This is a genomic window from Chitinimonas prasina, assembly GCF_030160395.1.
In the GTDB taxonomy this organism is placed as follows: Bacteria; Pseudomonadota; Gammaproteobacteria; order Burkholderiales; family Chitinimonadaceae; genus Chitinimonas; species Chitinimonas prasina.
Genome location: NZ_BSOG01000002.1, coordinates 784,539 through 840,417 on the forward strand (window position 1 = coordinate 784,539; position 55,879 = coordinate 840,417).

Consider the following 55,879-nt stretch of genomic DNA (forward strand, 5'->3'; position numbering starts at 1 on the left):
AACAAGCTCAAGCTCGGCTATATCGAGTTTGAGTATTACATCGCCGCACGGGTGCTGACCGAAGGCCTGAAGAAAATAGACAAAGGCAATATCACTGGCGAAGGTCTGATGACGGCCATAGACTCGTTGGGCACCCTCAACCTGGGGGGCTTCCGCCTCACTTTCGGGCCCAACCAGCGCGTAGCTTCCAAGTTCGTCGAAGTCACCGTCATTGGCCCCACCGGCGAACTGATACGCTGAGCACCGTTTCAAATCTCAACAACACAGCATGTCACCCCAAACAACAAAGCCACCTTACGGTGGCTTTGTTGTTGGCTGCAGGGATACTTACACCCGCATCTCCGGCACATGCGCGGGAACCACCATGGCGCCGGCCGTCTTGGCCTGAATTTCCTCGACGCTTACACCTGGTGCTCGCTCCAGCAGATGGAAGCTGCCATCACGTATCTCGACCACGGCAAGGTCGGTCACCACCTTGCGTATGCAACTCACGCCCGTCAATGGCAGGGTACAGGCTGGCAACAGCTTGGAGTTGCCGGCCTTGTCGGTATGCTGCATGGTCACCACGATATTCTGTGCCCCTGCCACCAAATCCATGGCGCCGCCCATGCCCTTGACCAGCTTGCCCGGCACCATCCAGCTGGCGATGCTGCCATTGACATCCACTTCGAAGGCACCCAGCACGGTCAGGTCCACATGGCCCCCCCGTATCATGGCAAAACTCTCTGCCGAACTGAAAAAGGCTGCGCCTGCGATGGTGGTCACCGTTTGCTTGCCGGCATTGATCAGGTCGGCATCCACCTCATCCTCGGTAGGAAACGGGCCCATGCCCAACAGGCCGTTTTCCGACTGCAGCATGACCTGCATGCCCTCGGGGATGTAGTTGGCCACCAGGGTAGGTATACCTATGCCCAGGTTGACGTAATAACCATCACGTAGCTCCTGCGCCACGCGCATGGCGATCTGTTCGCGGGATAGTGCCATCTGTCTCTCCTCAGCCCTTGCGCACGGTGCGTTGTTCTATGCGCTTCTCAAAAGCGCCCTTGATCACCCGGTGCACATAGATGCCAGGCGTGTGTATCTGCTCAGGATCCAGGCTGCCGGCAGGTACGATCTCTTCCACCTCGGCCACCGTAATCCGCCCCGCCGTTGCCATCATGGGGTTAAAGTTCATGGCGGTCTTGCGGAACACCAGGTTGCCGTACTCATCGGCCTTCCAGGCACGTACCAGGGCAAAGTCGGCGGTCAGGGAACGTTCCTGCACATACTGGCGGCCATCAAACTCCGCCGTGGGCTTGCCTTCAGCCACCTTGGTGCCGTAGCCGGTAGCCGTATAGAAAGCCGGTATCCCGGCGCCACCCGCCCGTATCTTTTCAGCCAGCGTACCTTGCGGGGTCAGGATCACCTCCATCTCGCCCGACAGCAGCAACTGTTCGAACAAGGCATTCTCACCCACATAGGAAGCAATCATGGTCTTGATCTGGCGCTTCTCCAGCCATAGACCCAGGCCAAAGCCGTCTACCCCGGCATTATTGGAAATCACCGTCAGGCCCTTGTGACCGGACTCATAGACCGTGCGTATCAGGCCTTCTGGTATGCCGCAAAGGCCAAAGCCGCCCACCATGACGGTCATACCGTCCTGGAAGCCGGCCAGCGCATTTTCATAGCTGTGTACGACTTTGTTGAACCCGGACATGGGTGTTGTCTCCTGGTATTAGGAAGGCGAGTCAGGCCCGCCATTGTAAGGCGTTGCAGCAATCAGCCGACTGCAGCAGGCTCCAGCAGGTGCAGTACCGGGCCAGTGCAATTGACGTTAACGTCAACTGCTGATTCTAGCACGAGGCGCGGCCACTGCGCTGGGCATCAGCCCCGCTGTGATAGACTGCCAGCTATCTGGTTCAACCCGGCCTCCCAGCGAGGCCGTTTGCTTGCCCCCCGCACGACGCAAGAGGATGCATCCATGTCTGGTAGTACGCTCGGCCTGCTGTTTACTGTCACCTCCTTTGGCGAGAGCCATGGGCCAGCCATAGGTTGCATTGTTGATGGCTGCCCTCCGGGCCTCGCCATCACCGAAGCGGATATCCAGCTGGAACTGGACCGGCGCAAGCCCGGCACCAGCCGCCACGTTACCCAGCGCAAGGAGCCCGATACGGTAGAGATACTGTCAGGCACCTTCGAGGGTCTGACCACCGGCCACCCCATCGCCCTGCTGATACGCAATACCGATCAGCGCAGCCAGGATTACGGCAAGATCGTTGAGACCTTCCGCCCAGGTCATGCCGACTACACCTACTGGCACAAGTATGGTATCCGCGATCACCGGGGAGGTGGCCGCAGTTCGGCTCGCGAAACCGCCGTACGGGTTGCTGCAGGCGCCATTGCCAAGAAATGGCTGCGGCAACATTTCGGCATCGTCATCCGGGGCTATATGAGCCAGCTCGGTGAAATCGCCATCCCCTTCAAGGGTTGGCAACACATCAGCGAGAACGCCTTCTTCGCCCCCAATGACGAGATCGTGCCGCAGCTCGAAAACTATATGGATCAAATCAGGGCGGAGCGCGACTCCATTGGCGCCCGTATCGACGTCGTGGCCGAGAATGTCCCCGTAGGCTGGGGCGAGCCGGTTTACGACAGGCTGGATGCCGATATCGCCCATGCCATGATGAGCATCAACGCCGTCAAGGGCGTGGAAATCGGTGATGGTTTCGGTGTGGTTGCCCAGCGTGGCAGCGTGCACGGCGACGAACTGACCCCCAAGGGCTTTGCCAGCAACCATGCCGGCGGTGTGCTGGGTGGCATCTCCACCGGGCAGGACATCCGCGTCAGCATGGCCATTAAGCCTACCTCCAGCATTCCGCAGGAGCGCGCCTCCATCGACAAGCAAGGCGAGCCGGTCATGATGCAAACCACCGGGCGGCATGACCCCTGTGTGGGCATACGTGCCACCCCCATTGCCGAGGCCATGCTGGCCCTGGTATTGATGGATCACGCCCTGCGCCACCGCGCCCAGAACGCCGATGTACACGTCAGTACGCCGCGCATACCAGGGCATATCGGGTAATTGCGGCGGGAAGACAGCACTGCAGCCGCCATGGCGACGCTGCTGCAGCAAAAACGCAAAAAGGACGCCCAGGCGTCCTTTCATATTGCCCCGCCCCGATCAGAGAGACAATCGTGGGAAAACGACAGGCAATGAAAAAGCCGACCCGGAGGTCGGCTTTCTTCGCTAGCAAAAGCTAACCGAGCAATTACTGCTTCGGAGCTTCGGCAGGAGCGGCAGCGGGAGCAGCAGCAGCGTCAGCAGCAGGAGCGGCAGCAGCGTCAGCAGCAGGAGCGGCGGCAGCGTCAGCAGCAGGAGCGGCAGCAGCGTCAGCAGCAGGAGCGGCTTCAGCAGGAGCAGCAGCAGGAGCGGCTTCAGCAGCAGGAGCGGCTTCAGCAGCAGGAGCTTCAGCAGGCTTTTCGCCGCAAGCAGCCAGACCCAGGGCGAACAGAGCAGCAACGAGCAGATTCTTGATCATGGTTTTTTACCTTTAGTAGTGTGAGTTCAACACGAGTTTAAGCACAATCGATCGTTGATCGAGGGCTTTGAAAAACCTTTGACGTATCAAAAGCGACCGACCGGAAAATTCTAGCAGCTTTTAAGGAAAAAACTAGGGGTAATTTGCATTGCAACATGCAGTATTTGCATGCGCTATTCGAGCCTGCCGGCACAAGTTCCCGCTCTCGCGCCGAGACGTAAATAATGCCGCCCTATCGGCAGCCACAATACAGGGCGCCACACACACCACCACCGCTAGCACAATCGCAGTAAATCAGCGATCTGCCGGGGTTTCAGGTACGGCTTGCAAGCCGGTCAATGCGGAAGAACTCGTGTTGAAGTCGAAAGCCTAAAACCCCTTGCACAGACCCGCCTCAACCACTTGTGCCTGCTGCCGCTCAGAGCCTGTTCACGATCTTTTCGCCCCGGGTGAGACAATCGTGAACAAGCTCTCAGATATACAGCCTACGTCCGCTGGCAGCCGGCTGCGCTCTTGGCCACATGCTGTCGAACTGCTGTTGGCATAGGATACGGCTACGAGCATCATCGCTGGCCACGCCCCTGAGCGCATCAGGGTGGAAACGCCGCACCACCACCTGATCGGTCAGCAGGAATTGCTCACCCGGCAAACGGTCGCACTCGTCCGCCACCCTCAGCTCCATGACATGGCCGTAGGTCGTCATCAAGGCGGCCACCCCAGCGCCATGTCGCCAGAACCAGTCATCCTCGAACACCAGCAAACGCACCCTGGCCAGGGCAGAGCCAGCCAGCATCTGGCGCAAGCCTTCTGCCCTATCGGCCAGCTCCAGCCCCACCTCGGCCATGGTCATATCAAACCAGTCCACCCGGCGTGTCGCGCCTGCCAAGGCCAGGCCCAGTTGCTGCTGATAGTCTCCCAGTGTCTCGAATCGTATATCGCTCATTGCCCACCCTCCTCTTCATGGCTCAGCGAGCCATCAGCCACATCCCCAGCGCCACCAGGCCATAGGCCACCAGGCCGCCGCCGGCCAACCGGCGTACCCACGCCTTGTCTCGCAGGCGCTGCAGCCGGCCTGCCGCCGCGCCCATCAATAGCAGGTTAGGCAAGGTGCCCAGGCCAAACGCCAGCAAAATGGCCCCGCCCCGCACACTGCTACCACTGGCCAGGGCGCCCGTAGCCGCGGTATAGACCAAACCGCAGGGCAGCCATCCCCATAAGCCACCAGCCAGCAGGGCAGCACCTGTCGAGCGCAAAGGCAGCAATGCCGCAAATCGGGGCTGCAAGCGTTGCCACAAGGGGCCGCCCAGGCGCTCCAGCCGCAGCAGCCAGCCAGACCAGCCGGCCAGATAGCAGCCCAGCAGCACAATCAATAGCAAGGACACCAGGTAAAGCCCTGTCTGCAGGAGGGCCGCTCGTGGCAGCCACGCCACCACCCCAGACACCCCACCCAACAGACCACCTATCAAGGTATAGCTGAGCAGGCGCCCCATGTTGGCTGCCAGCAGCATTACCGCCTGTTGCTTACCTGCAAGGTTCAAGCCCAGCGCAGTTGTCAATCCGCCACACATGCCCAGGCAATGTATGCCGCCCACAAAGCCTGCCAGCCACCAGGCAGCCAGCGTCAGATAGAAAGTCTGTTCAAACATGCCCGCAGTTTAGCACCGCCGTCCATGCCACCGATTGATACGGGGCGCTCATGAACGAGGCGCGCTTAGAGCCTGTTCACGTTTCTTTCACCCCGGCGCCGGACCGGAAAAGGGTCAGGTACAAGGCGGACGACGCAGGCAATAACGGGATATTCCCAAGGAGTCCAACGCAGTACATGACCCTTTTCCGGTCCGGCCCTTCGGGTTCCGGGCATTGCCCGGAACGCCGGCGCGGAAAATCGTCGACAGGCTCTAAAGCAAAGGCGACCCCTTGGGGTCGCCTGTGTCCATCAAGGCCTAGCAACAACTCAATGTGCCAGCGTACCGCCATCCCGCTCGCCTTCCGGCTTGCTGAAATCCACAGGGCAATACCGGTTCACCTGCTCACGATCACGCTCAAAGAACAAAGTCAGGCCGCTGGACAGACCCGCAAACAGCCAGCACACAAAGAACCCAACCGAGTAAGCCAGCACACGACTGTCGAACAGGGGCTCCCCGGCCATGGTCATCTCAAGGGGATCAAACAACGTAAAAAACAAGCTATTGACGATACCGGCCACCAGAAAGGACGGCCAAAGCACCAGGATGGACTTCAGTTTCATGCGTTATGTCTCCATTTGCCGGTCTAACGCCGGACATACAACGCATCCTACTCCAGCCCCAGAGCAGCGAAAACCCCCTATTGATCAATACCCTAGGTGGGTCCCGCTTGGTGCAACGCAGCATACTTTCGTCCACTACTTCAGAGAAATAGAGCGAATAAGTCGGCATCCCCCCTCGCTTGCACCATAATTCGCAAACCAAGCCCGCCATAGGGCCGCTCACCCACCTTCGGATTCCTTGACATGCGCCTTTCGCTGGATGCCCTGATCGTGCTTGATGCCATTGAGCGCAAAGGTAGCTTTGCCGCCGCTGCAGCCGAATTGCATCGCGTCCCCTCAGCCATCACCTACACCATACAAAAGCTGGAACAGGATCTGGATGTGCTGATCTTCGACCGCAGTGGCCATCGCGCCCGCCTCACGCCAGCTGGCCAGGAGCTGCTACGCGAAGGCCGCCCCCTGCTAGACGCTGCGGCGGCACTGGAAGCGCGGGTCAAACGGGTTGCCACCGGCTGGGAACCAGAGCTGCGCATTGCCGTGGGCGATCTGGTCGACTTTGATGTGCTGCTGGAATCCGTCTGCGCCTTTGACCGGGTAGGCGGCGCAACCCGGCTACGCTTCTCGCACGAGGCCTATGGCGGCGCCTGGGATGCGCTCTATACAGGCCGTGCGGATCTTGCCATCGGCGCGCCTGACGACGCACCACCGGGCGGGGGATACAAGAGCCAGTTGCTGGGCGACGTGGAGTTCATACTGGTGGTCGCCCCGCATCATCCGCTGGCCCAAGAGCCACAGCCCATACCCATGCAGACCATCAGGGCACACCGCGCAGTCAGCGTGGCAGACAGCTCACGCAGCCTGGCGCCTCGCACCTCCGGCCTGCTCACCGGCCAGCCCACCCTGACCGTCTCCACCCAACGCGACAAGCTGGCCGCCCAACTGGCAGGCTTGGGCGTCGGTTTCATGCCCCGCCGCCTGGCGCAACCCCACCTCAACAGCGGGGCCCTGGTGCAACTGCAGGTAGAGGAAGACAAGCCCTTGGCCAGGCTTTACGTCGCCTGGCCCTCCAAATCGCGTGGCAATGCCTTGCGCTGGTTTCTTGATCACCTGGCAAGCGAAGAAGTCAGGCAGCGTCTATGTCAGGGCAGCCTGTGCAGCTGATATTGCTGGGCACCCCTCCCAGCCTGGCACAGCGGCTGCAACGCCAAGGCTGGTTTGGCCATGTCGTGGCGGCACCGCCCCCACCGGGCTGGGCCGGTCTGGCCGATCCCGCAGCCGCAGCCAACCTGCCAGGGCCGCGCTGCTGGCTTAGCAATGGCGTCACTCCAGTGCAGCTGGGCGAGCATGATCTCCTGCTCACTACCGAGGCAGCCCCCGCCTGTGCGTCGGATTGCTGGGTAGGCATCCACTGGCAGGACAGCCCCTATGCTGGGGAACACGGTTTTCTGTTGGCGGCTGGCGGCTCACCCACCGGCCTGCAGCGCGCGCAACCCGTGCTGGACGCCCTATCTCCCGCACCTGGCGGCTGGTTGCATGCCGGCGGTCACGGCGCGCCGGCCTATCTGGCCAGCCTGATGCAGCAACTAGGTAGTGGCATGGCTGGACTTGCCAGCCTGATGGCTACCACGGCCACCACCGGCTTCAACCCCATCTGGCTAGGCCAGCAGGCATTGTTGGCGCAGCTTGCCGAGCAAGCAGGTCACTATCTGGCAGCCAGCGAGGGCGAACACTATCAACCCCACCTCCCCCTACCTCCCCTGTTTGGGCTGACGCCACCCAATGGCGCAGAGACCGACTCCCCTGCCCGCAAGCTTGCCTGCTTGCTGGTATGGCTGCAGGAGAGCGCCAGTCAACCAAGGTAAGTGGGGCCTATCGACACTGGCGGCAGCGCCGGCCGGCGCTGTTTGCACACAAGCGCCGTTCCCCCACTTCCCGCTCGCCAGTTCATCACGGCCGCCAAAAGCAAAAAACCACGCCGAGGCGTGGTTTTTTTTTTGCTACGGTTCCAGCAGCAACAGATCAAGCAGCAGCAGCGGCAGTCTTGCGGGCGGTGCTTTTGGCCACACCTGCGGCAGCCTTTGCCGAGGTCTCGGCAGCAGCCACGCCAGCTTCAGCGAAATCACTGGTGACCTTCTTGGCTGTCTTGGCTACGGTGTCGTAGGCAGAAGCAGCGGTCGCCACAGCCGTCTTGACAGCCGACACCACGATTTCCGAACCGGCAGGCGCTTGCTTCACGGCCTTGTCCAGGGTGGAAACCAAGCCCTTGTTGAACTCAACTACCTGCTCTTCAACGAAGGCACCCAGTTCAGCCTGAGTAGAGCTGGTGACTTCATACACATTCTTGGCAACCGACAAAGCCTTGTCGATCACGGGCTGCGACAGTTGCTGCTGCAGGGCGATAAAGCCTTGCACATCCTTCACATCAGCAAACGCCTTGGCGGTCGCCGTGTTGTCGGACAGCAGATCACGTGTCAGATCCAGCTGCAGGTTAACAAAACGTTCCACGCCGGACAGCGCAATGGACGACAGACGAATCGACTTTTCGAGCTGGGCCTGGCCCAGTGCGGCGAAATCCGAAGTAGCGAACATATGGTCTTCTCCTGGCTAACTATTCATTCGGTGTATGCGCCGCAGTCAACAGAATTTTGCGCTGCAGCATGAACCCATTATGGTGAGCCACAAACGCCAAGTCAAGCACTTTTGTGCGTTGCACAAATGTTTAACAACAGTGTTTTATTTAATTGAAACAATACCTTAGAAAATAGAGCAAAAAAACTAATGCGGCGGCGCACTGCATCGTGCAAACAACAGTGTCAAAACCGTCCAAGCCGCGTCCTTCCCGTCTGTGCAATGCCAGCCAGTGGTACTACCGTTCTAACTGGGTGTCTTCTGCCTGATGGCCAGTATCGCCTGGTTACGCAGGGTCTTGCACAAGGCCAGTTCCTTCTGGCCCAGCCTCAGGCTGCCGGGCTTGGCCCTATCTGCGTAAAACAGCCCCACTATCTTCTTGTCTATCACCACCGGCATCAGCAAAAAGGTCTTGCCCGCCCCCGCTTGGCGAAACCACGCGGGGATGCGCTCGCGTATGCTGGTGCTGTCTACATCCTCAATCAGCACATCGGCATTTTTCGACAGCGTCACCCTGAACACATCGGCTGTTTCATCCAAGGGTAAGGCAAAACGGGCCAGGAAATCCTCTATGTTCTCGCCAAAGCCGAAACGCCCGACGATGGCATTGCGCTGCACGCTACGCGTTGCGATCAACACCCTGTCCACTGCCAGGCTGCGGAACAATGTCTCCAATATCATGCGCAGCAGATCGTTCAGGCGGAAATCAGCCACCAACGTCTCCGTCACGTCCTGTACACAACTGGCCAGCGCTTCCAGCACTTCAGGGCGGTCTGGCGCAGCTGGGGGTGATGCTGCCGCCTCTGCGGCCGTGGCAACCGCCGCAGCTGGCTGCCCCGACCCGGCCGCAGCGCCCGCCGCACCGGCGACCGGCAACCCTGCCAACTGACGCAAGCGGGCCAGCGCGCCCGAACCCTGTGCCTCCAGGCCAAAAATCGACGCCTCACGCAATGCCTCGCGCGCTGCATCATCCACAGCAACACGTAGTTCACGTTCGCTTAGGCGCATGGGCTCGCCAAACTGATCACGCACCTGCAAGAAACCCTTGAAGCGCTCAGGCTCGCTCTCGGCCAGTGTTGCCCGCATCAGGCTGCTGCCGGCATTGGCAAACAGGCGCAGCCAATCGGCATCATGGCGGGGTGGCTTGGGCTTGGGGTCTTCGGCCGCCATGCTGCTGATCAGCTTGCCGGGCAGATTCCAGCCTTTGGCCACCCCCATGCCGAGCTCTTCATAGCTGATACCCAGGATACGCCGGGCGGCAATATCATCACGCTCACCTTCGCGTACCAACTGCTGTATCTCCAGCGCCTCGGCGTGGAAGTAAAACAGGGTCAGCAAACGGCCCAGCAGATGAAACATGCCCGATACGCGGGCCTCTTCCACATCACGGTAGCCACTTTTCTCGGCCAGCTTGCGCGCCAGCAGGCTGGCAAAGAAGGCCTTGGCCACCTCATCCTTGAGCTCAATGGCATGGGTATGGTTGCTCAACTGCTCTATCAGCACCAGCGACATGGCCAGCGACTTCACAGTACCAAAGCCCAGCACCATCACCGCCCGCGAGATCGTACTGATAGCACCGCCAAACTGGCCATAGCTGGCCGAATTGGCCAGACGCAACACTTTGTTGGTCAGCGAAAAGTCACGCAGTATCACCGTGGCCAAAGACTGCAGCCGCTCGGTATCGCCATCTGCAATCCGTCCTATCGCCCCTATCGCCCGCGACAGCGCCGGAAAATCCTCCGTCCGCTCGATACGGCGCAATAGCAGGCCGGCCGGGCTCTCATCCTCTTCCGGCACACCGTCCAGCGCAGCCAGTTCAGCTTGATAGTCGGTCAGTGCCGCTCGCAGCGCCAGCAGGTGCTCGAAGGGTGGCACACCCGGCTCACCCAGGGCGCGCTGGACTATCAACTCCAACCGTGGATCCAGGTCGACAATCAGATCAGCCAGGGCAGGCAGCTCACCACGCTCATTCGGCACAGCTAACTGCCCGGTCAGCATATGGAACAGCAGCTCGCCCATGCCCCGCAGCGCATCCTCGCTGACCTCGCCCTTGGGCAGCAGCGCTGCAAGCTTGGGCCGGCCATCTCTATCCAGCAGCACACGCTCGGCGGTTATCCAGCCCAGTGAATAGCCCATCAGGCGGGCATGCGCCGCCCCATCAAGCAGACGTAGTGCCAGCTGGACCGCCTCCCCTCGCTCCAGCGGCATTGATTGCAAGCGGGACGCCAGGCTTTGGCCTTCGCCCCAGCGGTATGCCAGCCAGGGCTCGCCATCAATCTCGGCAGCCCCATCCAATGGCAGCATGACCGCATGGCCTGCATCCTGCGGGGACAATTCGGCATCCAGGCCAGGATCCGGCACCAGCAAGGCAGGACGTCCGTCCTCGCCATGCGCATGCCAAACACCGCCCTCGTCGGCAATCAGGGTATAAACGGTCTCGTCCATGCCACGCCCAGTGGTGACCATGCCAATCTCAGGATCGGTCATGGGTATTCGAATTAAATTATATTCCGAGCGTAGCAGAGGCAGCCAAGAAAGCCACCAACGGTCAATTATTCGGGCGTTTCCACTGACTCAGGCAACACCAGCCGTCCCAACTCAGCCAACGGCGGCAGTTCAGTGCGGCTCTTAAGTCCCATATCATCCAGGAAGGCACGCGTGGTCGAGTACAGGCCGGGCCGACCAGGTGTCTCGCGGTGCCCCACCACCTCTATCCAACCCCGCTCCTCCAAGGTCTTGACGATATTGCTGGAGACGGCAACCCCACGTATTTCTTCTATTTCACCGCGTGTCAGTGGGCCCTTGTAGGCAATAATGGCCAGTGTCTCCATCACTGCACGGGAATACCTTGGAGGTTTTTCCGGGCTAAGCCGGTCCAGATAGGGCTGGAACTCCAGCCTGGCCCGAAACCGCCAGCCGCTGGCCAGCTTGACCAGTTCCACGCCACGGCCCACCCAGGCGGACTGTATCGCCTCCAGCACCTCGTTCAGCAGTTCGGCACGCAGCTCTTCGGCGAACAACTTCTTGATATCGTGCAGGCTGAGCGGCTCCTGTGCGACCAGCAAGGCGGTCTCTATCACCAGCTGCAGGTGCTGCCTGTCATGCAGGGCCGATTCCTGTGTTTCAGCCATGCGCCGGCTCCAAGGCCTCACTGCCTGCCAACCGCACATAGATGGGCTGGTAGGGTTCGGCCTGGGTAACGGCAATCAGGCCTTCCTTGGTCAACTCCAGCAGGGCAATAAAACTCACAACCAGCAGCGGAATACCCCGGCTGGTATCGAATAATTGGGAGAACTCCAGATAGCGGCCACCGGCCAGCAATTTCAGTATCTCGCCCATCTGTTCGCGCACACTCAATTCGTCCGGCTTTACCATGTGACTGCGAGTGTGTTTGGCACGCGCCAGCAGCGATAACCAGGCGGTCTTGAGGTCTACCGGGGTGACCTCGGGCAGGCGCACCACCATCTCGCGGTCAAACCATACGGCAGCCCAGCTGAAATCACGCCCCGCCTGGGGCAACTGGTCTATCTCGAAGGCCGCCAGCTTCATCTGCTCATATTCCAGCAGGCGGCGGACCAATTCGGCGCGTGGGTCATGCTCCTCACCCTCCTGCGCAGCAGGCCGGGGTAGCAACATCCGCGATTTGATCTCTATCAGCAGGGCCGCCATCAACAGGTACTCTGCAGCCAGCTCCAGTTGCTGCGCATGCATCACCTCGACATAGTCCATGTACTGGCGGGTCACCACCGCCATGGGAATATCAAGTATGTCCAGATTCTGCTTGCGTATCAGGTAGAGCAATAGATCCAGTGGCCCCTCGAAACGCTCCAGCATTACCCGCAGGGCATCCGGGGGGATATACAGATCCTGCGGCAGCTCGGTAACCGGCTGGCCGAACAGCAAGGCCAGCGGTTCGGCCATGCCATTCATCAGTCTGTCCCAGGTTCCACTGGCGCAGAGTCATCGGCGCTGGGGTCGCGGGTGGCCAGCACTTTGTCGATGCGCTTGCCATCCATGTCCACTACTTCAAAAATCCAGCCACCCCAATCGAGCTTGTCCGCCGTCTGCGGCAGGCGCCCCAGCAACAGCATCAACATGCCAGCCAGGGTGTGGTAGCGGCCCTTGTCCTCTTCCGGCACATCACGCAGGGAAAGTCGGTCCTTCAGCTCGGGCACCGGTATCAAGCCATCCAGCAGCCAGCTGCCATCCTCGCGCTGAACAGCCCAGGCATCTTCTATATCGTGCGGCTTGAACTCACCGGTAATGGCCTCCAGCAAGTCCTGCAAGGTCACCAGGCCCTGAATCTCGCCATATTCATCCACCACCAGTGCCATCTGCACCGAGGTAGTCCGGAAATTCTCCAGCAGTTCCATGCCGGTCAGCGTTTCCGGCACATAAGCCACTTGCTGCAGATGGGTAGCAAAGTCGGCCTGCTGGCCACGCAAAGTCTGCCCCAATATCTGCTTGGCAGTGGCGATGCCCAGCACCTCATCCAGGCCACCCTTGCAGACCGGGTAGCGCGAGTGGTCAGTCTCGGCAATCTTTTCCAGGTTGACGGCGCGCTCATCCTCCACGTCCAGGAACACGATTTCCGAGCGTGGCGTCATCAGCGAGCCAATCTGCCGATCATCGAGTCGGAACACATTGCGCACCATCTCGTGCTCATGCTGCTCGATGGCACCGGATTCCGAACCTTCGGCCAGCAGCGCGTGAATTTCTTCCTGGGTCACGGTATTGGTCTGATCGGTGCGCACACTCAAGGCGCGCAATACCACCTCGGTCGAGACCGTCAGCAAACGTACAAAGGGTTTGGTCAGGGCCGCCAGCCAGTTCATGGGGCGGGCAACCAGGCGAGCAATCGGCTCAGGGTTCAACTGGCCTATGCGCTTGGGCACCAACTCGCCCAGCACGATGGACACATAGGTGATGCTGACCACCACCAGGATCAGCGCCAGCAAGTCGGCGGCTTCCGCCCCCAGCCCAAAACCTTCCAGCCAGGTAGAGAACGGGCCGGCCAGAGCGCTTTCGCCAACGATACCGTTCAGCACACCGATGGAGGTGATGCCGATCTGCACGGTAGACAGGAAGCGGGTGGGATTTTCGCCCAGCTTGATGGCTGCAATCGCCCCGGTATCACCGGTTTCCGCCAGTACCTGCAAACGGGCACGGCGAGCTGCGACAAGGGCGATCTCGGACATGGCGAATAGGCCATTGAGTATGATCAGTCCGAGTAAAAGGGCTATCTCCATTATGGAATAACTGGTTGTGGCGAAGCCGCTAGTTTACCTGCCAGCAGGCCATTCGGGCAGATTACGCAAAAATCCCCCAAAAAATCGGGGCTTTTCAGCACCCACCCCAAGCTCATGACTTGCCGCCCCCCCAGCATTTGCGCCACTGCTGGCCAGGTTGCACAAATTAAAGGCAAGCCAGCACCAACCCTGCCCTTTCAAGCGCTTGATGCAATTATCCACAAGCCGCCCACAAGCTTTTCCAGTGCCGCTGTGGGTGATTCCGCTCAAACCAGCAAGCCACGCAGCAGCTCCGACGCGCCATTCCAGAAAATCTGCACGCCGATGCAAAGCAGGATGAACGCCGATAGGCGCAGGAACACGGTAATGCCGGTTTCACCCAGCCTTGCCAGCAAGCGGTTGGCGTAGCGATAGCTGAAATACACCACGGCCGTCAGCAACACGATGCCGATCACCCCGCCCGCCAGGTTCAACTCATCGATACCACTGCGCGTGCGCAGTGCCGCTCCCAAGGTAATCGCCACCGAAATCGAACCCGGCCCGATGGTGAACGGGAAAGTCAGGGGGAAAAACGCACGTCGTATGATGGCCGGCCCGGTAGGCTTGGTGGCAGCCGCCTCGCTACTATGGTCGTCTGCCTCCAGCAGTTTCCAGCCTGCCGCCGCCACCACTAGGCCGCCACCTATCTTGACTACCGCCAGTGAGATGCCGAAGAACTTGAGCACATAGTTGCCGACAAACATGGCCCCTAGCAGCAGGAAGAAGCCATTGATGGCGATGCGCTTGGCAATCAGCCGTCGCTCCTGGTCGCTGGCGCCATGGGTATAGGTCAAAAAGATGGGCGCCACACCCGGTGGGTTGATGATAGGCAGCAGGGCCGTCAACACCAGCAGGATGCTTTTGATGAATTCAATCAGATCGGTTGTCATGGCAACTTGTTATATAGGTCAGATCGGCCAATGATGGCAGCATGACTTGCCGCTGTGAACTGGGGGTATTCCGGCACCACCCTGCACAAAAAACAGGCAGCCACCAAAAACCGGCTGCTTTCAGCAGCTTGCAGCAGCTGTCCACAGGGCACCCACAGGCTTGTCCCACTCAGGCTGTGGATGCGATTACCGGAAACACCAAGCTGGCACAGAGACCGCCACGATTGCTGAAATCAAGTTCAGCCCCGTGCAAGGCCACTACCCGCCGGACGATGGACAGACCCAGCCCACTCCCCGGCAATACGCTATCCAGCCTGTAGAAGCGCTCACCCAAGCGCGCCAAGGCGGCATCAGGTACACCAGGGCCATTATCCTGCACCGACAGACTCAGCCGTCCCGCCATTGTCTCCAGCGACACAGCCACATGTCCGCCAGACGGCGCATGGTTGATGGCGTTGTCCAGCAGATTGCGCACTGCCAAGCGCAGCAGGCTGGCCGAGCCAAACAGCATTGAAGGCTCACCGTCCAGCGATAGCTCAATACCCCGACCCATGGCCTGGCAGGCGCAATCAGCCAGTTCCTCCCGCGCCAGCAGCAGTAAATCGAACACACCGGCATCCGGCACAGCGGCAAGGTGATCCAACCGCGCCAGCAACAGCAACTGCTCGGTCAGCCGCGTTGCACGGCTCACGCCTGCCAGAGCCTGTGCCAGCGCATGCTGCCGCGCAGCAGCAACCGGTTCCGCCATTGCCACCTCCAACTGGGCGCTAATGGCCGCCAATGGGGTACGTAGCTCATGCGAAGCATCCGCCGTAAAGCGCCGCTCGTTTTCCAGCGCAGCTTCCAGTCGCGTCATCAACAGATTGATTTCCGCCATCAAGGGCTGCGCTTCATCCGGGATGGCGCTTGCCAACACCGGAGACAAGTCATCCGGTCGCCTGGCGGCAATCTGGCGCGACAGGTCTTCCAGCGGGGCCAGGCCACGGCCCACCGCCATCCAGATCAGCACCACCATCACCATCAGGGACAGCAACCACGGCGAACCCAGCCCGACAGCCAGCCCTGCAGCCAACTCATCCCGCTCATACCAGGGCCGGGCTACGGCCAGCCAGCGATCACGCAAGGGCTCTTTCACCCACAGCACGCGCCAACGCTGCCCGCCTATCTCCAATGTTTGCAGCCGCTCACCCGATTGCCGGAACGCCAGTTCCGGTGCAGCCTGGCTGCGAAACACCGGCCTGCCCTGCAGATCCCAGGCCCAGGCGGCAAAGGCATCATCATCATTGAAGGCATGCAAGCCAGGCGCATCGACCGCCGCCTGTATCTGCCCCATGTCCAGCGAAAACAAGGTAGCAGCCACCTGCTCCAGCTGGTGATCGAACAACTCGTCCACCTCTTGCAGCATATAGAGATAGGACGCCACGGCCAGCAGCAACCAGACGGGGGCCAACACCCCCAGCAACAGCCGTATCAGGCGTCCACGTAACGATCTGCCCATCATGGGGCTGCCTCCGCTTTGGCAGGGTTCAGCATATAACCCACACCACGCAGGGTCTTGATCCAGTCGCTCCCCAGCTTCTTACGCAAATGATGGACATGGACTTCCACCGCATTGCTCTCCAGTTCCTCCCCCCAGCCATACAACGCAGCTTCAATCTGCTCGCGCGACATGGGCCTGCCCGGCTGGCTGATCAACAGCGCCAGCAGGTCAAACTCGCGCCCGGCACAGGCCAGCGGCTGGCCTGCCAGCGTCACCGTGTGGGTAGCCGGATTCAACACCAGCTCGCCATGCTGATAAAGCGGGTCACTGCGCCCGGCCGCACGGCGCAGCAAAGCCCGCAAACGGGCAGCCAACTCCCCCAGGGCGATAGGCTTGACCAGATAGTCATCCGCGCCCGCATCCAGGCCTGTAATACGGTCCTCCAGCGCATCGCGGGCAGTCAGCATGAGTACTGGCGTAGACAGACGCCTTTCCCGCAAGCGCTTCAGCAGCGAAAGGCCATCACCACGTGGCAAATTCCAGTCCAGCACCACCGCCGCGAACGGTTCTGCAGCCAGCGCGGCATCCGCCGCCATCGCATCGCAAACCCAATCCACGGCAAAGCCTGCCTGGCTCAATCCCGCCTTCAGGCCATCGCCCAGCAGGGCATCATCTTCCACCAGCAATATGCGCATCCAGCAAGCTACCTCGATAGTTATGAGCGGCTAACAAAACCCAGCGTAGCCGGTGCTGGGTTGACCTGCTTGTCGCCATGAAGCATTGCTGCATCCTGGGTATCTCGCTCCCAGCTGCATTCAAGCACGGCCACCATAGCATGCAAGGGCACCATGGCCGGCTGCCCGCAAGCGCCTTGTGCCTATCCCACCTTGAACTACTTGACCTGATAACCCTCAGCCTGCCGCTGTTCTTGCCCCTCAGAACAAACAGAGAGCCTCATGGCAAGTTCCCAGAAGTCATGATCCCGGAGCCCGCATTAGACACAGGCTTGCTTAAACCAAACTTAAGCGAAGGTTTGGCCCACTTGCCCGAAAAACAGGCAGCACTGAGAAAGCGCCATGCTTCAAGCAGTTGCCATACTTATCAACATGCCGCCCACAGGCTTACCCCAGGCTGACGTGGACAAACCAGCCATTGCAGATAAGCCTGCAAAACTTGCTTGCGCTCTATAAGCTACCTTTTGAATAATTGATACAAGCCCCCCCCCGCAGAGGGCATACCGCTCGGCCCAACCGCATCACCGACCCTGTGCGAACAGCACCCCAGGAACTGCCATGCGCCTACCCCCAGACCTGATTGCCGACCTGCGTCTCTCAGACCTTGCGGCCGAGCCACTCTGGCCCTCTGCCCTGGTCGCCGGTGCAGCCCACTATGCCGATAGTGCAGCACGTGACATGCGTTCCCCCATCGACCACGCCCTGCTCGGCAGCTATGCCCCCGCCTCGGCCGGGTTGGTCAACCACGCAGTGGAAGCAGCACATGGTGCCTTTCTCAAATGGCGTACCGTACCTGCACCCTTGCGCGGCGAGCTGGTACGGCGCATAGGCGAGCAGATACGCCAGCGCAAACAGGCCCTGGCCAGCCTAATTACTTTGGAGGCCGGAAAGATCAGCAGCGAGGCCGAAGGCGAGGTACAGGAATGCATTGATATCTGTGACTTTGCCGTAGGCCTGTCGCGGCAGTTGCATGGGCTTACCATCGCCAGCGAGCGCCCCAGCCACCGCATGATGGAGCAATGGCAGCCGCTGGGCGCGGTAGGCGTCATCACAGCCTTCAATTTTCCCATGGCAGTCTGGGCCTGGAATGCCATGCTGGCCCTGGTATGCGGCAATGCAGTTGTCTGGAAACCCTCGGAAAAGACGCCCCTGTGCGCCATCGCCTTGCAGCGGCTGGTCGAATCGACCATAGACGAGATGACCGAGAGCGTACCCGCCCACCTCTGCCAACTGGTATTGGGCGAGCGCGAGGCGGGTGAGCGGCTGGCAGCCCATCCTCTATTGCCCTTGCTGTCCGCCACCGGCTCCACCCGCATGGGCCGTACTGTCGCCCAAGCAGTAGCGGCACGCCTGGGGCGTTCCCTGCTTGAACTGGGCGGCAACAATGCGTTGATCGTCGCCCCGACCGCCGACCTGGAAATGGCCTTGCGCGCCATTGTCTTTTCGGCCGCCGGCACCGCCGGCCAGCGCTGCACCAGCCTGCGTCGGCTAATCGTGCATGAGAGTTTGGTGGATACCCTGTGCCAACGCCTCACCCAGGCCTTCGAGAGCCTGCCCATAGGTCATCCCGGCGCAGAAGGCACGCTGGTAGGGCCGCTGGTGGATGCCGAGGCCTACTGGGCCATGCAGCAAGCCCTGCAGGCTGCCGAACAGCAAGGTGGTCAGCGTCTGGCTGGCGGCAATCGGCTGGAACAGGGTGTACCGGACCATGGCTACTATGTGCGGCCCGCACTTGTGAAGGTACCCGGCAACCTCCCCATCGTGATGGAGGAAACCTTTGCTCCCATCCTCTACCTGATGCCCTATAGCGAGCTGCAGGATGCCATCGACCTCAACAACGCGGTGTCCCAGGGACTCAGTTCCGCCATCTTCACCGATAGCGTGCGCGAGGCCGAGACCTTTCTAGGGCCAGCTGGGTCAGACTGCGGTATCGCCAACGTCAATATCGGTACCAGTGGTGCCGAGATAGGCGGCGCCTTTGGCGGCGACAAGGATACAGGAGGCGGTCGAGAATCCGGTTCAGATGCCTGGCGCAACTATATGCGTCGCACGACCAACACCGTCAACTACGGCACAGCCTTGCCACTGGCCCAGGGTGTAAAATTCGAGGTCTAGCCTCAGGCACAAGGTTGCTCAGGCCTTGTCGCGCCACACAAGGAATCCGATGCAAGCTCCCCTTCCTCAATACGCCCTGGCACAGCTTTGGGCGCTGACCGGCCTGCCGCAGCAGGCACTCGAACATATCCACCTCGAGGGCGACGACCCCATACTCCCCTCCACCTTTGCTGTAGGCAGCGCTGCCCAGGCCAGTCTGGCGGCCAGTGCGCTGGCCGCAGCCACGCTATGGCACCAACGCACAGGCAACTGGCCCGACGTTCGCATCAATATGCGCCACGCTGCAATTGAATGCCGTAGCGAACGCTACCTGCTGGTGGATGGCGCGCCGCCGCCCGACCCCTGGGACAAACTGGCTGGCGCCTATCGCTGTGGTGATGGCCGCTGGGTAAGGTTGCATACCAATTTTCCCCATCATCGCGACGGCGTGCTGGCGCTGCTGGGTTGTGCCAACGAGCGCGCCTCGGTGGCAGAAGCGCTGTTGAACTGGCAGGCCGAAGCCTTTGAAACCGCAGCCAGCGAGCGAGGCATGGTAGTGGCGGCCATGCGCAGCTTTGCCGAATGGGATGCACACCCGCAGGCCGCTGCCATTGCTGCCCTACCCACCTTTACCCTGGAGCAGATAGGCGACGCGCCTGTGCAAGCCCTGCCCGCTGGCGACAGGCCGCTATCTGGCATCAAGGTGCTCGATCTAAGCCGTGTGATAGCAGGCCCGGTGTGCGGCCGTACCCTAGCCGCCCATGGCGCCGATGTGTTGATGATCACCTCGCCGCGCCTGCCGGCCATTCCCTTGCTGGTGATGGACACCGGCCGGGGCAAACGCAGTGCCGCGCTGGATCTGACCCAAGCAGCCGAGCAAGCACAATTGCTACAGCTATTGGCCCATACCGACATATTCATGCAGGGCTATCGCCCCGGCGGCATGAACGATATGGGGCTGGGGCCGGAAGCCTTGGCCGCCTTGCGACCTGGCCTGGTCTATGTTTCGCTCAGCGCCTATGGTCACCAAGGCCCTTGGGCGCACAAGCGGGGCTTCGATTCGCTAGTGCAAACCGCCATGGGTTTCAATCATGCCGAGTCCTCAGCTGCAGGTGAGGCAGCCCCCAAGCCCCTGCCCATGCAGGTATTGGACCATGCCAGCGGATACCTGATGGCACTGGGCGCCATGGCGGCACTGCATCGCCGCGCTACGATCGGTGGTAGCTGGCATGTACGGGTATCACTGGCACAAACTGCCCACTGGCTGCGACAGCTGGGCCGCCTGCCTGATGGATTGCAGGCGCCGGACATCTCGGCTGCCGAAGCACAGCCGTATTGCGAGACCGCGCCATCAGGCTTTGGCCAGCTGACCGCAGTACGCCATGCGGCCGTGCTGAGTGGATTGCCGCCTCATTGGTCACTGCCTGCCGTACCGCTGGGACATGATCCCGCAGCATGGTGGTAGGCACCATACGCACTAAAGGGCGATAAGGGACTCTCAAATGCTTCGACTTCCAGCCGAGGTGCGCGTGTAAACCTCAGAGCAGCATATATTTGATATGCAAGCAAAAGTCGCTATCGCGCAACGCAGTATTGCGACGATATCAAGGTGGCTGGCAGCCCCCTACCGTGAGCCCCCCCCCCCCCGACAAGGAGTGCACCATGCCCACAGGTCACACCACACTGTCGCCGCAGGCGATCAGCGCCATCCAGAACGGCAATCTGCTTGAAGCCATCAAGATCGTTCGGGGGGATACCGGTTTGGGTTTGAAGGAAGCCAAGGAACTGGTCGAGCAGTATCGGTCTGGCAAACCGTTAGTGGGCAGCCTACAGCCTGGCTCGCCCACACCGCAGTTCGGCGACCAGTTGCCCCCCGCTGCCCGGGCCGCACTCAGCCAGGGCAACATCATCGAAGCCATCAAGCAGGTACGGGCCGAAACAGGCCTGGGCCTGAAAGAGGCCAAGGATCTGGTAGAGCGCCATCAATCGGGCAAGGCGCCGGCCAGCAGCAAGCCCCGCTTAGGTTCGGGCCAGGTGGCCGAAAGCCGCTTTGGGGCAGGATTCTGGCTGGCCGTCATCCTGGGTGGGGCACTGCTCTATCTGTGGTTCAGCGGCAGCTTGTCTGGCTAGCCCTGGCGATACGGCAGGTGGTGGCTCATAGCATTTCAAAACTGAATAGGCGGGTCAGCCTACCGTTGTCGAAACCCTCCCCAAACACATTGTCCACCGCATGAAAGTGATTACCCTTGTACAGCACCAACCGGTTGTAGCGCATGGGCACGGTAAAAAGTTGCTGCCAGCGGTCGCGCTGAGCCGCAAAACCGGCAAAGGCACGCGGCTCACCCAAGGGGGTTTCGCGTCGTAGAAAGGTCTTGAAATCCGCATAGCCAGCCGCCCGCAGCAGCGCATCGTCCGGCCGGCGCAGCCAGCCCGTGGCGGCATGGCGCCAAAAACTGGTGCCACCCTGGCAGTGCTCAGGCCGCGTCAGGTAGAGCACGGCAGCATAATGGCGAGTCTCCGTCGCCAGCTCATCATCCACATGGATATCGGTACGTGCCGTGGCATCTGCCAACGTCAGGCGCATCACGCCGTTGTCGGGCGACAACCATTTGAGCCGGCGCCCCAATCGGTCAGCTAGCGCCTGCATGATGGCCTCGCAAGGCAGCAGGCCGGTTTGTGACCCAGGATAATTGCCCCTGGCTACGCCATATTGCAGTCCAGCAGCCCAGGCTCTGGCCGCATCAGGATCAGGCAGAAAATCATCGAGCACATGCAGATCAGCATCACGCAACACCGTGCGCACCTGCTTCTCCTCCGCCGCCTCGCCCAACTGCAGCAATGGAAAGGGATCACCCACCGCGACCGTCGCGGAGGGTGAGGCAAAACCCATATAGGTTTGCTCAGGCAGGCAAGGGTCGGCCGTACATGCCGCCTTGTAGTAATCCATGGCCTCGGCGGCATCGTCCCGGTCGTAAGCCGCCAGCGCTAGCGCCATCAGTGTCGGTACATGTCCCGGGTGCTGCTGCAGCAACTTCAACCTGGCTTGCCGTGCACCGCCCAGATCCCCCATGCGTTGGTACAGAGCAGCCAATGCCTGCCCATACGCCAGATCCCCGGGGGCCAAGTCGCTTGCACGCTGCCGATGCACCAATGCCTCCTGCAGCTTGCCCACCCCTTGCAGCATCTGCGACAGATGGTCATGCAAGGCTGCCGTGTCCTCGCCAGCCGCCAACGCCTTCTGCAGCATCACCCTGGCCATATCGGCCATACCCTGCTGGGCCATGCACAGGCCCAGGTAGTGCAGCGCCAAGCCACAGCCAGGCTCCAGGGCCAGCGCCTGCTGGTACAAGGCCGTCGCTTCGCGCAGGCGTCCCTGCTGGTGCAGGCCCATACCCTGCTCGGCCATCTGGCGCGCTTTATTCATGCAGTCCTCACGTAACAACGGCCCGCAATGCAGCGAGCCGTTGTCTGAGAGCCTAGGCCATTACCCAGCCCAGACTTATTCCCACTCTATGGTTGCCGGCGGCTTGCCCGAAACGTCATACACCACCCGGTTGATGCCACGCACCTCGTTGATGATGCGGTTGGACACCCGTCCCAGCAGGCTATACGGCAGCTCAGCCCAGTGGGCTGTCATGAAATCGCTGGTCACCACCGCGCGCAGGGCCACCACCCATTCATAGGTGCGGCCATCGCCCATCACGCCTACCGACTTCACCGGCAGGAACACTGCAAACGCCTGGCTGGTCAGCTCGTACCAGGTCTTGCCGCTGTGCTCGTCGCGGGTATTGCGAAGTTCTTCGATAAAGATGGCATCGGCACGCTTCAGCAGTTCAGCGTAATCGCGCTTCACCTCGCCCAGTATCCGCACCCCCAAGCCTGGGCCGGGGAAAGGATGGCGATACACCATGTCGTGGGGCAGCCCCAGCGCAACGCCCAGTTCGCGCACCTCGTCCTTGAACAGTTCGCGCAAAGGTTCCAGCAGCTTGAGGTTCAGGGTCTCAGGCAGGCCTCCCACGTTGTGGTGGCTCTTGATGGTATGAGCCTTCTTGGTCTTGGAGCCCGCCGATTCGATCACGTCCGGGTAGATGGTGCCCTGGGCCAGCCACTTGGCATTTGGCAGCTTCACCGACTCGCGCTGGAACACTTCCACAAACTCGCGGCCAATGATCTTGCGCTTCTGCTCGGGGTCGGTCACCCCCTCCAGGAAGCCCATGAACTCGGTGCTGGCGTCCACGCGTATCACCTTTACACCCAGGCCGCGGGCAAACATCTCCATCACCATATCGCCTTCGTTCAGGCGCAGCAGACCGTGGTCAACGAATACGCAGGTCAGTTGATCGCCGATGGCGCGGTGTATTAACGCCGCCGCAACCGAGCTATCCACCCCGCCCGACAGACCCAGAATCACTTCCTCGCTGCCAACCTGCTCGCGTATCTTCTTAACCGCCTCGTCAATATAGTTAGGCATGGTCCAGCTAGGCTGGGCGCCGGCTATGCCCAGCACAAAGCGATGCAGCATATCGGTGCCGCGCTTGGTGTGGGTTACCTCCGGGTGGAACTGCACAGCGTAGAACTTGCGTGCCTCGTCGGCCATGGCCGCGATAGGGCACGAGGCTGTCTCGGCAATCAGGCCAAAGCCGGCAGGCATTGCTGTCACCTTGTCGCCATGACTCATCCATACATCCAGCAGACCATCGCCGGCTTCGTTGGTACGGTCTTGCAGGCCGTTGAACAGCTGCGAGTGGCTACGCGCACGAATTTCGGCATAGCCAAATTCTCGGCTGGCGCCTGCCTCTACCTTGCCGCCCAATACTTGCGCCATCCATTGCATGCCGTAGCAAATACCCAGCACAGGCACGCCCAGCTGCAGCAGGCCAGCATCAGCCTGGTAGTCGCTCTCATACACAGAGTTGGGGCCGCCAGACAGAATAATGGCTTTGGGATTGAAAGCCTGGATATCGGCCAAGGGCATGTCATAGGGATGCAGTTCGCAGTAGACATGCGCCTCGCGGACGCGGCGGGCAATCAGCTGAGCGACTTGCGAGCCGAAGTCGAGGATAAGGATTTTGTCCATGGCGGCCTTCCGTGCAAAAACCGGATTTTACAGGAGCCCGGCGAGCAAGCGAAGGGCGGATTGCACAGGGCATAGGCAGTTAAGCGCCCAGATGGCGCTGAGAACATGGACCATCCCCCTGCCAAGTCCCGCCAGCATGGTACCAGTCACCTCACAGCCAACCGGCTCAGACCGACATCGCCAATATCTGCACCCTATTCTGCCCTGTCGATTGGGCGGCCTCCAGCGCCTTCTCTGCCGTCACCAACAACAGGTCCACATCGTTCTGCCCCTCCGCCAGGCTGGTCACACCAATGGTCACGGTAAACCAGAGGGGGCCATTCGGGGTGTAGATAACCAGGTCCTCCACCCGTCGCCGCAATCGCTCCGCCACCTTCTGGGCGCCATCGCTGGGCGCATTGAGCAATAGAATGGCAAAGGCATCACTGCCCAGGCGAGCAAAGGTGTCCACATCGCGCAATTCCTCGCGCACCACCCGGACAAACTGCAACAAGGCCTCGTCACCCGCATTCATGCCATAGCGCTGGGTCAGATGCTTGAAGTTGTCGATATCCACCCGCAGCATGGATGTCGGCGACCAGGCGCGCTCGATCCGCCGAGCCTCCGCCTGCACGATCTCGCCAAAGCCTCGCCGATTGAAGCAATTGGTAAGTGGGTCCTGCTTGGTGGCATACATCAGCTCGGCCGCTATGCGCTCATGGATCAGCAGCATGCAACCCAGCGCCAGCCAGATGCCAAAGAACAGCACCAACACATAGAACACCAGCTCCCGCAAGGCATGCACATCCCCTGTCTCGGTCGGGTAGATCACCCCCAGCACCAGCCGTAGCAGATTGACCAGGCACCAGCTGTAGATAATGCCGCGGAACAGCGTATGCCCCAACCGGCGCTGCGGCTGCACCGGCTGTCTGAGCGCGCGTACACCGGCGATGCCAAACACGACTTGGGTAATCGAAAACAGGGTCAGGCGGGCGTGGTAGTCGGGCCAGACTACGCCAAACAGCAGCAATGCCAGGGTATTGCACAGCAGCATCGCCAGCACAAATCGCCAGCGCCTGGGGCGCTCGAAGAAATCATCGATACCCAGCAAAATACCGGCACAACCCAGGCTGGCCAGAAAATCCGGCAGCGCCCCCCAACGCGGCAGGCTGGTCAGCACCAGAGAAAACGTGAACAGCGAAGCGGCATAGGCCAACAGCCCAAACGCCCAGATGCGAGGCCCGCTCATGATGCTGCGTACCCGTATACCGCTTACATAGACCAGCGCTGCCAGCTGTAGAAGCATCAACGACTCGGCCAGCAGCAAGGTGGGGATGCTGAGAAAACTCATGGACGGCATGTGCCGGCAGGCGGCTTGATCAAGGGGTGTAATACAAGGTTCATGCCGGTGTTATAGCCAAAATCAGCCTGTCACCGGTATGAACAATTACACCAATCTAACGGCCCACACACACGCCAAGGCGTGCTAGCCCGCCTGCGGCGAGCGTAGGGGTCTGGCCAGATTAGGGGTAGCCGCTAGCAACAAGCACCCGGGTTGCCCGGGTGCATGAGCTGAAGGTACCTACCCTATGACGCCCGTACGGCCGAAGTAGGCTCTCAACGCTTGTGCACCTTCATCGCCCGCTGTATCTCGCGCTGGGCATCCTTGGTCCGCTCGCTATCACGCTTGTCATGCAGCTTCTTACCCTTGGCAAGACCCACAGACAGCTTGATGCGGCCACCCTTGAAATGCATGTCCAGTGGTGCCAGGGTATAACCCGAACGCTCCACCCGGCCTATCAGCTTATTGATCTCAGCCTGGTTCAGCAGCAGCTTACGGCTGCGAGTCGGGTCCGGCACGATATGGGTGGAGGCGCTGGTCAGCGGCGAGATATGGGCGCCCACCAGATAAAAGGCGCCGTTACGCAAGATGACATAGCCTTCCTTGATCTGCACCTTGCCAGCGCGGATGGACTTGACCTCCCAGCCCTCAAGCACAAGGCCGGCCTCGTACTTCTCTTCGATGAAGTAATCGTGAAACGCTTTACGGTTATCAACTATGGACATGGCTGGATGCGTTCTGCAGAGCGCGGTAAAGTCCCGCCGTCGCCACCGTGGACGACTGCGCACTTCCGCGCATAACAATTCAAAGCGCCGATATTAACTGAATCGACAACGCCATGCCCCACAAGCGCCTATTTGTCATCTATGCCGGCGGCACCATCGGCATGCAATCCACCGCCAGCGGCTATGCCCCGGTCGCCGGCTATTTGCCGCAGGAGCTGGCCCGCATTGCCAAGCGCACCCCGGGCTTCCCCGCCTATACGCTGAAGGAATACGCCCCGCTGATAGACAGCAGCAACCTTCAGCCGGCCCACTGGAACACCATGGCAGCCGATATCGCTGCCAACTACGACAGCCACGACGGCTTTGTCATCATCCACGGTACCGACACGCTGGCTTACACCGCCTCGGCACTCAGCTTCATGCTAGAGAACCTGGCCAAGCCGGTCATCGTTACCGGCGCCATGGTGCCGCTGGCCGAGCAGCCCAACGATGCCGAGCAGAACCTGGTAGATGCCTTCCACTGGGCTACCGAATCCAAGCTCTATGAAGTCTGCGTGGCTTTCAATCGCCAGCTACTACGCGGCAACCGCGCACGCAAGCTATGGGGAGCCGAGATCGGCGCTTTTGGTTCGCCCAACTACCCCATCTTGGGCCGAGTGCAGGGGCACCATGAATTTAATCCGGCACTCTGCCTGCCCAAGCCTGCCGCGCCATTCAAGGCACATCAGATCAACCCGGACCTCGCCATCGTTGGTATCAAGCTCTATCCTGGTCATACGGCGAGAATGATGGAGAATCTATTAGAGGCCGAACCCGCCCTCGCTGCCGTGGTGCTCGAAAGCTTTGGCGCCGGCAACGCGCCCGACGCCGATACGGCGCTGCTGTCGGCCTTCGCCAGCGCAGCCCGGCGTGGCACCGTGCTGCTCAATGTCACCCAGTGCATCTCGGGCAAGGTCAGCGATAGCTATGCCGCTGGCACGGCCCTCAGCCGCGCTGGCCTGATCTCAGGCCAGGATCTCACGCCCGAAGCCGCACTGGCCAAGCTGTACTTCCTGCTATCGCAGCCACGCGGCGTGCTAGGCTGGGAGGACACCCTACCAGTCAATCTACGTGGTGAACTGTCAGCAAGCTGATTGGGATAGAACCGTCATTGTCCATGCCACCCATCCATGCGCCTTACCAGCTCGATACCTTGCTCGACCTTTGCCAGGTCGAGGGCGAGCAGCATATTGCCCGCCATGCCAGCTTCGTGCTGCATAGCCACTTCCAGCCCATTTACAGCTTCGCCCACCGCCGTGTAGTCGGCCATGAGGGCCTGATGCGAGCCTGGTCCGATGCAGGCAAGGTGCTGTCGCCCTACACTGTATTTGCCTCCGCCCGATCCGAATCCGAGCTGGTGACACTGGATAGGCTCTCCCGCCTGCTGCATACCCGCAACTTTGTCACCCAGATGCAGGCCTGCCAGGAGCCCGCTCACTGGCTGTTCCTGAATGCCGAACCCAATGCCTTTGCTCATGCAGGTCAATACGGCCGCTTCTTCCCGGAGATGCTGGACAAGCTGCAGCTGCCGCCACAGCAGGTGGTGGTGGAGGTGCTGGAAACCGCAATCGAGAATAACCGCGCCCTCAGCCATGCCGTGGATTACTTCCGCGACATGGGCTGCCTTATCGCCATTGATGACTTTGGCGCCGGCCACTCCAATGTGGATCGCGTCTGGCGCCTACGCCCCGATATCGTCAAGCTCGACCGTACCCTGATTGCCGATGCATCGGAAAACCGTGAAGCGCGGCTGATACTGCCGGGCCTGGTCAGCCTGCTGCATGAGGCCGGCTCCCTGGTCCTGGCCGAGGGCATAGAAACCGAAGAGGAAGCCCTGCTGGCACTGGAGGCCGACTGTGATCTGGTTCAGGGCTACTATTTCGCTCGCCCCAGCCCCAGCATTCTCTCCGCCGAGCCTGCCAACCCAGTGTTCGATACCCTCTGGCAACACTTCAACACCCATGTGCGTGAGGAAATAGACCAGACGCAACGGCAGTTGGCACCCTATCGCACCGCCCTGCTGAAAGGCGCGGCCCGTCTGGCCGATGGCGATGCATTTGGCCTGGCGGCCCAACCATTCATGGATGAGCCCGCCGCCATACGCTGTTTTCTGCTCGATGCAGAGGGTCGACAGGTTGGCGCCAACCTGACTCCCACCACACCAGCCAGCGAGAAAGCCCCGCGCTTTTCGCCACTGGACGATGCCCGCGGCGCCATCTGGTCACGCCGGCACTATTTTCGTCAAGCCATGAAGCGCTTTGGCGAGCTACAGATTTCACGCCCTTATCTATCCATCGTGGGCGAAGAACAGTGCGTTACGCTATCGCTGGGCATTATGCTGCACGGCCAGCAGCATGTGCTTTGCGGCGATTTGCTATGGCAGGGCCCTTCCGAATTCGACGTAAGGCCCGGTAGTGTGTAGAATGCTGGCTGTTCGTCGCGCTGGCGGCGAATGTTGTCTCAATGGCGGGTCTCCCCGCATTGCCAAGTCGTGAATCTGGTCAGGTCCGGAAGGAAGCAGCCACAGCGGTGCAGGCAAGTGCCGGGGGTCGGGCTCGCCACCTCCCCTTCTCAAGCTTTAACAGCCGTCCCTACGCAGCCATTGCGTCGCCCGATGCCTGTTTGTGCAGCTTTTTCTAGAGCTGCAGCTCAAACCTAGTAAGATTACGTCATCCTTACGCCACCACCTATCGTGATGAAGACCTACGACCGCATCGTCCAGGAAAGCCTCTTGCTCTTCAACGAGCATGGCGAGCGCCCGATTACCACCAACCATATCGCGGCCCACCTCGGTATCAGCCCTGGCAATCTCTACTATCACTTCCGCAACAAGGAAGAGATCGTCTACCAGATTTTCCAGCTCTATATCGACTACATGCGCAAGCACCTGCAAGTGCCGGAACACCGGGTACTGGAGCCCGAGGATCTGGGCCGCTACCTGGATGCCGCCTTTGCCGCCATGTGGCAGTATCGCTTCATGTTCTACGACCTGCCCGGCCTGCTCAGCCGCAGCCCTCAGCTCCAGACCGACTACCACAGCTACGTCAAGAACGAGCTTGCTCCCATCCTGGCCAAGGCCTTTGGCGAATTTGCCGCCATCGGCTTCATCAACATCAAGCCGGATGAGATCATGCCGCTGGCGACCAATACCTGGATGGTGGTGAAGTTCTGGTTTGCCTTTCAGCAAACCATCCATCCCGACCGCCCCATCAGCGAAGAAACCGGCAAGCAAGGTGCCCGCCACGTACTGGCCCTGTTCAAGCCCTACGTACAGCCGAGCTTCATGCCGGTGTTCGAGCAAATCGAAGCCCGCTACAAACCTGCCTGACCAGGCCCCCCAGCATGCGCCTGATTATCGCCATCTTTCTGCCGTTTATGCTGTTCTTCACCATAGGCCGCCCCATTGCCGGCCTTATCTGCCTGATCTTGCAACTGACGGTGCTGGGCTGGATACCGGCAGCCATCTGGGCCGCCTATGCCTTGTCCCAATACAAGACCGACAAGAAGATCGAGGCTGCACTGGGCAAGCGCTGACAAAACCCGGCATTGTGACTCTGGCTGACACAAGCAGGCGCATGTGACCAGGTAGTAGGTGGGTAGTGCAAGACAGTACAACAACACCCGTTAGGTTTTAAAAGCTGCTCTAAATCCAGGTGGCCCAACAAACCCTAGTCCTCAACATGCCTTAGAATAGCGCCACTTCCCACGCCCGATCGTCCACCTCATGACCAAGCCCTACAAGCGCCCTGAATCTGTCCTGGTGGTGGTTTACACCCCTGAACTGCAATCGCTCATCATTGAACGCACCGATTACAAGGATGCCTGGCAGAACGTGACGGGCAGCCTGGAAGAAGATGAGACTCCTCGCCAGACTGCGATACGGGAGCTGCAGGAAGAGCTTGGCATTGATGCCAGCCAGCACGAACTGCAGGATTGGGGCATTACCAATGAGTGGGAAATCTTCGAGATCTGGCGCCATCGCTACGCACCGGGTGTAACCATGAACACCGAGCATGTATTCGGCCTGCTGGTGAGCGAACGCTTTGAGCCGCAGTTGGCACCGCGCGAGCATACAGGCTGGTTGTGGCGGGACTGGAACGTGGCGGCCGAGGCGGTTTTCTCACCCTCCAATGCCGATGCCCTGCGCATGCTGCCCGAGATGGCCGAGAAGTTTGGCGCCAGCATGCTTCCCCAAGGCCACGCCTGAGACACGCAAGCGCCCCGCACCATCAGCCTGGCCAGCGCCAGCATGGCCTACCGTATAGGCCGGCCAAATTGGGCTGCCAACTCAAGGCGCAGCAGTTGGCGTAGCCGCTGCCTTGCAGTGCAGGCCCGCCTTGTCTTCCATGCCATTGCGCGCCAGCACCAGGCGTTTGGCGGCCGCACTGTAACTGCTGCGCGTAGTTTCAGCCTGCTTGCGCATACCCTCGCTGCAACTGGCGTTGTTCACCACCTCACTCAGCACGACTTCCACCTGTGTGGCTAACCACCAAGCCTGGCTCAATTCTGCCTGGACGGAGGGGGCCGCTTGGCACAGCTGTTCCACCGTGCTGTTGGCCAGGCTCTTGAGTCGGCCCTGCATGCGCATGTCCGCATCGTATGCCGCTTGTATCTGCGGCGTCGCACGGTCCAGCAGTTCCTTGCACTCAGCCAGTGCAGTGGCTGGCAGCAGCAACAGGGCCAGGGCGAAAATTTGCTTCATGATTTTGCCATCAAGAGTTGGAATCAAGCGAAGTATGCCGATGTCGTTGCTTTACCACCATACCGTTGCACCCGTCACGGTGCGCGCCCATCGTACCGCTTTATACCGCGCCGTAGCCCATGGATGGAATTGGCGCCGCTGGCTCCACCCCGCGTAGCGGCGCTTGCTGCAACCCGCCCAAGCGCTCAGGCAACATCAGATCAGCCACCCTGGCATGAAACTCAAAGCCACGCGTATTTTCCTTTGCTACCGTGAATCCCAGGCGGCGATGAAAACGTACCGATGCCGCATTGGTACGGTAGACATGAGATACCAGACGCTCAACACCACGCTCTGCAAACAAAGCACCGGAATCGCGCAACAGCTCTCCCAGTACGGCAGGCGTGCGCCAAGCAGGGTGAATGTTAAGCATCAGGACAAACCAGCAAACCGATTCATGGGGCGAATAATTAGCATAAGCCACCACCCTGCCCTCGCGCCGCACCAGCACAAAGGGGTGGCCAGCTTGCTGCGACGCTGCCAGTTGAACCATGCGTTGCGCCAGGCTGATGGTGTCGCCGGCCGCCTCAGTGTGCTGGGTCAGGGTCAGCAGGTCCAGCTGGGCCAGCTCAACCAGCAGGGCGTCCCCAGAGGGGCTCAATGCAGAAACTCCGGCAAGCCCCCCGGCCAGGCTGGGAAGGCTGAGGATCACCACCCCTCTGGCCAGCCAGGTCCATACCGGGCTGCTGCTGTTGCTGGCGCAGCGCCACACCACCCAGGATGCCAGCAACCCATGCAGCACCAACAGGCAGAACCAGCCCAATGCCACCTGCTTGAACAGCACCATGTCCAGTTCATGAAACCGCTTGCTGATCAGCACCCAGGCAAAAAATCCCCCTACTGGCAGATAGAGCACGACTTTGCCCAGCACATAAAACACCCACCAGGCTGAAAACAATCGGGCTTCGCCACTCAGGTGACTCAGCAGAAAACCCCGTGGATACAGGTTGGACATGATAAACAAACCAGGCGCGATGCCCCGGTGCGGTGACAAGAAAGCCGGATTCTAGCCGCAAGCTGACCAGCCGTACGACCCCAGTGCAAACTGGCCGCCCCTTGCACCATCTCAGCGACACCACGCCCTACCCAAGGGCAGCAACACAAGCCTGCCCCACGGCAATGCCTACCCGCCATAGCGCTTCCCAAGCGTGCATTTTTCCGCCACTAACGCCGTGAGATGGCTATATGATTCCACATAAGGCTAACCCTCTCGCGCAGGCCCTCACCGCCCCCGCACGGACGGCACCCAAGTGACGGAATCAAACAAAAAAACATTGCGGATCGCAACCTATAACATCCACAAAGGCATGTCGGCCTTTAATCGTCGCCATGTCTTGCCAGCGCTCAAGCACGCCCTGGGTGGGCTGACGGCCGATCTGGTGTTTCTGCAAGAGGTCCAGGGAGAGCACCAGGCCAGGGCGCAACGCCATCACGATTGGCCAGAGCACCCCCAGCATGCTTTTCTGGCGGACGATCAACTGCACCATGTCTACGGCCCCAACGCGGCATATCAGCATGGCCACCATGGCAATGCTCTGTTGAGCCGCCATCCCATCAGCAGTTGGCACAATCACGACATCAGCCTAAGCAAGCTGGAGCGGCGGGGCTTGCTGCACAGCCAGGTATTGCTGCCGGGGCGCGATCTGCCATTGCATGCGCTATGCGTACACCTTAACCTGCGCGCTACCGACCGCCGCGTGCAACTGGCCGCGCTGGCCGACTACGTCTTGGCGCATATACCTGCCGATGCACCGCTGGTGGTAGCTGGCGACTTCAACGACTGGCGCCAGGAAGCCTGCGGCTTTCTGCGCGAGGCACTGGATCTGCGCGAAGCCTTTCATAGCCTTCATGGCCGCGTGGCAGCCAGTTTTCCGGCACGGCTGCCCTTATTGGCCCTGGACCGCATCTATCTACGTGGCATGCATGTAGAACATGCCGAAGCCCACAGCGGCAAGAGCTGGGGCCAGCTGAGCGACCATGCACCCCTCACCGCCACTGTCAGGTTGAACTGATGCAGGATAAACACGGCCGCCTGGCCGAATACCCTTTCGATTTCCTCGCTTGCAAGAACGGCAGCGTCCAGCTTCGCGCTCATGGCCGGGTGGTGAAAACCTTGTCCGGCAAGGCGGCAGCCAGCTTTCAGCTCAAGGCCAGCCGGCTCGAAGGCCAGGCTTTGCAGCACTTGCTCGCGCGCGAAACCGGGCAGTTCAAGTTCGGCAATGAACGCTCGTCCGGACAGGAAGCCCCCTACTGATGCCCTGGCTGGAGGGTAACCAGCTCACCTTGCTACGCAATGGCGAGCAGTATTTCCCCGCCCTGCTGGCGGCGATTGCTGCAGCCCGACGCGAGGTGTTCCTCGAGAGCTATCTCTACGAACCCGACAAGATAGGCCGACAGGTTTCTGCCAGCCTGATGCGTGCGGCTCGCAGAGGGGTACAGGTGCATCTATTGCTGGATGGATTCGGTGCCCGTTACCTGCCCCAAGACCTGCGCCATAGTTTGCTGCAGGCAGGCGTGCGCCTGCTGTTCTTTCGGCCCGAGTCCACTCGCTTCTCACTCGATCGCCAACGGTTGCGACGCATGCACCGCAAGCTGGCAGTAGTGGATGGCCAGGTGGGCTTCATCGGCGGCATCAATATCCTGGAAGACCTGGATGGCCCAGGCCTCCCCCCGCGCTACGACTACGCCACCCGGGTAGAGGGCCCGCTGGTGGCCGAGATGCGCCACATCGCCGCCAGCCAGTGGCGCCAGACCTGCTGGTCTCAGCTCAAGCACGAATGGGCCGCCATCCCGCATCACCATCACACGCCGCCTGCGACAGGCCGGATGCTCGCCAAGCTGCTGCGGCGTGACAATCTGCGCCACCGCCGGGCCATCGAGGCTGCCTATCTGCAGGCCATCAAACAGGCCCGTGAAGAGATCGTCGTGGCCAATGCCTACTTTCTGCCAGGCATTACCCTCAGGCGAGCATTGCTGGCGGCAGCCAACCGGGGTGTACGGGTGGTCATCCTGCTGCAGGGGCGTCTGGACCATGCCCTTCTGCACTACGCCACCCGCGTACTTTACCGCCCCCTGTTGCTGGCCGGGGTAGAGATACATGAGTACACCGCAGGATTCATGCACGCCAAGGTGGCTGTGGTGGATCGAACCTGGTTGACGGTGGGCTCGTCCAATATCGACCCCTTCAGCCTGCTGACGGCCCGCGAGGCCAATATCGTCGCCCTGTACGCGCCCCTGGCCCATGAACTGAGGGCGGATATCCAGCGGCACATTAATGAAGCCGCTCAACCGGTACCCGCCGAGAGCATCATGGCCGCCCCCTGGTGGCGCCGTGTGCTGCCCTGGCTGGCTTACCAGCTGGTACGTGGCCTGCTGGGTTTGACGGGGTATGGCAAGCGCGAGTACCGCGAATAAGCATCGTAGCTTAGAGCACCACCACGGCGATGGCGCCCGCTCCTAGCTCTGCGTGGCAACCGCTGGCGCCACACTGCGCCCACGCACCAGCCTGCTGCGTATCCGGCGGTTCAGTGGTTCGGAGAAATACCGCGCCACAAGATGGCCCGCCAGCAGCGACAAACCCAGCCCGCCGCCATACAGCCACGGCACCATCTGCGGCCCGCCACCCAAGGCACGGAAGGCCTCGACCAGGGCTATCACCACGAACATATGACACAGATAGACTTCGTAGCTGCTGCGCCCCACCCAGCGCAGCCAGCTTATGCCCGGCAAGCTCGCATAGCGATACCAGGCTGGATTGGCGTGGGTGGCAATCAGCACCAGGGCAGCACCCAGCGCCAGCAGCGTCATGTCCAACCCCAAGCTGGTCAGGCCAGACTTGTAAACCCAGCCACGGAAATACAGGGGCAAGGCCATGCACACCAGCCCCAGTATCAGCACCCAGATCCCACGGTGCCCGGTTGGCGGCCAATGCCTAGCCAGCATGGCCATCATGCAGCCCAGGGCAATCTCACCCATACCCGACAGATAACCATGGTCAGCCCAAATCTCATTGCTACCCATGCCCACGCGGGCATAGGGGCCGATGACGAAGAAGGCACACAAGATGACCAAGAGCCAGCGCGGCGAGCGCACCAACAGGCAAAGCAGCGGGAAGCCCAGGTAGAACGCCTCTTCCACCGACAAGGACCACAGCACATCCCAAGCACCCGGCAGATAACCATATTGGGCTTCCAGCCAGTTCAGGTGAAAGGTGAGTGCCGAGACGACGGCGCGCCATAACGGTGTAGTGCTTGCGGCATCATGAAAACCCGGCACCTGCCACGCCTGCAACAAGGACTGCAATACGATGAAGCCCAGCAGGCAAGGTAGTAGCCGGGCAGCGCGAAAACCGTAAAAGTGCAGCGGCTGCACTTTTTCCAGGCTGTGCCAGCGAGCCAGCATGGCCTGCGTGATCAGGAAGCCTGAAATCACGAAAAACACCATGACCGCCTGCCAGCCGCTGGAGAACAGAAAATTGTAGGCACGCTTGGATAGCCAGGCAGCCCCTTCAAAATCCCGGAACGGGACCCGGATATTCAGGTGCATCAGCACCACGGCAATGGCAGCCCAACCGCGCAGCACATCTATCCAGTCATTGCGTGCCAAGGCTAGACCAGTAATATTCTGGTCTGGGTAAGAAGTCATCCATTTCCAATCAGCGTATAGCGGGTACGACCCCGCACTGGGCAGGGCCCGCCAGAGAAGTAAGCACTACCGTCGGGTGACCTTACTCGGCGTCGGCCTGTTTGGAAGGATGCGTCTGGCTGAAAGCCGGCAGGCTGCTCAGATGCGCATCGATTGCGGCAATACGCGGGTAGTTGGCCATGTCGACCTTGAAGCGATGGGCGTTGAATACCTGTGGCACCAGGCACAGATCGGCCAGCGTGACGCTGTCACCTACGCAATAGCGCTCGCTGCCCAGGCGAACCAGCTCCTGCTCCAGGGCAGCAAATCCCTGCCTTATCCAGTGACGGTACCACTCATCTGCGGTCTCCTGGCTCTGGCCCAGCGTCCCCTTGAGATATTGCAGCACGATCAGATTGTTGAGTGGGTGGATATCGCAGGCAATCAGCTGCGCCAGCGAGCGTACCCTGGCGCGTCCCAGCAGGTCTGCTGGCAACAGCGCTGGCGTTGGATAGCGCTCTTCCAGATACTCGCAGATGGCCAGCGACTGGGTCAGCACCACGCCATCGTCCAGTAGCGCAGGCACCCGCCCCTGCGGGTTGAGCGCCAGATAGTCGGAACTTCGCTGCTGACCACCATCACGCAGCAGATGGATGGGCACTGCTTCGTAGTCCAGCCCCTTGTACGCCAGGGCAATGCGCACACGCCAAGCTGCAGAAGAACGGAAATAGGTATATAGCTTGCGATCCATGGTCATGGTATGAGCTTGTGTAGTTGGTATATTTGGTCTGTACGTGGGGTAAGACTGCCGCGGTATAGATAGCGTTCCCCACTCGCAACGGTCAGTACGATAGTGTATGCCATGCGCCGGCCATATCACTACACCTGCACCTAGCCGCAGAAACAATCAGGGCAGGCAGGCCCGGCACGCTTGCGCACCCTGCCCACCCGCCCTGAATGGCACTACCAGTCGGGCCTACTGCCCCAGTACGACGGTCTGCTCGATCGCGCCAAAGATGGACTTGCCTGCACCATCCCACATATCGATCTTGACGGTATCGCCTGCCTTGAGGAAAGGCGTCTTGGGCGCCCCCTGCTCTATGGTTTCTATCATGCGGACTTCCGCCAGGCAGCAGGAGCCACGGGCGCGATCCTTGTTGGAGATGGTGCCAGAGCCGACGATGGAACCCGCGCCCAGCTTGCGGGTACGGGCCAGGTGGGCGATCAGGTCGGCGTGGCTGAAAGTCATTTCCTCGCCGGCGTTGGGCTCGCCAAACCACTCGCCATTGAGCCACACCCGCAGCGGCAGGTGCAGGCGATTGTCCTGCCAATGGCCTTCCAGCTCATCCAGGGTCACGGCCACCGGGCTGAATGCGCTGGCCGGCTTGGATAACACAAAGCCAAAACCCTTGGCCAACTCGTTCGGTATCAGGTTACGCAGGCTGACATCGTTGACCAGCATCACCAGCCGCACGTGACGCGCCGCATCCTCGGCGCTGGTGCCCTTGGGCACATCGTCGGTAATCACGGCCACCTCGGCCTCGAGATCGGTTCCCCAGGCCTCGTCCAGAATGGATATAGGATCACGGGCGCCCAGCATATCGTCCGAGCCACCTTGGTACATCAGCGGGTCGGTATAGAACGAGGGCGGCATTTCCGCGTTGCGGGCCTTGCGTACCAGTTCCACATGGTTCAGGTAGGCCGAGCCATCCACCCATTGATAGGCACGCGGCAGCGGCGCCGCACACTGCGCAGGGTCGAATGCCTGGGCGCGTCCCTCATGGCCGCTGTTCAGCAGTTCCGATACCTTGCGGAGCTGCGGCTCGATGTGTGCCCAATCATCCAGCGCCGCCTGCATGGTGGGCGCGATGTCCGGGACGGCCACATAGTGCTTGAGATCACGGCTGACCACGACGAGTCGGCCATCACGGCCATGCTTGAGACTAGCGAGTTTCATGCTTGAGTTCCTATGTTATGGGGATGGGCAGCAACCTCAGCTTTCAGGCAAGACAGGATGCGAGCGAAAAATTTCAACGCAGCATATTGCTGATACGGCGATGTAAATTCTTTGCGCGCGACACCCTGCTCCGACGAGTTGAGGTTTCCGGCAACCCCCTTATGCTTTCTTCGCGCCATGATAGGCGCCTGTACCCCGATGCAGCACTTCGTCGACGGGCAGTATGTCGCCCGGCTGCAGCTCAGGCTGCGACTGGATGCGCGCATAGAGCGGCGCAAAGTCGATACGGTCCAGCTCCAGCAGTTCGTCGAGGTTGTTCAGCACGAAATAGACTTCCTGGAAATCATCAATGCGGTAGTTGGTGCGCATCACCCTTTCCAGATCAAAGCGGATGCGATTGGGCGAGGCGTCATCCAGCGAGAAGATGCTCTCCGTGTAGGACGAGGCAATGCCCGCACCATAGATACGCAGGCCGTCGCTCTGCTGCACCAGACCGAACTCCACCGTATACCAATACACCCGCGCCAAATTCTTCAGCGTACCCAGCTTGTGCGCCCGCAAGCCACCCGCGCCATAGGCCTGAATGTAATCCGCGAACACCTTGTTCATCAGCATGGGAACATGGCCGAACACATCGTGGAACACATCCGGCTCTTCCAGGTAGTCCAGCTCGTGCGGCTTGCGGATAAAGTTGCCCGCCGGAAAACGCCGATTGGCCAGGTGCTCGAAGAACACATCGTCTGGCACCAAGCCAGGAACAGCAACAATCTGCCAGCCTGTCTTGCGCATCAAGGTCTCGGAAAGCTTGCGAAAATCCGGTATCTCGTCCGGCCCCATGGGCAGGTCGCGCATGCCCTCCACATAGGCATCGCAGGCTCGCCCAGGCAGCAGCTTGGTCTGACGCTCATACAGTGTTTTCCAGACACCATGCTCTTCAGCGGTGTAGTTCTCCCAACCCTGGTCTATGGTCCAATCCGGGCTGGGCGGTACGACATCGCCCGCCGCCAGTCCATGCTTGACGCGTTCGACCGGTGCTGCGGCAGAATCGGTATAAGTGCTCATGATCCGCTCAATTCCGGAATTCACGCTCATGCAGGAAGGCGCCTTGCTTGGGTGCACGCTTGGTACGTGACCACTCCTCCAGCATGTCCCACTTCACTTCATCCAGGCGCTTGAGCATGTTTTCTTCATCGGGGTCCGGGCAGGCCAGTTCCAGCCTGTGGCCGTTCGGATCAAAGAAGTAGATCGAATGGAAAGCACCGTGATCGGTCACCCCCAGTACATCGACCCCATTGGCTTCCAGGTGGGCGCGATACTCAAGCAGCGTTTCGCGATCCTTCACCTTGAAGGCGATATGCTGTACCCACGCCGGGGTATTGGGGTCGCGCCCCATCTCAGGCTGGGTAGGCAACTCGAAGAATGCCAGCACATTGCCCTGGCCTGCATCCATGAAGATATGCATATACGGATCAGCTGCCTTGGTCGAAGGCACATAGTCCTCTGAGATCGCCAGCATGAAATCCATCTTCAGCATCTTCTGGTACCACAGCACGGTTTCCTTGGCGTCCTTGCAGCGGTACGCCACGTGATGGATGCGATCTATCTTCATGTCAGGCCTCCGCCTTCAGTACGCCACGGCGTATCTGGTCACGCTCCAGCGATTCAAACAAGGCCTTGAAGTTGCCTTCGCCAAAGCCATCGTCACCCTTGCGCTGGATGAACTCGAAGAACACCGGGCCCAGCACGGTTTCCGAGAATATCTGCAACAGCAGGCGCTTGTCGCCCTCGGTAGTGCCATCAAGCAGGATGCCGCGCGTGCGCAGCGCCTCCACGTTCTCGCCATGGCCCGGCAGGCGCTCCTCCAGCATTTCGTAATAAGTATCGCGCGGCGCGGTCATCAACGGGATACCAGCCTCACGCAGCAGATCTATGCTGCGCAGCAAATCATCGGTGAACAGGGCAATATGCTGTATGCCTTCACCGTTGAACTTCATCAGGAATTCCTCGATCTGGCCCGAACCCTTGGAGGATTCTTCGTTCAACGGGATACGTATCATGCCATCCGGTGCAGTCATCGCCCGCGAGGTCAGACCTGTGTACTCACCCTTGATGTCGAAGTAGCGTATCTCGCGGAAGTTGAACAGGTGCTCATAGAACTCGGCCCAGAATTTCATGCGGCCGCGATAGACATTGTGGGTCAGGTGATCCACCACCTTGAAACCATGTCCCTTGGGATGACGATCCACACCTTCGATAAACTCGAAGTCGATATCGTAGATCGACTTGCCTTCTTCAAAGCGGTCGATCAGATACAGCGGTGCACCACCGATACCCTTGATGGCAGGCAGCTTCAGTTCCATCGGCCCGGTGGGAATATCGATAGGCTGCGCCCCCAGTTCAAGCGCGCGCTTGTATGCCTTGTGCGCATCCTTGACCCGGAAAGCCAGGCCGCAAGCCGATGGACCATGCTCGGCGCTGAAATACGCAGCCACACTCCTGGGCTCGCGGTTGACGATGAAGTTGATATCGCCCTGACGATAGAGCAGCACATCTTTGGAGCGATGGCGAGCCACCAGTGTGAAGCCCATCTTCTCGAACAGCGGCTCAAGCACATTGGGTGTGGGCGACGCAAATTCCACGAACTCGAAGCCCATCAGACCCATCGGGTTTTCATAAAGATCTGCCATTGCTGCTGCCCTCTATCCAGTGTGGGAAATGGACGCACATAGCCTGCGCATCCTAGTTTGTCTGTGCCGACAGGATACGAATTCTGCCGCGCAATGTGCTAGCAAATTGGGCTCGGAAGCAGCGCAGCATTGGCATAAAATGCCAATATTGAACCAATTCGAGCAAAAAAATGATTGAGCTGGATAAAACCGACCTGAAAATCCTGTCAGTGCTGCAACAGGAAGGACGCCTCAGCAATCTGGAGCTGGCCGAGGCAATCAATCTTTCGCCCTCACCTACCCTCAGGCGGTTGAAACGGCTGGAACAGGAAGGCGTGATTGCGCAGTACGTGGCGCTGCTGGAGCCGGCCAAGATAGGCCTGGGGCTGGAAGCCTTTGTAAGGGTGATGCTGGACAAACGTGAACGGCAGTTCGCCGCTTTTGCCCAGGCCGTACAAGGCTGGCCAGAGGTGGTCACCTGCCATGCCATGGCAGGCGAAATGGATTATCTGCTCAGGGTGGTGTTCGAGGATCTCGCCCACTTCTCGCGCTTTGTCATGGATACCCTGCTGCAGCACCCAGGGGTCGTGGACGTGAAATCCAGCTTTGTGCTGCAAGCCATCAAGCAGACCACCGCCCTGCCACTGGCCCACTTGGCCAGGCCGCAAGGCTAGGCAGCCAGGCGCTCAGCCACCACACGCTCAGGGCGGCCCGTCGCTTGCAGGTCAGCTTCGTTGCTGGCCCGACGCTCAGCCGGTATACGGTAAACCAGGCTGGCATCCAGCCAAGGGAAATCGCGCAGCTCGCCATGCGGTTGCATACCCAGCTTCTCCAGTACACGACGGGAGCCGGTATTGCCGGGCCGGACCAGGCCACAGACTTCGGTTGCAGCCAGGGTATCGAACGCCATGCTCAAGGCCGTGCGGCCCAGCTCGGTTGCATAGCCCTGCCCCCATGCCGATGGCCGGAAGCGGAAACCCAGATTGAGGCGCTGCTGCTGGCCGTATTCCCGCCAAGACAAACCACCAAAACCCAGCACCACCTGCGGCGCGTCGCGCTGGCAGATCACCCACAAACCAAAACCATGGCGTGCCCAGTGCATCTGCCAGCGCCACAGCACATCGGCAGCGGCTTCAGGGCTGGCCAGCGGGCCAGCAGGGTTGTGCAGGCAGGTCGCCGCATCGCCGAATATCTCATACAGCGCCGCCACATCCGACGCCACCGGCGCACGCAGCAGCAGGCGTTCAGTCTCGATACGGGCAAATGACGGTTGGGTAGGCATGGGGTGTCAGACAGGGGTCTTGTGATGGCCGTATTGTCTGGCTTATCCTGCCATGCAGGAACACCACCATCACTTATAGTTCTTATAAGAAATCATTATGTCTCTATTGATCAGCGATCTCGAACTGCTGCGCGATGTAGCCGAGCGTGGCAGCTTCAGCCAGGCCGCCGCCGCCCGTGGCTGGTCTCAGCCCCAGGTCAGCCAGCGCATAGCCCAGCTGGAGGCCAGCCTGGGCACCCAGCTGTTCCAGCGCCATCGTCGCGGCGCAGTCGCCACCCCGGCCTGCCTGCTGTATCTCGAGTCGGTCAGGCGGGCACTGTCCGAGCTGAGCCTGGGCCGACAAGCCATACAAGGCGCCGCAGTGCTGCCCGAGGCGCGCGTGGGTTGCCCGCCCTCGCTGGCTTCGCTGGTCTTCAGCCCCCTGGTCGCCGCCCTGGCCGAACAACCGGTAGAGCTGTTCTGCCACACCGATCATTCACCCGAACTGATGGAGCGTGTGCTGGCAGGCCGGCTTAAAGTGGCTTTCGTGTTCAACCGCCCCACCATAACCGGCATACAGCTGGAACTGCTGGCACGCTCCCCCATCGTCGCCATGGTGGCGGCAGACCATCCGCTGGCGCAGTCTGGCCCCTTGCCCCTGGCGGCCATTGCCGATGCCCGTATCTCGCCGCAATGGTGGGGGCAGGACGCAGAAGCACTGGTCAGGCTGTTGCGCCAGCACCGCCGAGCGCCCTTGCCCCTGCATACCAATCAGCCCGCCACGACGGCTTGCGAGCTGGCCCTGGAGCACGGTTTCATCGTCTTTATGCCGGCCATCGCCGCCTTGCGCGAATTGTCGCGGGGACAGCTCAAGGTGCTGGAACTCAGCGACCTGCCTCAGTGGGAATGGGAGGTCATGATGGCCTACCGGGCAGGCAAGCGCCCCGATGCCGCCCGCGAACTGGTGCTGCAGGCTGCAAGAGAGATCGGTCATGGCTGGCGCCAGGCCTTGGCCACTCATCTGCCTGCCGGTTAGCGCAGAGGCAGCCACCCTCCAGCCATCACCTGGGTACTATGGCGTAGTTGCGGGCTCCAGCAGTTTCAGCAGACCATCGGCCAGCTCAACCACACCAGCATCGCTGCGGTTGAGCAGCAGCACCAGGCTCAGGCCGCCGTCACGATAGCGCGCGGCGTAGGATTCAAAGCCCTGCCAGGCACCGTCATGGTAGAGCCACTCGCGCCCGCTGCGCAGGCCTAGCTCCCACCCCAGTCCATAGGGGTGACGCTTACCGCTATTGAGCCGCACCGGCTGCCACAGCTCGGCCAAGTGCTCGGGTGCCAGCAAGGTAGCATTGCGCAGCGAGGCATCCCATTTGATCATGTCCTGCAGGCCCACATAGAGCGAACCATCTGCCGTGGTATTGAGCGTAGGCGACACCCAATCCTGGTTCTTCAGTCGGCCATCGATCAGCTGATAACCGGCAGCACGATGCGGCACGATATCGCGTTCGCTGATCACCCTGGCGGTAGCCATGCCTAACGGCTTAAATACCCGCCGCTGCAGAAAATCACCATAGAACTGCCCTGCCAGCTTGCTGACCAGCACCCCCAACAGGACATAGCCGGGGTTGCTGTATTGCCAGCGCTCGCCTGGCTTGGCCTGCAGCGGCATACCCATGATGTAGCGCGCCAGCTCCTGCTCGCTGTAGTCGCGCCGATAGTCGAATTTCTCCGGCCAGTCTGCTGGCAGGCCTGCGGTATGGGTAAGCAAATGCCGCACCGTCATATTGCGCCAGCTGGCGGGGGCTTGCGGCAGGTGGCGGGCAAGCTTGTCATCCAGCTTCAGCTTGCCATCCTGCACCAGCAGCATGACTGCCATGGCCGTCATCTGCTTGCCCACCGACCCCGACTGAAACACCGTTTCCGGCCTGACCGGCACCTGGTGCTCCACATTGGCCAGACCATAGCTGCGCAGCAATCGAACTTCGCCCCGCTCCACGATAGCCAGTGCAGCGCCAGGTACCTGCCTTGCTTGCAGCCACTGGTTGAGGTGGGCATCAATGGCTTGCGCATCTATCTGCAGGGGCTGCGGCTGCCGGCCGACGTCCGCCGCCATAGTGCCCACATTGATTAGCAAGGCCAGTAGCAGGCCCCAAAAAAGGTTGCGCCGATTCAGTTTCAACATGTTTCCTTCCTACTCCCTACGGGATGCTGGTTTTGATATGGTTTTTGATGTGGGTTTGTTATGCGGTTCTGCATGCCGCCAAACGCTCAACCCTGCAACGGATACTCCGCCAGAGCCGTATGTAAGGACGCATACAAACCCGGCAACCAATCCGGTGCGGCATCCGGCAGCAGCACAGGCTTGCGCCGGAAATCCCATGGCCCCACCAGGATGCGCAACTGCGCATTGCCCGCCAGCGCTGCCAGGATGAACAGATCCTCGGCGGCCTCGTCCCCCATGGCCAGACAGCCCGTCGAACGGGCGTCACCGTGAATCATGATGTCTCCACCCAATTGCGTTCTGCCAGCCTGCATGGCCATCTGCCGATCAAATGCATTGGGATAGTCCAGCCGGATCGAAAGGTGGTAGCGGCTATTTGGGTTCAGCAGCTCCGCCTGGTAGAAACCTTCCGGAACCTGCCTGTCACCCTCACGCAGCTTGGGCCCGGCCTCACCACTGGCGGCCAGCACCGGGTAGGTCTTGATGTACCGCCACGGCCCCTGCGCCTCATCGCGCCCATACACCCACAGCTCACGCTCAGCCTTGAAGGCCAGGTAGGTCAGATGCTGTGGCGGGTACTGCAGGCCCGCTTGCAACACGGCCGGACGCAGCCGCAATGCCACCCCCGGAGAAAACTGGGTCACCCGTTCCGCTACGGTATAACGGCCCGCTCGCGTGGGTTGCTTGATCTGGCTCATGGTGGATAGGCAGCAGACACGCCATGCAACGATGGCATAGGCGAAAAACAGGGGTGGCAACAGGTAACAGGCACGCTTACGGAAGTGTATCCAAGGGCATGATCGGCATTACATCGCATAGCCAATACGATAGCCGAGGTACTGGTTTGACGGGTCGCAAGTGTAACGTCTTGCGCAGCATAGCGACCCACTTCCTCGCCCCAGTCAAACGTCCCTATCGCCCCGGCGGGCACAAAGCATGCCATCACCACCCTGCCAATTCTTGCAGGCGACCTTCCTCTTTCTACTCAGTGATACCCCCTGCCAGCAAGCGCGGCAGCAAGATAGCCGGCACAGCCCCGGCCAAGCGTCCGATTTAGGCCACGACCCCAGCGATTGCTGATCGCCCTCGCCAGAAATACTTCACAACCCTCCACGGCCACTCGTCTTTGAGTTGCTCGCACCGTTGCTCTTCGTCGTGAGTAGCCCAGGCGCCTTGATGCGTCCTGGACGGCAATACCAGCCGATACGAAAAAAAGCCGGAGGAAATCATTGTGGGGAATCAGCACGCCTTGAACGGGCCGTCAGGCTCACGCACCGAACAGCAATTGATCGAAAGTCTGGCCTTGCGAGAGCACAGGTCCTTGGAAAACTTCCTTAAGCAGTACCGTCCCTACCTGCTGTATCACTGCCGCCGCCTGTCCGGCGGCAACACCGACGACGCCAATGATCTGTTCAGCCAAGTCGTCCTGCGCATCTACACCGAATCACCCGATGCCTTGCGCCGTATCCGGCACCTGGGCGGCTGGTTGCGCCAGGTCGCCCAGAACAAATTCATCGACCAGCAGCGGTGTCGTATCGCCGAAACCCAGCGGCTGCAAGGCATCGACATCATGCTCGGCCAGAGCAGCCCCAGCTCGCCCGAACAGCAGTTGCTGGATGATGAACTGGCACGCCAGATACAACGCGCCTTTGCCGCGCTGCCAGACCGCTTGCGGTCCGTCGCCACGCTGCGCTTTGTCGACAATCTCTCGTATGAAGAAATCGCACACTGGCAGGATATCTCCCAGGTCAACGCGCGCAAGCGTGTGCAGGAAGCCAGGCGCCATCTGGTCAGTGCCCTCAAGAGCTATCTCGATATCTCCCTGGTTCCCACCGACACCAGCATGGTACGGCACACCCTGAACGAGATATTCCATGGTGTCTCGCCCCTTACCGCCAATTGCTATGCCAGCGCCGACGGAGTGGAAGAATGACAGCGCCAGTCCCTGTTTTATGCGAGCCCATGCAGGGCGAGCAGCAATGTGGCCCGCTCTACATCAGCTGGCATGCCCACCCAGTAGGCAGCGGCTGGCGGGTGGAATGCACGGTCCGGCTGGGGCAAGACGTTCAAGTGGCCTGGCTCAATGCCGAGCACCCTACCTGTTTGCTACAGCTCTGCGATGGTGAGGAGCGCTGCTGGGTAAGGCTATGGCTGGCAATGGCGCCCCATGCCTGGCGCCTGATGATGCTGCACGGCATAGGCAAACCGCAGGAAGAAACCCATGTCCTGGCAGACTGGCACATCAGCCTGCCCCATGCAGGCATAGCCCATCGTGAGGACAGCATCTGCCTGCCCCTGCCCAACGGCCAGCAACTGGCATTGGATTGGGACATTGCGGGCAGTGACTACAGCCGCTTGCAGGTGACGCTGTCAGCCAGGCTGGATGGCACGCTGCTGGCAGCACATGCCATCCTGCAGCCTGTCTGTCCGATCTGGTCCAGTGGTATCGAAGCCAGCGGCATCTGCCTGGAAATCACGGTGGTGCTCAAGGTGGAAGCCAATGGCCAGGCCAGGCTACAACTGGTCTGGCTGGTGAGCTGCCCCCTGGGCGACGAGCTGGAACTGGCCTGCCTGCCGATCGACGCACCGGCGCCCGAGCCGCTGCTACCGCACCACCCACCACCCGACGGCGTGCTGCTCGATTCTGCCCACGACTTTGCCTGCCTGCTCTACCCGCGTGGCGTACGGCCGGCCTGCGCCGTCGACCTGGCGACCCGTTTTATCGCCATCAGTAATCAGGGGGCTTTTCAGTCCGCCTTACTGGCCACCCCGGCCGATGCGCAAGCCATCGCCACCGACTATATCTCCCCCAATTCACAGCACTATCCCGGCGCCTACGTGGCCGCAGTGGCACAACTCCCCCCGCCCATGGATAAGCTGAGCGGCCCCGCCCTGCTCGCAGTGCTGGATACGCGGCCTGACCATGCCAGCCAGCTGCAGCAGGCACTGGAACTGTTGCTGGGCATGCCACTGACAGAGTTTGTGGCCTCTACCGCCTATGTCAGCAGCCTGCCCAGAATGCAAGACAGCCTGACGGCGCTACTGCTGCTGGGCTTGTCTGGTCCGCCACCGGAGACAGACAACAGGGATGCGCTGATACGGGCACTGCAGGCTTGCCATATTGCCGTTGCGCTTGCCAGCCAGCCGCCCTGGAGCAACGATGCCAGCACCCTGCAGTCACTGCTATGCGCCAGCATCCTGTTGCCTGACGCCATACCGGTACCCGCCAGCAGCCCTGGCAGCCAGGCCCAGCCGGGTTACTGCCGTCCATTGGGCCTGGCAGCGATGATGACCCTGCGGCAGCGCTTGTTGCGCTACAAGCTGGGTGCCCTGGCCCACGTGGAAAACCTGATGCGTGGCGAGACAGCCGAACGGGGCTCGGAGCATCGTGTCCAGCACGAACAGCTGGAGCACACAGAACAGATCAACCAGGATAGCGAACACCATCGCCAGGAGAGCCGCGGCGATTCCAATGGCAGGATACGCACCGCCAATCCGCCGATCACCCAACTGAAACGGGAATTCGACGATCTCAGCCGCAGCTACAGCGATGATGGCCTGTCAGAAACCACCACCGGCAGCTGGACCGACAGCACCAGCAGCAGCGGCCAGTTGGCCGAGCAAGCCAGGCGCCACGCGCAATCGCAATTGCAGCAGGCCAGCATTCGCGTATCCAGACGGGTGAGTACCGAACGGAGCTACCGTAGCCAGGAGGAAATCATCGAGCGGCGCAGTCGGCGGCTCGATAACGCCGGGAATCCGCAGCATCTCTCCGCCGTCTACCGCTGGATAGACGAGGTGCATGCAGTAGACCTGCGGCATCGCGGCGTACGCTTGGTTCTGGAATGTGTCTTTGCCCAACCAGCCGCCAGCTATGTGGCGCGCCAGAATGCCCTGCACGGGATGCAAAGCACCCAACCCACGCCGCCCTGGCTGCTGGATGCCACCACCAGTCCTGCCGGCCCCATCCTTAGCTCGGCCGACATCAATCGTGGCAACTACGCGGCCCTGGCCAACTACTACCTGGCCGACGACGTGGTTGCCCCGCCACCTGCCCAGTTGGTACTGGATACGCTGCTGCGCAACGACCCGCCCATGACCAGCAGCGTACAGTCACTCCCGGCTGGCTATACCATCAGCCAGGCTACCCTGGCCTATGCCTGGTCGGCCAGCAATGGCCAAGCCAGCCCGCCGGCAGGCGCCATACTGGCCGTATCGCTGGGCAATATCGTCCAGGCCATCAGCCTGACTGCGGGTGCACAGTCAGGCCAGTTGACGCTGCCCACGGCACCGGAGAGCAGCACCACACTGAACCTTGCAGCGCTGGCCAGCGGCGTCAATTTTGTCGTGTCAGTTACCCTGCAGTGCAGTTGCAACAACGACGCGCCCGCCTACCTGCAGTGGCAGATGAGTACCTATCAAGCCATCCTGGCCGCCTATGCCGTCCAACGCGACCAGTACCTGCAAAGCATGCGTGTGCTGGCGGGACAATGGGCAACCGCCAACCACGAGCGACGCGACGAGATCGAGCGCACTGCATTGCGGCAGACTGCCATAGAAGGCCTGATGGCCCCATTCCTGGCGCGCCACGGAAATCAAGGCTGGCAACAGGACGTCCTGCAGTTCCAGCTGATCCCCTTCTTCCAGACCACGCTGGAGTGGGAGGACATGATCTACACCTACTACGGCCGTTATTTCTCGGCCGACGACGCTGAACGTCCAGCCTGGCTACAAATGACGCAACTACCCAACGAGCAGGGCGACTTCACCGCCTTCCTGGAAGCAGGAAGCGCCCGGGTACTGGTCGCTGCACCGGCACAACATGGCCTGGCCCTGCTCTACTATCTCAGCTCAAAAGGCAGTTTCTGGTTTGGCCCCGCCAACCTCACCCCGGTGTTCAAGGCCGATCTGCTGCTGGCCAACGCGCTCAAGTCACCCGAGACCCAGCACCCGCTACCTGACAGCAGTTGCTGGGAAGTCGAGATCGCCACGTCGCAACTGATGCTGCAACAGGGTTCTGACCTGCCAAATCTGGTCCGCGAGTGCGGCGAGGCGGGCTGATGCGCGATACCGTTTTTCCGGTCGGCGCCATCGTGCCGTATGCCGGCCCTGTCAATGATCCTCAAGCTGGTAGCGGCACCTTTCCCAACCCTGCCAGCAAGGCCTACGATCTGCATCTGCGACGCGAGGGCTGGCTGGTATGCGACGGCCGCGCCCTGGGCTTGGCCCAGTACCACGAGCTCTTTCTGGTCATCGGTTACGTTTATGGCAAACCCCGCTCCGGGCACTTCAACCTGCCCGACTACCGTGGCCGTTTCCTACGCGGGGTGAACTATCTGGCACAGGGGCCAGATGGTCTGATGCGCGACCCACAGGCCACCGAGCGCGTTGCCAGTGCGGCGGGCGGCTGGTCGGGCAATCAGGTGGGTTCTGTGCAGGACGATGCGCTGCAAGCCCACGAGCACAACTATGAGCAAGCTATTGCCGGCGGCACTGGTGGCACCGGCGCACCGGTGTTCGCCAGCTATTTGACGCCAGAGGCCCTGACCACCGGCATTGCCCCGCCATCGGGCTACACCCCCAGCATTACCGTGCGCACGGCCCCGGAGACCACCGTCAAGAACGTTTACGCCAATTTCCTGATCCGCTTTACCGCCCACCCGCTGGCGTAGGAAATAAATAGCCACAGGCCGTCACAAACCGCGAGTAAGCCTCGTCTTCATTACAAAGACAAGCCGCTGTAGCGGCCCGGAGGAAAAGCATGAATGTGCAGTTCGAATTCACCAACACCGGCATCGAACAGGCTACCTGGGTTTTTGTCAGCCAGCAGTACGATCCAGGCGCGGTGGTACACACGGATACCGACAGCGCTGCAGCACCGTTCAAACCCATGCCCTGGTTAAGGCTCAACCCCTCACGCAATGCGCGCGAATGCTTTCGCTGGACAGGCCGGGTATCGGCACAGGCCTGGGCCCGGCGTGGCGGCGCAGAGTACAGCAGCCCTTGCGTGTCAGTGCGGCCAACCAATGCCTACCTGCTGGTACCGCAAGTCGAGGATGTGTTGATCGCCTGGGTGGAGCGCAACGAAGACCCCGCCTGCACCGTGGTGTGTGCACCGGCCCAGGTAAACGACGCCACCATGGCCGTCGACTGGTATCTCGATGACAACCTGGTCGGCCGTAATGAAGGGCTACAACCTGGCAGCAGCTGTCGCTATGCGCCTGGGCAGGAGCTGCTGTTTCTACCGATGCCGCCGGATTACGCCCCCATGCCGGTGACGGTACAGCAACTGGAGCAGGCATCCGCCTACTGCATACCCAGCTTTGCCAGATTGGTCCAGGTCGTTGCCAGCCCCGACCCAACCCGCCCTTTGGGGGTTCGATATCGCTTCATCGCCAGTTAAGCCTGTCGGGGACCATTAACAAAAGCCGGCTAATGGCTATGGCCAGAACAATCCCGGGGCGGCAGCCTCGCCAGAAGGGTTTTGCTAGCGGTTCCTAGCCGGGATCACTTGATCCCAAACCGCAGCACAGGGTTGGCTCACCCAGTGTTGCGATTCCAACCAGAGCCTGACGAGAAGGAAGACAGCAATGAGTACCCAATTCAATGTACACATGAATGCCCCCGACATGCAGGGCAAAACGGTTCTGGTATTCCTGAAACCGCAGAACCCGCAGCGCAACTACCGCATTCATGCCTGGCAAGTCCTGACCGGCTCTGCCGGCTCGACCGAATCGTTCCAGTATGTGGACGTCATCTCCACCGACGTCACCAGCAGCGGCGAGAACGCCAGCAATGTCATCATCTCCGGCCGCAGCATCATCAACCCCGGCCAACTGCTACAGGCAACCAGCCCTGCCGGCCTGTCGCCATCGCTGCAACTGGCGCCGACCTCGATGGCCCAAGAGAAGCTCACGCCAGCCCAGTGTGGCGTGATCAACCAGACCAACCCCTTCATCCAGTTCCAGAGCAATTGGTATGTGAACGACAAACCGGTGGTGTCCATGCCCTATGTCGATCTCAATATGACCGTGAGCTTCGAATACGAGCCGCACTTCTACTTCATGGTCGCTTCGCCACCCATGGTGGGCCAGACCTACATCGTGCAAAACTTCTCCGACATGACCGAGTACATCATGCCCATCACCGCAACCAACGTCGATGTCGGAGTAACGCGCGATCAAGGCCTGTGGACCTTCGATTTTGATGCAAGCTAAGGCCGCCCCCAGGCACCCGCGCTGACACAACGGTGCCAAGTGCCGACCCGCCAGAGCACGGCGGGTTGGCCCCCCCGATATCTCATGCTGGATCGATAAAATGACCACATGCATCGTAACCGCCGACATCGACAATATGCGGGGCAAGGTCGTGCTGGTGTTCCTGCGCCCCATGAGAGCCGAGAGCAACATCCGTATTCACGCGTGGCAGACGCTGGCGCTATCGGCAGGTGCACACGGTGTTTTCGAGTTCGACCCGACCATCTCACTACAAGTGATGCAACATCGGAACGAAACCCGTACCAGCTCTGGCATCATGGTGCTGCATCCTGGCCAATTGGCCGTCGCAACCCGTCCATCTGGTCTGTCGCCCCAGTTGAGCATGGCATCCACCGGCAATGCCAACGCACGCCTGACGCATAACCAGGTAGGCGTACGCAATCAGACCTTGCCGCCCGCCACCATCGATTGCATCTGGCACGTGGGCGGCCGACCCATGGTCACCGTGCCTGATGTCGACCAAGGCATGACCTGCACTTTTGAATACGAACCCACCCTGTTCTTTATGGTGGCCGCAGAGCAGGTTGGCGACGGTACCTATACCGTGCAGTCCTTTACCGACATGACGCGATGCCCCATACCGCTGGACTGTACCGTACTGAGGGTCGATATCCACTACCAGCGCCATGCCTGGCATTTTGTGTTCGACCCGGAATACGACCCGGAGGACTAGCCTGCTCTACATACAGCCAGCGGATCAATCTCCAGCGGAATCGCTCAAAGCAGCTCGCAGGGAAAGACGCGATGGCAGCACCTCTCTCGCAGGTGCTAATCGGCTACACCGCTAACGATTGCGTATAGCGTCAGTGCGACGATTAGCAGGGTCCCCCCCATCCAGCCGTAATTCGCCCAGCTCAGTCTGCTATTGGATTCACCTTGCGGATCGTTGCAGGCGATATTGATCGCTTTCTGTGCCTGCCATAGCGTGTATCCCAAAGTAATGAAAACGAGTAGTGGTATCCAGTCGGTGTAAGGGCTGCCAATATTCTTGTCGCTCAGCTTATTGCATGTATGCCCAATTACGCTGGCCACCACATAAACACTGCCAAGGCGTGCGTGATTGAAAAAGTGCGTTCGTTGCCCGCGCTTCAGCGATCGATCGACGCTTGCAAACAGCGACCAGACAAAAAATATTGGGAAAAGGCCACGCATGACAGGCCAAATGGATTCGCCAGTTCGCGCTTTGTAAATAGCCCAGTTACGGTAAAACCAGTAGTAGTCGTAGAAACCTAATGTCAGATAGAAAAGCAGGAAGAATTTACGCCGGGAGACCACATAAAATTCGGGCGCAGACGAGTTGCCTCCCTCGAATGAGCTTTGATCAAGTGCAGTTTGGGGAGGGCTATAGGGATTCAGATTCATAGTTGCAAAGCAGAAGTATCAGCAGAAACCACAGTGGATTCGATCCACGCTCCGCCAAATGCCACAGCACCAGGCAGTGTAAAGGGGAAATTCACTGTGGAGACCCAAAAAAAGGCGGAAGAAAAAAGCCGGGCAATCGCCCGGCCGATTTTGCTGCATTACATATTGGGGTAGTTGGGGCCGCCGCCACCTTCTGGCACCACCCAGTTGATGTTCTGGCTGGGGTCCTTGATATCGCAGGTCTTGCAGTGCACACAGTTCTGCGCATTGATCTGCAACCGTGGTTTACCTTCTTCCAAGCCCACGTATTCATACACACCCGCCGGGCAGAAGCGTTGTTCCGGGCCGGCATAGACTTGCCAGTTCAAGGCCACCGGCACACTGCTGTCCTTGAGCCGCAGATGGCTGGGCTGATCTTCTTCATGGTTCGTGTTGGAGATAAACACCGAACTGAGCTTGTCGAAGCTGACCTTGCCATCGGGCTTGGGGTAATCGATGGGGCTGCATTCATCCGCTGGCTTGAGGCATTCATGGTCAGCCTTGCTGTGGCGGAAGGTCCACGGCAGGCGTATGCCCAGGCTGTGGCACCACATATCGAAACCGCCATAAACCGTGCCACCCCACATGCCAAACTTGCTGAGTGCCGGCTTGATATTGCGCACCGAATCCAGATCGTCCCACACCCAGCTGCTGCGTATCTTTTGTGGATAGGCCACCAGCTCGTCCGACCCATTGCTGCCGCCAGCGATGGCATCAAAAGCGGCCTCGGCAGCCAGCATGCCGCTCTTCATAGCATTGTGGCTGCCCTTGATACGGGGCACGTTCACGAAACCGGCCGAACACCCTATCAGCGCGCCGCCGGGGAAGGTCAGCTTGGGAATGGACTGCAGCCCGCCTTCGTTGATGGCACGGGCACCGTAGGCAATACGCTTGCCGCCTTCGAAAAAGCCACGGATGGCAGGGTGGGTCTTGAAGCGCTGGAACTCATCGTAGGGGCTGAGATGGGGGTTCTCGTAGTTGAGGTGGACCACAAAGCCCACCACCACCTGATTATCGTCAAGGTGATAGAGGAATGAACCACCGCCCGCATTGCTGTTGAGCGGCCAGCCCTGTGAATGCATGACGAGGCCAGGCTGGTGCTGCTTGGGGTCGACCTTCCACAGCTCCTTGATGCCTATGCCGAATTTCTGCGGATCTATCCCGTCACGGAGATGGAAGCGTGCTTGCAGCTCCTTGGACAAGGAACCCCGCACCCCCTCGGCGATCAGCGTGTACTTCGCATGCAGCTCCATGCCGCGTGCGTACTCCGGCTTGTGGCTGCCATCCTTGGCCACGCCCATATCGCCGGTTGCCACACCCTTGACCGAACCGTCGCTGTGGTAGAGCACCTCTGCGGCAGCAAAGCCCGGATAGATTTCCACACCCAGCGCTTCTGCCTGGCTGGCCAGCCAGCGACAGACATTGCCGAGGCTGACGATGAAGTTGCCATGATTGTTCATCAAGGGCGGCAACAGGAAATTGGGAATACGGTAGCTCTCGTCTTCCTCCAGTATCAGGAAGCGGTCTTCGGTAACCGGCACATTGAGCGGAGCGCCCCGCTCCTTCCAGTCCGGGAACAATTCATTCATGGCTATCGGATCAATCACCGCGCCCGAGAGGATATGGGCGCCGACTTCCGAGCCCTTCTCCAGCACGCAGACGCTGATATCCGAGCCTTTTTCTGCTGCCAGTTGCTTGAGGCGTATCGCTGCGCTCAGGCCCGAGGGGCCGGCGCCGACGATTACCACGTCGTATTCCATGAATTCGCGTTCCACGGGGTGTGACCTCGCTATTGTTATCGGCCTGGCGCTGGGACGGTGTACCCCGACTCTGCCAGGTGCCGCGGGAAGAAGAATTTCCGAATGATGCGGGACTGAAGGGGGTTACGTCAAAATACCAAGCGCTTGCTCTATAGATTTGCGTTGCCTGCAATGCACACCACTTTCCTGCAGGCGGCTCCCCACAAGGCTTTGCCATCACGGTCTCCGTGCAGCTTTGCCCCCTGCCCTGGCTCTTACACGCCATTCACAAGTTAGCCCGCTGTCTCGTCTTCTACCTGCCACCAGCGTATTGGCCTGCCTGCACGACAGCAGACCAGGCGCTGGCCCGGTGGCATGCCTGGCCGCACCAGCACCTCAAGGTGCTCCAGCCGGCAAGGCCCGCCCCCATAACGTCAATGTGATTGCAGGAGGAAGACATGAACATCTGGAAACGGCGCGCCGGCGCCTGTGCCTTATTGCTGCTGCTGTGCAGCCCCCCAGCCCTGGCAAGAGGCTACGAGGGCTACCAGGACCAACTGGGGAATGCACCCTGGTACGACGGCAGCCGCGCACGCATACAGTACCAGGACACCGTGGTAGTGGTGGACGTGGCCGTCTGGAGTGGCATAGACGACGGCCGTGGTGCCGACATTGCCTGGATACAGGGCGGTTGGGGCAAGCGCGGCAATGCCAGCGCCAAGGTCTATTGGGAATATCGAGACAAAAATGGCCAGTGGGAACTGGGCGAAGACATCGCGCCGGCAGCCGAGGCGCTCTATGTGCAGCAGCGCAATGGCGACCAGGTGGAATGGCTTAGGGATGGCGTGATCTACAAAACCGTGCCCTGGAACCAGTTCGACACGGTGAATTTCATGAAAGCGCAATTCACCGCAGAAGCCAACAACCCGCCTGCGGACCACATCCCCGGCACGCTCGCCAGCAAAAACCGGGTATCCGCGGCCCAGGTCAGGCGAGGCGTGGCTTATGCCGATACCCCCCTGGCCATCCAGTCGCTGCCGGAAGCCGCCAACGGCCATGTCGAGAAGGGTGATGAAGCCAACACCCTGCGTACCTGGTACGCCGAAGACTAGCCCCAGCCATCTACCTAGAGAGGAACTCCCACCATGCACCGATATCAATGGCATCACTATGTGCGCCATAGCCTGGTCTGCTTGCTGAGCTGCCTGGCCCTGGCTGCCACCGATCCCCTGTTCTCCGCCGGCACCCTGACCTGGCGCGATGCTGGCGTCCCACCTACCTTTAGCAGCACCGTCGCCATAGGCAAGGCCGCCGACTACCTGGGCATACCGATCGATCTGCCGACCGTGGATACCCGCTTTGTCCAAGTGACCGACAGCACGCCCAACGGCAACATCAAGACGACGATTTACTCCGCCTGGAAGATCGATGTCTACAACGTCACCCTCAACAACCCACAAGGGCCGTCAACCAGCGTGAGTGTCAGCCTGTTCATTCACGGCAAGGATGTAGATGGCGCCATGGGTTTGGCAGGCGCTTACATTCTGGCCAGCCCGCCCACGGCCTCTTCCCGCGATGCACTAAACGCGCAATCCAAAGCCCTGATGCAGGCTGCAGCGCGAGATGGCTGGAATCTCAGCCGGCCGGCCGATGTATCCGGCGACTCCAACGGCGGCCTGACACGGCTGCTGACCAGCCTATGGGCCGATAGCGGCATCGAACCTGGCAGCCGGGGATTGTGGTTCATCAAGCCGCTGAGCGCTGAGCCGGCGCTGCCCATGCAGGCATCCACACGGAAACCCTTGCTCCCCAAGAGCGCGCGCTACTGGATAGCGCAGATCATGGCGACACCGCAGGGCAGCATGCGGACTCCCGCCTTGCCCAAAGGCATCACCGGCACCCCCGCCAGCTTTCCCCTGACCGGCCGAATCAGCCTATACGACGAGAG

At 60.5% G+C, this 55,879-nt stretch carries 56 protein-coding genes and 1 other RNA gene (2 of these 57 only partly in view); 26 read left to right on the forward strand and 31 right to left on the reverse strand.

Annotated elements, in window-relative coordinates:
* A protein-coding gene (locus tag QQK16_RS10765) for an ABC transporter substrate-binding protein (protein ID WP_284196464.1) crosses the window boundary here: on the forward strand, positions 1-240 show its 3' portion. It extends 879 nt beyond the left edge of the window; 240 of the gene's 1,119 nt are visible here — the last part of the coding sequence; its start codon lies beyond the left edge, outside the window; the stop codon is at positions 238-240.
* An 87-nt stretch (positions 241-327) separates the two neighbouring features.
* On the opposite strand, the gene QQK16_RS10770 is transcribed toward QQK16_RS10765, so the two are convergent.
* Together QQK16_RS10770 and QQK16_RS10775 are read right to left on the reverse strand one after the other, a co-directional pair.
* Positions 328-984: a CoA transferase subunit B gene (locus QQK16_RS10770; protein WP_284196465.1), complete on the reverse strand. Its 657-nt coding sequence runs from the start codon at positions 982-984 to the stop codon at positions 328-330.
* A 10-nt stretch (positions 985-994) separates the two neighbouring features.
* Positions 995-1,696: a CoA transferase subunit A gene (locus QQK16_RS10775; RefSeq protein ID WP_284196466.1), complete on the reverse strand. Its 702-nt coding sequence runs from the start codon at positions 1,694-1,696 to the stop codon at positions 995-997.
* A 264-nt stretch (positions 1,697-1,960) separates the two neighbouring features.
* Between QQK16_RS10775 and aroC the strand changes: the two genes are divergently transcribed.
* Positions 1,961-3,061, forward strand: a complete 1,101-nt coding sequence (aroC, locus tag QQK16_RS10780) for a chorismate synthase (RefSeq protein ID WP_284196467.1) — start codon at positions 1,961-1,963, stop codon at positions 3,059-3,061.
* A 165-nt stretch (positions 3,062-3,226) separates the two neighbouring features.
* Here aroC and QQK16_RS10785 read toward each other — a convergent pair whose 3' ends face one another.
* The 4 genes from QQK16_RS10785 to QQK16_RS10800 form a co-directional block, all read right to left on the reverse strand.
* Positions 3,227-3,499 carry a hypothetical protein gene (locus QQK16_RS10785; protein ID WP_284196468.1) on the reverse strand — a complete coding sequence of 91 codons (273 nt, stop codon included), beginning with the start codon at positions 3,497-3,499 and terminating at the stop codon, positions 3,227-3,229.
* 491 nt (positions 3,500-3,990) lie between these two features.
* Positions 3,991-4,461 carry a hypothetical protein gene (locus QQK16_RS10790; protein WP_284196469.1) on the reverse strand — a complete coding sequence of 157 codons (471 nt, stop codon included), beginning with the start codon at positions 4,459-4,461 and terminating at the stop codon, positions 3,991-3,993.
* Positions 4,462-4,483: 22 nt separating this feature from the next.
* On the reverse strand, positions 4,484-5,164 hold the full coding sequence (locus tag QQK16_RS10795; protein WP_284196470.1) for a sulfite exporter TauE/SafE family protein: 681 nt from the start codon (positions 5,162-5,164) through the stop codon (positions 4,484-4,486).
* A 308-nt stretch (positions 5,165-5,472) separates the two neighbouring features.
* Positions 5,473-5,766 carry a hypothetical protein gene (locus QQK16_RS10800; protein ID WP_284196471.1) on the reverse strand — a complete coding sequence of 98 codons (294 nt, stop codon included), beginning with the start codon at positions 5,764-5,766 and terminating at the stop codon, positions 5,473-5,475.
* Positions 5,767-6,009: 243 nt separating this feature from the next.
* Here QQK16_RS10800 and QQK16_RS10805 point away from each other — a divergent pair, with 243 nt between their 5' ends.
* Positions 6,010-6,927, forward strand: a complete 918-nt coding sequence (locus QQK16_RS10805) for a LysR family transcriptional regulator (RefSeq protein WP_284196472.1) — start codon at positions 6,010-6,012, stop codon at positions 6,925-6,927.
* Positions 6,903-7,628, forward strand: coding sequence for a hypothetical protein (locus tag QQK16_RS10810; RefSeq protein ID WP_284196473.1), 726 nt, complete (start codon positions 6,903-6,905; stop codon positions 7,626-7,628). The genes QQK16_RS10805 and QQK16_RS10810 overlap by 25 nt, the downstream gene beginning before the upstream one ends.
* A 157-nt stretch (positions 7,629-7,785) precedes the next feature.
* Here the strand turns inward: QQK16_RS10810 and QQK16_RS10815 are convergent, their stop codons facing one another.
* The 8 genes from QQK16_RS10815 to QQK16_RS10850 all read right to left on the reverse strand — a co-directional run bounded on the left by QQK16_RS10815 (position 7,786) and on the right by QQK16_RS10850 (position 16,747).
* Positions 7,786-8,355, reverse strand: a complete 570-nt coding sequence (locus tag QQK16_RS10815) for a phasin family protein (RefSeq protein WP_284196474.1) — start codon at positions 8,353-8,355, stop codon at positions 7,786-7,788.
* 285 nt (positions 8,356-8,640) lie between these two features.
* Positions 8,641-10,881 (reverse strand): HDOD domain-containing protein, encoded by a 2,241-nt coding sequence (locus QQK16_RS10820; protein WP_284196475.1) that lies wholly within the window; start codon positions 10,879-10,881, stop codon positions 8,641-8,643.
* Between the two features lie 65 nt (positions 10,882-10,946).
* Positions 10,947-11,525 carry an SMC-Scp complex subunit ScpB gene (gene scpB, locus QQK16_RS10825; protein WP_308447010.1) on the reverse strand — a complete coding sequence of 193 codons (579 nt, stop codon included), beginning with the start codon at positions 11,523-11,525 and terminating at the stop codon, positions 10,947-10,949.
* On the reverse strand, positions 11,518-12,324 hold the full coding sequence (locus QQK16_RS10830; protein WP_284196476.1) for a segregation and condensation protein A: 807 nt from the start codon (positions 12,322-12,324) through the stop codon (positions 11,518-11,520). The genes scpB and QQK16_RS10830 overlap by 8 nt, the downstream gene beginning before the upstream one ends.
* Positions 12,324-13,643 carry a hemolysin family protein gene (locus tag QQK16_RS10835; RefSeq protein WP_284196477.1) on the reverse strand — a complete coding sequence of 440 codons (1,320 nt, stop codon included), beginning with the start codon at positions 13,641-13,643 and terminating at the stop codon, positions 12,324-12,326. The genes QQK16_RS10830 and QQK16_RS10835 overlap by 1 nt, the downstream gene beginning before the upstream one ends.
* A 266-nt stretch (positions 13,644-13,909) precedes the next feature.
* On the reverse strand, positions 13,910-14,572 hold the full coding sequence (locus tag QQK16_RS10840) for a MarC family protein (protein ID WP_284196478.1): 663 nt from the start codon (positions 14,570-14,572) through the stop codon (positions 13,910-13,912).
* Positions 14,573-14,741: 169 nt separating this feature from the next.
* Entirely contained in the window at positions 14,742-16,073 is a 1,332-nt protein-coding gene (locus QQK16_RS10845) for an ATP-binding protein (RefSeq protein WP_284196479.1), read from the reverse strand.
* Complete coding sequence (locus QQK16_RS10850) at positions 16,070-16,747, reverse strand: response regulator transcription factor (protein ID WP_284196480.1); 678 nt, start codon at positions 16,745-16,747, stop codon at positions 16,070-16,072. Before QQK16_RS10850 ends, QQK16_RS10845 begins: the two co-directional genes overlap by 4 nt.
* A 597-nt stretch (positions 16,748-17,344) precedes the next feature.
* Here QQK16_RS10850 and amaB point away from each other — a divergent pair.
* The 3 genes from amaB (at position 17,345) to QQK16_RS10865 (ending at position 21,010) form a co-directional block, all read left to right on the forward strand.
* Entirely contained in the window at positions 17,345-18,901 is a 1,557-nt protein-coding gene (gene amaB / locus QQK16_RS10855) for an L-piperidine-6-carboxylate dehydrogenase (RefSeq protein WP_284196481.1), read from the forward strand.
* A gap of 49 nt (positions 18,902-18,950) precedes the next feature.
* Positions 18,951-20,345 carry a CoA transferase gene (locus QQK16_RS10860; protein ID WP_284196482.1) on the forward strand — a complete coding sequence of 465 codons (1,395 nt, stop codon included), beginning with the start codon at positions 18,951-18,953 and terminating at the stop codon, positions 20,343-20,345.
* A gap of 197 nt (positions 20,346-20,542) precedes the next feature.
* Positions 20,543-21,010 carry a ribosomal protein L7/L12 gene (locus QQK16_RS10865; RefSeq protein ID WP_284196483.1) on the forward strand — a complete coding sequence of 156 codons (468 nt, stop codon included), beginning with the start codon at positions 20,543-20,545 and terminating at the stop codon, positions 21,008-21,010.
* 25 nt (positions 21,011-21,035) lie between these two features.
* Here QQK16_RS10865 and QQK16_RS10870 read toward each other — a convergent pair whose 3' ends face one another.
* The 4 genes from QQK16_RS10870 to smpB form a co-directional block, all read right to left on the reverse strand.
* Positions 21,036-22,304: a DUF6445 family protein gene (locus QQK16_RS10870; protein ID WP_284196484.1), complete on the reverse strand. Its 1,269-nt coding sequence runs from the start codon at positions 22,302-22,304 to the stop codon at positions 21,036-21,038.
* Positions 22,305-22,379: 75 nt separating this feature from the next.
* The gene (gene guaA / locus QQK16_RS10875) at positions 22,380-23,957 is read right to left on the reverse strand and encodes a glutamine-hydrolyzing GMP synthase (RefSeq protein WP_284196485.1); all 1,578 of its coding nucleotides are present in this window, start codon (positions 23,955-23,957) and stop codon (positions 22,380-22,382) included.
* Between the two features lie 166 nt (positions 23,958-24,123).
* Positions 24,124-25,287, reverse strand: a complete 1,164-nt coding sequence (locus QQK16_RS10880) for a GGDEF domain-containing protein (RefSeq protein WP_284196486.1) — start codon at positions 25,285-25,287, stop codon at positions 24,124-24,126.
* A 266-nt stretch (positions 25,288-25,553) separates the two neighbouring features.
* Positions 25,554-26,003 (reverse strand): SsrA-binding protein SmpB, encoded by a 450-nt coding sequence (gene smpB / locus QQK16_RS10885; protein ID WP_284196487.1) that lies wholly within the window; start codon positions 26,001-26,003, stop codon positions 25,554-25,556.
* A gap of 113 nt (positions 26,004-26,116) precedes the next feature.
* Between smpB and QQK16_RS10890 the strand changes: the two genes are divergently transcribed.
* The 6 genes from QQK16_RS10890 (at position 26,117) to nudB (ending at position 30,249) form a co-directional block, all read left to right on the forward strand.
* Positions 26,117-27,136: an asparaginase domain-containing protein gene (locus tag QQK16_RS10890; protein WP_284196488.1), complete on the forward strand. Its 1,020-nt coding sequence runs from the start codon at positions 26,117-26,119 to the stop codon at positions 27,134-27,136.
* A gap of 23 nt (positions 27,137-27,159) precedes the next feature.
* A complete protein-coding gene (locus QQK16_RS10895; protein WP_284196489.1) occupies positions 27,160-28,464 on the forward strand; it encodes a sensor domain-containing phosphodiesterase in 1,305 nt (434 codons plus the stop codon).
* Between the two features lie 43 nt (positions 28,465-28,507).
* Positions 28,508-28,605, forward strand: an RNA gene (ffs, locus tag QQK16_RS10900) — signal recognition particle sRNA small type.
* Between the two features lie 132 nt (positions 28,606-28,737).
* Positions 28,738-29,370: a TetR/AcrR family transcriptional regulator gene (locus tag QQK16_RS10905; RefSeq protein ID WP_284196490.1), complete on the forward strand. Its 633-nt coding sequence runs from the start codon at positions 28,738-28,740 to the stop codon at positions 29,368-29,370.
* Positions 29,371-29,384: 14 nt separating this feature from the next.
* Positions 29,385-29,576, forward strand: a complete 192-nt coding sequence (locus QQK16_RS10910) for a YqaE/Pmp3 family membrane protein (RefSeq protein WP_284196491.1) — start codon at positions 29,385-29,387, stop codon at positions 29,574-29,576.
* 190 nt (positions 29,577-29,766) lie between these two features.
* On the forward strand, positions 29,767-30,249 hold the full coding sequence (gene nudB, locus QQK16_RS10915; RefSeq protein ID WP_284196492.1) for a dihydroneopterin triphosphate diphosphatase: 483 nt from the start codon (positions 29,767-29,769) through the stop codon (positions 30,247-30,249).
* Between the two features lie 81 nt (positions 30,250-30,330).
* On the opposite strand, the gene QQK16_RS10920 is transcribed toward nudB, so the two are convergent.
* Both QQK16_RS10920 and QQK16_RS10925 read right to left on the reverse strand, forming a co-directional pair.
* Positions 30,331-30,744: a hypothetical protein gene (locus tag QQK16_RS10920; protein ID WP_284196493.1), complete on the reverse strand. Its 414-nt coding sequence runs from the start codon at positions 30,742-30,744 to the stop codon at positions 30,331-30,333.
* A 100-nt stretch (positions 30,745-30,844) separates the two neighbouring features.
* On the reverse strand, positions 30,845-31,738 hold the full coding sequence (locus QQK16_RS10925; protein WP_284196494.1) for a GNAT family N-acetyltransferase: 894 nt from the start codon (positions 31,736-31,738) through the stop codon (positions 30,845-30,847).
* Positions 31,739-32,033: 295 nt separating this feature from the next.
* Between QQK16_RS10925 and QQK16_RS10930 the strand changes: the two genes are divergently transcribed.
* From QQK16_RS10930 to clsB, 3 genes are read left to right on the forward strand one after another with little or no spacing between them, the layout of a single operon-like run.
* Positions 32,034-32,795 carry an endonuclease/exonuclease/phosphatase family protein gene (locus QQK16_RS10930; RefSeq protein WP_284196495.1) on the forward strand — a complete coding sequence of 254 codons (762 nt, stop codon included), beginning with the start codon at positions 32,034-32,036 and terminating at the stop codon, positions 32,793-32,795.
* On the forward strand, positions 32,795-33,037 hold the full coding sequence (locus QQK16_RS10935) for a hypothetical protein (RefSeq protein WP_284196496.1): 243 nt from the start codon (positions 32,795-32,797) through the stop codon (positions 33,035-33,037). The genes QQK16_RS10930 and QQK16_RS10935 overlap by 1 nt, the downstream gene beginning before the upstream one ends.
* A complete protein-coding gene (clsB, locus tag QQK16_RS10940; protein WP_284196497.1) occupies positions 33,037-34,197 on the forward strand; it encodes a cardiolipin synthase ClsB in 1,161 nt (386 codons plus the stop codon). Before QQK16_RS10935 ends, clsB begins: the two co-directional genes overlap by 1 nt.
* Before the next feature lie 42 nt (positions 34,198-34,239).
* Here the strand turns inward: clsB and QQK16_RS10945 are convergent, their stop codons facing one another.
* The 6 genes from QQK16_RS10945 to hppD form a co-directional block, all read right to left on the reverse strand.
* The gene (locus QQK16_RS10945; RefSeq protein ID WP_284196498.1) at positions 34,240-35,427 is read right to left on the reverse strand and encodes an acyltransferase family protein; all 1,188 of its coding nucleotides are present in this window, start codon (positions 35,425-35,427) and stop codon (positions 34,240-34,242) included.
* A gap of 82 nt (positions 35,428-35,509) precedes the next feature.
* Positions 35,510-36,163, reverse strand: a complete 654-nt coding sequence (gene maiA, locus QQK16_RS10950; protein ID WP_308447011.1) for a maleylacetoacetate isomerase — start codon at positions 36,161-36,163, stop codon at positions 35,510-35,512.
* 219 nt (positions 36,164-36,382) lie between these two features.
* Positions 36,383-37,363, reverse strand: a complete 981-nt coding sequence (locus QQK16_RS10955) for a fumarylacetoacetate hydrolase family protein (protein ID WP_284196499.1) — start codon at positions 37,361-37,363, stop codon at positions 36,383-36,385.
* Between the two features lie 159 nt (positions 37,364-37,522).
* Positions 37,523-38,425 (reverse strand): phenylalanine 4-monooxygenase, encoded by a 903-nt coding sequence (phhA, locus tag QQK16_RS10960; protein ID WP_284196500.1) that lies wholly within the window; start codon positions 38,423-38,425, stop codon positions 37,523-37,525.
* Between the two features lie 7 nt (positions 38,426-38,432).
* A complete protein-coding gene (locus QQK16_RS10965) occupies positions 38,433-38,972 on the reverse strand; it encodes a VOC family protein (protein ID WP_284196501.1) in 540 nt (179 codons plus the stop codon).
* A gap of 1 nt (position 38,973) precedes the next feature.
* The gene (hppD, locus tag QQK16_RS10970) at positions 38,974-40,050 is read right to left on the reverse strand and encodes a 4-hydroxyphenylpyruvate dioxygenase (protein ID WP_284196502.1); all 1,077 of its coding nucleotides are present in this window, start codon (positions 40,048-40,050) and stop codon (positions 38,974-38,976) included.
* 170 nt (positions 40,051-40,220) lie between these two features.
* On the opposite strand from hppD, the gene QQK16_RS10975 reads away from it, so the two are divergent.
* Entirely contained in the window at positions 40,221-40,703 is a 483-nt protein-coding gene (locus QQK16_RS10975) for an Lrp/AsnC family transcriptional regulator (protein ID WP_284196503.1), read from the forward strand.
* Here QQK16_RS10975 and QQK16_RS10980 read toward each other — a convergent pair.
* On the reverse strand, positions 40,700-41,311 hold the full coding sequence (locus QQK16_RS10980) for a GNAT family N-acetyltransferase (protein WP_284196504.1): 612 nt from the start codon (positions 41,309-41,311) through the stop codon (positions 40,700-40,702). The two genes, QQK16_RS10975 and QQK16_RS10980, sit on opposite strands and share 4 nt — an antisense overlap.
* Before the next feature lie 97 nt (positions 41,312-41,408).
* On the opposite strand from QQK16_RS10980, the gene QQK16_RS10985 reads away from it, so the two are divergent.
* Positions 41,409-42,326 carry a LysR family transcriptional regulator gene (locus QQK16_RS10985; RefSeq protein WP_284196505.1) on the forward strand — a complete coding sequence of 306 codons (918 nt, stop codon included), beginning with the start codon at positions 41,409-41,411 and terminating at the stop codon, positions 42,324-42,326.
* A 36-nt stretch (positions 42,327-42,362) separates the two neighbouring features.
* On the opposite strand, the gene QQK16_RS10990 is transcribed toward QQK16_RS10985, so the two are convergent.
* Both QQK16_RS10990 and QQK16_RS10995 read right to left on the reverse strand, forming a co-directional pair.
* Positions 42,363-43,475: a serine hydrolase domain-containing protein gene (locus QQK16_RS10990; protein WP_284196506.1), complete on the reverse strand. Its 1,113-nt coding sequence runs from the start codon at positions 43,473-43,475 to the stop codon at positions 42,363-42,365.
* An 86-nt stretch (positions 43,476-43,561) separates the two neighbouring features.
* Positions 43,562-44,212, reverse strand: coding sequence for a L,D-transpeptidase family protein (locus QQK16_RS10995; RefSeq protein WP_284196507.1), 651 nt, complete (start codon positions 44,210-44,212; stop codon positions 43,562-43,564).
* A gap of 623 nt (positions 44,213-44,835) precedes the next feature.
* Between QQK16_RS10995 and QQK16_RS11000 the strand changes: the two genes are divergently transcribed.
* The 6 genes from QQK16_RS11000 (at position 44,836) to QQK16_RS11025 (ending at position 51,464) form a co-directional block, all read left to right on the forward strand.
* The gene (locus tag QQK16_RS11000; RefSeq protein WP_284196508.1) at positions 44,836-45,447 is read left to right on the forward strand and encodes an RNA polymerase sigma factor; all 612 of its coding nucleotides are present in this window, start codon (positions 44,836-44,838) and stop codon (positions 45,445-45,447) included.
* Positions 45,444-48,575 (forward strand): hypothetical protein, encoded by a 3,132-nt coding sequence (locus QQK16_RS11005; RefSeq protein WP_284196509.1) that lies wholly within the window; start codon positions 45,444-45,446, stop codon positions 48,573-48,575. Before QQK16_RS11000 ends, QQK16_RS11005 begins: the two co-directional genes overlap by 4 nt.
* Positions 48,575-49,186: a phage tail protein gene (locus QQK16_RS11010; RefSeq protein ID WP_284196510.1), complete on the forward strand. Its 612-nt coding sequence runs from the start codon at positions 48,575-48,577 to the stop codon at positions 49,184-49,186. Before QQK16_RS11005 ends, QQK16_RS11010 begins: the two co-directional genes overlap by 1 nt.
* 89 nt (positions 49,187-49,275) lie before the next feature.
* Entirely contained in the window at positions 49,276-49,917 is a 642-nt protein-coding gene (locus QQK16_RS11015; protein WP_284196511.1) for a hypothetical protein, read from the forward strand.
* Positions 49,918-50,104: 187 nt separating this feature from the next.
* Positions 50,105-50,731, forward strand: a complete 627-nt coding sequence (locus tag QQK16_RS11020; protein ID WP_284196512.1) for a hypothetical protein — start codon at positions 50,105-50,107, stop codon at positions 50,729-50,731.
* A gap of 100 nt (positions 50,732-50,831) precedes the next feature.
* Positions 50,832-51,464 (forward strand): hypothetical protein, encoded by a 633-nt coding sequence (locus QQK16_RS11025; protein WP_284196513.1) that lies wholly within the window; start codon positions 50,832-50,834, stop codon positions 51,462-51,464.
* Between the two features lie 95 nt (positions 51,465-51,559).
* On the opposite strand, the gene QQK16_RS11030 is transcribed toward QQK16_RS11025, so the two are convergent.
* Together QQK16_RS11030 and QQK16_RS11035 are read right to left on the reverse strand one after the other, a co-directional pair.
* Entirely contained in the window at positions 51,560-52,153 is a 594-nt protein-coding gene (locus tag QQK16_RS11030) for a hypothetical protein (protein ID WP_284196514.1), read from the reverse strand.
* Between the two features lie 158 nt (positions 52,154-52,311).
* Positions 52,312-53,952 carry an electron transfer flavoprotein-ubiquinone oxidoreductase gene (locus QQK16_RS11035; protein WP_284196921.1) on the reverse strand — a complete coding sequence of 547 codons (1,641 nt, stop codon included), beginning with the start codon at positions 53,950-53,952 and terminating at the stop codon, positions 52,312-52,314.
* Between the two features lie 437 nt (positions 53,953-54,389).
* On the opposite strand from QQK16_RS11035, the gene QQK16_RS11040 reads away from it, so the two are divergent.
* Entirely contained in the window at positions 54,390-55,043 is a 654-nt protein-coding gene (locus QQK16_RS11040; RefSeq protein WP_284196515.1) for a hypothetical protein, read from the forward strand.
* 33 nt (positions 55,044-55,076) lie between these two features.
* Positions 55,077-55,879, forward strand: the 5' portion of a protein-coding gene (locus QQK16_RS11045) for a hypothetical protein (protein ID WP_284196516.1). Its footprint extends 37 nt past the window's final position; the window shows 803 of its 840 coding nt (coding positions 1-803); the start codon lies at positions 55,077-55,079; its stop codon lies beyond the right edge, outside the window.

Excerpts from the sequence above, each read along its gene's own strand:
- nudB (WP_284196492.1), top strand. The coding sequence starts at position 29,767 with ATGACCAAGCCCTACAAGCGCCCTGAATCTGTCCTGGTGGTGGTTTAC.
- QQK16_RS10805 (WP_284196472.1), top strand. The coding sequence starts at position 6,010 with ATGCGCCTTTCGCTGGATGCCCTGATCGTGCTTGATGCCATTGAGCGC.
- QQK16_RS10890 (WP_284196488.1), top strand. The coding sequence starts at position 26,117 with ATGCCCCACAAGCGCCTATTTGTCATCTATGCCGGCGGCACCATCGGC.
- QQK16_RS10920 (WP_284196493.1), bottom strand. The coding sequence starts at position 30,744 with ATGAAGCAAATTTTCGCCCTGGCCCTGTTGCTGCTGCCAGCCACTGCA.
- hppD (WP_284196502.1), bottom strand. The coding sequence starts at position 40,050 with ATGGCAGATCTTTATGAAAACCCGATGGGTCTGATGGGCTTCGAGTTC.
- QQK16_RS10830 (WP_284196476.1), bottom strand. The coding sequence starts at position 12,324 with ATGAATGGCATGGCCGAACCGCTGGCCTTGCTGTTCGGCCAGCCGGTT.
- QQK16_RS10990 (WP_284196506.1), bottom strand. The coding sequence starts at position 43,475 with ATGTTGAAACTGAATCGGCGCAACCTTTTTTGGGGCCTGCTACTGGCC.
- QQK16_RS10995 (WP_284196507.1), bottom strand. The coding sequence starts at position 44,212 with ATGAGCCAGATCAAGCAACCCACGCGAGCGGGCCGTTATACCGTAGCG.
- QQK16_RS10810 (WP_284196473.1), top strand. The coding sequence starts at position 6,903 with ATGTCAGGGCAGCCTGTGCAGCTGATATTGCTGGGCACCCCTCCCAGC.
- phhA (WP_284196500.1), bottom strand. The coding sequence starts at position 38,425 with ATGAGCACTTATACCGATTCTGCCGCAGCACCGGTCGAACGCGTCAAG.
- QQK16_RS11020 (WP_284196512.1), top strand. The coding sequence starts at position 50,105 with ATGAGTACCCAATTCAATGTACACATGAATGCCCCCGACATGCAGGGC.
- QQK16_RS10955 (WP_284196499.1), bottom strand. The coding sequence starts at position 37,363 with ATGAAACTCGCTAGTCTCAAGCATGGCCGTGATGGCCGACTCGTCGTG.
- QQK16_RS11025 (WP_284196513.1), top strand. The coding sequence starts at position 50,832 with ATGACCACATGCATCGTAACCGCCGACATCGACAATATGCGGGGCAAG.
- QQK16_RS10945 (WP_284196498.1), bottom strand. The coding sequence starts at position 35,427 with ATGACTTCTTACCCAGACCAGAATATTACTGGTCTAGCCTTGGCACGC.
- QQK16_RS10935 (WP_284196496.1), top strand. The coding sequence starts at position 32,795 with ATGCAGGATAAACACGGCCGCCTGGCCGAATACCCTTTCGATTTCCTC.
- maiA (WP_308447011.1), bottom strand. The coding sequence starts at position 36,163 with ATGACCATGGATCGCAAGCTATATACCTATTTCCGTTCTTCTGCAGCT.
- QQK16_RS11040 (WP_284196515.1), top strand. The coding sequence starts at position 54,390 with ATGAACATCTGGAAACGGCGCGCCGGCGCCTGTGCCTTATTGCTGCTG.
- QQK16_RS10965 (WP_284196501.1), bottom strand. The coding sequence starts at position 38,972 with ATGAAGATAGATCGCATCCATCACGTGGCGTACCGCTGCAAGGACGCC.
- QQK16_RS10845 (WP_284196479.1), bottom strand. The coding sequence starts at position 16,073 with ATGATGGGCAGATCGTTACGTGGACGCCTGATACGGCTGTTGCTGGGG.
- QQK16_RS10815 (WP_284196474.1), bottom strand. The coding sequence starts at position 8,355 with ATGTTCGCTACTTCGGATTTCGCCGCACTGGGCCAGGCCCAGCTCGAA.
- QQK16_RS11030 (WP_284196514.1), bottom strand. The coding sequence starts at position 52,153 with ATGAATCTGAATCCCTATAGCCCTCCCCAAACTGCACTTGATCAAAGC.
- QQK16_RS10910 (WP_284196491.1), top strand. The coding sequence starts at position 29,385 with ATGCGCCTGATTATCGCCATCTTTCTGCCGTTTATGCTGTTCTTCACC.
- QQK16_RS10795 (WP_284196470.1), bottom strand. The coding sequence starts at position 5,164 with ATGTTTGAACAGACTTTCTATCTGACGCTGGCTGCCTGGTGGCTGGCA.
- QQK16_RS10770 (WP_284196465.1), bottom strand. The coding sequence starts at position 984 with ATGGCACTATCCCGCGAACAGATCGCCATGCGCGTGGCGCAGGAGCTA.
- scpB (WP_308447010.1), bottom strand. The coding sequence starts at position 11,525 with ATGGCTGAAACACAGGAATCGGCCCTGCATGACAGGCAGCACCTGCAG.
- QQK16_RS11015 (WP_284196511.1), top strand. The coding sequence starts at position 49,276 with ATGAATGTGCAGTTCGAATTCACCAACACCGGCATCGAACAGGCTACC.
- QQK16_RS10790 (WP_284196469.1), bottom strand. The coding sequence starts at position 4,461 with ATGAGCGATATACGATTCGAGACACTGGGAGACTATCAGCAGCAACTG.
- QQK16_RS10905 (WP_284196490.1), top strand. The coding sequence starts at position 28,738 with ATGAAGACCTACGACCGCATCGTCCAGGAAAGCCTCTTGCTCTTCAAC.
- QQK16_RS10775 (WP_284196466.1), bottom strand. The coding sequence starts at position 1,696 with ATGTCCGGGTTCAACAAAGTCGTACACAGCTATGAAAATGCGCTGGCC.
- QQK16_RS10800 (WP_284196471.1), bottom strand. The coding sequence starts at position 5,766 with ATGAAACTGAAGTCCATCCTGGTGCTTTGGCCGTCCTTTCTGGTGGCC.
- QQK16_RS10820 (WP_284196475.1), bottom strand. The coding sequence starts at position 10,881 with ATGACCGATCCTGAGATTGGCATGGTCACCACTGGGCGTGGCATGGAC.
- QQK16_RS10850 (WP_284196480.1), bottom strand. The coding sequence starts at position 16,747 with ATGCGCATATTGCTGGTGGAAGATGATGCCCTGCTGGGCGATGGCCTG.
- QQK16_RS11035 (WP_284196921.1), bottom strand. The coding sequence starts at position 53,952 with ATGGAATACGACGTGGTAATCGTCGGCGCCGGCCCCTCGGGCCTGAGC.
- QQK16_RS10860 (WP_284196482.1), top strand. The coding sequence starts at position 18,951 with ATGCAAGCTCCCCTTCCTCAATACGCCCTGGCACAGCTTTGGGCGCTG.
- QQK16_RS11010 (WP_284196510.1), top strand. The coding sequence starts at position 48,575 with ATGCGCGATACCGTTTTTCCGGTCGGCGCCATCGTGCCGTATGCCGGC.
- aroC (WP_284196467.1), top strand. The coding sequence starts at position 1,961 with ATGTCTGGTAGTACGCTCGGCCTGCTGTTTACTGTCACCTCCTTTGGC.
- QQK16_RS10985 (WP_284196505.1), top strand. The coding sequence starts at position 41,409 with ATGTCTCTATTGATCAGCGATCTCGAACTGCTGCGCGATGTAGCCGAG.
- QQK16_RS10895 (WP_284196489.1), top strand. The coding sequence starts at position 27,160 with ATGCCACCCATCCATGCGCCTTACCAGCTCGATACCTTGCTCGACCTT.
- QQK16_RS10865 (WP_284196483.1), top strand. The coding sequence starts at position 20,543 with ATGCCCACAGGTCACACCACACTGTCGCCGCAGGCGATCAGCGCCATC.
- smpB (WP_284196487.1), bottom strand. The coding sequence starts at position 26,003 with ATGTCCATAGTTGATAACCGTAAAGCGTTTCACGATTACTTCATCGAA.
- guaA (WP_284196485.1), bottom strand. The coding sequence starts at position 23,957 with ATGGACAAAATCCTTATCCTCGACTTCGGCTCGCAAGTCGCTCAGCTG.
- QQK16_RS10980 (WP_284196504.1), bottom strand. The coding sequence starts at position 41,311 with ATGCCTACCCAACCGTCATTTGCCCGTATCGAGACTGAACGCCTGCTG.
- QQK16_RS10835 (WP_284196477.1), bottom strand. The coding sequence starts at position 13,643 with ATGGAGATAGCCCTTTTACTCGGACTGATCATACTCAATGGCCTATTC.
- clsB (WP_284196497.1), top strand. The coding sequence starts at position 33,037 with ATGCCCTGGCTGGAGGGTAACCAGCTCACCTTGCTACGCAATGGCGAG.
- QQK16_RS10925 (WP_284196494.1), bottom strand. The coding sequence starts at position 31,738 with ATGTCCAACCTGTATCCACGGGGTTTTCTGCTGAGTCACCTGAGTGGC.
- QQK16_RS10880 (WP_284196486.1), bottom strand. The coding sequence starts at position 25,287 with ATGAGTTTTCTCAGCATCCCCACCTTGCTGCTGGCCGAGTCGTTGATG.
- QQK16_RS10870 (WP_284196484.1), bottom strand. The coding sequence starts at position 22,304 with ATGAATAAAGCGCGCCAGATGGCCGAGCAGGGTATGGGCCTGCACCAG.
- QQK16_RS10840 (WP_284196478.1), bottom strand. The coding sequence starts at position 14,572 with ATGACAACCGATCTGATTGAATTCATCAAAAGCATCCTGCTGGTGTTG.
- QQK16_RS10975 (WP_284196503.1), top strand. The coding sequence starts at position 40,221 with ATGATTGAGCTGGATAAAACCGACCTGAAAATCCTGTCAGTGCTGCAA.
- QQK16_RS11005 (WP_284196509.1), top strand. The coding sequence starts at position 45,444 with ATGACAGCGCCAGTCCCTGTTTTATGCGAGCCCATGCAGGGCGAGCAG.
- amaB (WP_284196481.1), top strand. The coding sequence starts at position 17,345 with ATGCGCCTACCCCCAGACCTGATTGCCGACCTGCGTCTCTCAGACCTT.